This window comes from Pseudoalteromonas sp. S1727, from assembly GCF_005886375.1.
In the GTDB taxonomy this organism is placed as follows: Bacteria; Pseudomonadota; Gammaproteobacteria; order Enterobacterales; family Alteromonadaceae; genus Pseudoalteromonas; species Pseudoalteromonas haloplanktis.
Map to the genome: position 1 here is coordinate 1 of NZ_PNDT01000038.1, position 57,671 is coordinate 57,671.

46 protein-coding genes and 1 other RNA gene (1 of these 47 running past the window's edge) are annotated in these 57,671 nt (G+C 38.9%); 10 read left to right on the forward strand and 37 right to left on the reverse strand.

The genetic code is table 11. The features are described from left to right. The 8 genes from CWB85_RS10615 to CWB85_RS10650 form a co-directional block, all read right to left on the reverse strand. Window positions 1-2,938, reverse strand: a 2,938-nt coding sequence (locus tag CWB85_RS10615) for a beta strand repeat-containing protein (protein ID WP_138554858.1), incomplete at its 3' end; no start/stop codon positions are given. Next, entirely contained in the window at window positions 2,935-4,104 is a 1,170-nt protein-coding gene (locus CWB85_RS10620; RefSeq protein WP_138554859.1) for a TIGR03032 family protein, read from the reverse strand. The genes CWB85_RS10620 and CWB85_RS10615, both read right to left, overlap by 4 nt. A gap of 55 nt (window positions 4,105-4,159) precedes the next feature. Next, window positions 4,160-5,332, reverse strand: a complete 1,173-nt coding sequence (locus CWB85_RS10625; RefSeq protein WP_138554860.1) for a S8 family peptidase — start codon at window positions 5,330-5,332, stop codon at window positions 4,160-4,162. 129 nt (window positions 5,333-5,461) lie between these two features. Continuing rightward, window positions 5,462-6,001, reverse strand: coding sequence for a phage tail protein (locus tag CWB85_RS10630; RefSeq protein WP_138554861.1), 540 nt, complete (start codon window positions 5,999-6,001; stop codon window positions 5,462-5,464). Window positions 6,002-6,012: 11 nt separating this feature from the next. Then, window positions 6,013-6,543: a phage tail protein gene (locus CWB85_RS10635; protein ID WP_138554862.1), complete on the reverse strand. Its 531-nt coding sequence runs from the start codon at window positions 6,541-6,543 to the stop codon at window positions 6,013-6,015. 12 nt (window positions 6,544-6,555) lie between these two features. Continuing rightward, a complete protein-coding gene (locus CWB85_RS10640) occupies window positions 6,556-7,080 on the reverse strand; it encodes a phage tail protein (RefSeq protein WP_016708958.1) in 525 nt (174 codons plus the stop codon). 9 nt (window positions 7,081-7,089) lie between these two features. Further along, window positions 7,090-7,377 carry a DUF6916 family protein gene (locus CWB85_RS10645; protein WP_138554863.1) on the reverse strand — a complete coding sequence of 96 codons (288 nt, stop codon included), beginning with the start codon at window positions 7,375-7,377 and terminating at the stop codon, window positions 7,090-7,092. Between the two features lie 73 nt (window positions 7,378-7,450). Next, window positions 7,451-7,966: a GNAT family N-acetyltransferase gene (locus CWB85_RS10650; protein ID WP_138554864.1), complete on the reverse strand. Its 516-nt coding sequence runs from the start codon at window positions 7,964-7,966 to the stop codon at window positions 7,451-7,453. A 392-nt stretch (window positions 7,967-8,358) separates the two neighbouring features. Between CWB85_RS10650 and CWB85_RS10655 the strand changes: the two genes are divergently transcribed. After that, on the forward strand, window positions 8,359-8,703 hold the full coding sequence (locus CWB85_RS10655) for a mannan-binding lectin (protein WP_016708955.1): 345 nt from the start codon (window positions 8,359-8,361) through the stop codon (window positions 8,701-8,703). A 61-nt stretch (window positions 8,704-8,764) separates the two neighbouring features. Here CWB85_RS10655 and CWB85_RS10660 read toward each other — a convergent pair whose 3' ends face one another. Beyond that, entirely contained in the window at window positions 8,765-9,517 is a 753-nt protein-coding gene (locus tag CWB85_RS10660) for a sulfite exporter TauE/SafE family protein (RefSeq protein ID WP_138554865.1), read from the reverse strand. A 496-nt stretch (window positions 9,518-10,013) separates the two neighbouring features. Here CWB85_RS10660 and CWB85_RS10665 point away from each other — a divergent pair, with 496 nt between their 5' ends. Then, window positions 10,014-10,838 (forward strand): hypothetical protein, encoded by an 825-nt coding sequence (locus CWB85_RS10665; protein WP_138554866.1) that lies wholly within the window; start codon window positions 10,014-10,016, stop codon window positions 10,836-10,838. On the opposite strand, the gene CWB85_RS22635 is transcribed toward CWB85_RS10665, so the two are convergent. The 5 genes from CWB85_RS22635 to CWB85_RS10695 form a co-directional block, all read right to left on the reverse strand. Then, complete coding sequence (locus CWB85_RS22635; RefSeq protein ID WP_212748235.1) at window positions 10,831-11,097, reverse strand: hypothetical protein; 267 nt, start codon at window positions 11,095-11,097, stop codon at window positions 10,831-10,833. The genes CWB85_RS10665 and CWB85_RS22635 overlap by 8 nt on opposite strands. A gap of 970 nt (window positions 11,098-12,067) precedes the next feature. Then, complete coding sequence (locus CWB85_RS10680; protein ID WP_138554868.1) at window positions 12,068-12,277, reverse strand: hypothetical protein; 210 nt, start codon at window positions 12,275-12,277, stop codon at window positions 12,068-12,070. Window positions 12,278-12,505: 228 nt separating this feature from the next. Further along, window positions 12,506-14,395, reverse strand: coding sequence for a putative bifunctional diguanylate cyclase/phosphodiesterase (locus CWB85_RS10685; protein WP_138554869.1), 1,890 nt, complete (start codon window positions 14,393-14,395; stop codon window positions 12,506-12,508). Window positions 14,396-14,599: 204 nt separating this feature from the next. Continuing rightward, window positions 14,600-17,125 carry a putative bifunctional diguanylate cyclase/phosphodiesterase gene (locus CWB85_RS10690; protein ID WP_138554870.1) on the reverse strand — a complete coding sequence of 842 codons (2,526 nt, stop codon included), beginning with the start codon at window positions 17,123-17,125 and terminating at the stop codon, window positions 14,600-14,602. Window positions 17,126-17,844: 719 nt separating this feature from the next. Further along, window positions 17,845-19,467, reverse strand: coding sequence for a methyl-accepting chemotaxis protein (locus CWB85_RS10695; RefSeq protein WP_138554871.1), 1,623 nt, complete (start codon window positions 19,465-19,467; stop codon window positions 17,845-17,847). Window positions 19,468-20,279: 812 nt separating this feature from the next. Between CWB85_RS10695 and CWB85_RS10700 the strand changes: the two genes are divergently transcribed. Beyond that, the gene (locus CWB85_RS10700) at window positions 20,280-20,726 is read left to right on the forward strand and encodes a hypothetical protein (protein ID WP_171039004.1); all 447 of its coding nucleotides are present in this window, start codon (window positions 20,280-20,282) and stop codon (window positions 20,724-20,726) included. 51 nt (window positions 20,727-20,777) lie between these two features. Beyond that, on the forward strand, window positions 20,778-21,848 hold the full coding sequence (locus CWB85_RS10705) for an HNH endonuclease signature motif containing protein (protein ID WP_138554873.1): 1,071 nt from the start codon (window positions 20,778-20,780) through the stop codon (window positions 21,846-21,848). On the opposite strand, the gene CWB85_RS10710 is transcribed toward CWB85_RS10705, so the two are convergent. The 13 genes from CWB85_RS10710 to rnt all read right to left on the reverse strand — a co-directional run bounded on the left by CWB85_RS10710 (window position 21,845) and on the right by rnt (window position 39,746). Further along, on the reverse strand, window positions 21,845-22,219 hold the full coding sequence (locus CWB85_RS10710) for a hypothetical protein (protein WP_138554874.1): 375 nt from the start codon (window positions 22,217-22,219) through the stop codon (window positions 21,845-21,847). The genes CWB85_RS10705 and CWB85_RS10710 overlap by 4 nt on opposite strands. Window positions 22,220-22,558: 339 nt before the next feature. Further along, the gene (locus CWB85_RS10715; protein ID WP_138554875.1) at window positions 22,559-23,506 is read right to left on the reverse strand and encodes a hypothetical protein; all 948 of its coding nucleotides are present in this window, start codon (window positions 23,504-23,506) and stop codon (window positions 22,559-22,561) included. 197 nt (window positions 23,507-23,703) lie between these two features. Continuing rightward, window positions 23,704-26,589: a type I restriction endonuclease subunit R gene (locus tag CWB85_RS10720; protein ID WP_138554876.1), complete on the reverse strand. Its 2,886-nt coding sequence runs from the start codon at window positions 26,587-26,589 to the stop codon at window positions 23,704-23,706. Between the two features lie 55 nt (window positions 26,590-26,644). Beyond that, entirely contained in the window at window positions 26,645-28,660 is a 2,016-nt protein-coding gene (locus CWB85_RS10725; protein ID WP_138554877.1) for an RNA/DNA-binding domain-containing protein, read from the reverse strand. Window positions 28,661-28,666: 6 nt separating this feature from the next. Beyond that, window positions 28,667-29,947 carry a restriction endonuclease subunit S gene (locus CWB85_RS10730; RefSeq protein ID WP_138554878.1) on the reverse strand — a complete coding sequence of 427 codons (1,281 nt, stop codon included), beginning with the start codon at window positions 29,945-29,947 and terminating at the stop codon, window positions 28,667-28,669. Then, window positions 29,934-31,505, reverse strand: a complete 1,572-nt coding sequence (locus tag CWB85_RS10735) for a type I restriction-modification system subunit M (protein ID WP_138554879.1) — start codon at window positions 31,503-31,505, stop codon at window positions 29,934-29,936. Before CWB85_RS10735 ends, CWB85_RS10730 begins: the two co-directional genes overlap by 14 nt. 48 nt (window positions 31,506-31,553) lie before the next feature. Beyond that, window positions 31,554-33,908 (reverse strand): N-6 DNA methylase, encoded by a 2,355-nt coding sequence (locus tag CWB85_RS10740; protein WP_138554880.1) that lies wholly within the window; start codon window positions 33,906-33,908, stop codon window positions 31,554-31,556. Further along, on the reverse strand, window positions 33,909-34,838 hold the full coding sequence (locus CWB85_RS10745) for a restriction endonuclease (protein ID WP_138554881.1): 930 nt from the start codon (window positions 34,836-34,838) through the stop codon (window positions 33,909-33,911). It abuts the gene before it with no gap. 531 nt (window positions 34,839-35,369) lie between these two features. Continuing rightward, the gene (locus CWB85_RS10750; RefSeq protein WP_138554882.1) at window positions 35,370-36,416 is read right to left on the reverse strand and encodes a replication initiation factor domain-containing protein; all 1,047 of its coding nucleotides are present in this window, start codon (window positions 36,414-36,416) and stop codon (window positions 35,370-35,372) included. Continuing rightward, window positions 36,409-36,621: a helix-turn-helix transcriptional regulator gene (locus tag CWB85_RS10755; RefSeq protein WP_138554883.1), complete on the reverse strand. Its 213-nt coding sequence runs from the start codon at window positions 36,619-36,621 to the stop codon at window positions 36,409-36,411. Before CWB85_RS10755 ends, CWB85_RS10750 begins: the two co-directional genes overlap by 8 nt. Before the next feature lie 393 nt (window positions 36,622-37,014). Beyond that, the gene (locus tag CWB85_RS10760) at window positions 37,015-38,208 is read right to left on the reverse strand and encodes an integrase domain-containing protein (protein WP_138554884.1); all 1,194 of its coding nucleotides are present in this window, start codon (window positions 38,206-38,208) and stop codon (window positions 37,015-37,017) included. A gap of 219 nt (window positions 38,209-38,427) precedes the next feature. Further along, window positions 38,428-38,784: a transfer-messenger RNA gene (gene ssrA, locus CWB85_RS10765) on the reverse strand. 269 nt (window positions 38,785-39,053) lie between these two features. Then, on the reverse strand, window positions 39,054-39,746 hold the full coding sequence (rnt, locus tag CWB85_RS10770; RefSeq protein ID WP_138554885.1) for a ribonuclease T: 693 nt from the start codon (window positions 39,744-39,746) through the stop codon (window positions 39,054-39,056). 223 nt (window positions 39,747-39,969) lie between these two features. Here rnt and CWB85_RS10775 point away from each other — a divergent pair, with 223 nt between their 5' ends. After that, complete coding sequence (locus CWB85_RS10775) at window positions 39,970-40,845, forward strand: flagellar protein MotY (RefSeq protein WP_138554892.1); 876 nt, start codon at window positions 39,970-39,972, stop codon at window positions 40,843-40,845. Between the two features lie 30 nt (window positions 40,846-40,875). On the opposite strand, the gene CWB85_RS10780 is transcribed toward CWB85_RS10775, so the two are convergent. Then, entirely contained in the window at window positions 40,876-41,778 is a 903-nt protein-coding gene (locus CWB85_RS10780) for a DMT family transporter (RefSeq protein WP_016708934.1), read from the reverse strand. 386 nt (window positions 41,779-42,164) lie between these two features. On the opposite strand from CWB85_RS10780, the gene tyrP reads away from it, so the two are divergent. Beyond that, window positions 42,165-43,367: a tyrosine transporter TyrP gene (gene tyrP / locus CWB85_RS10785; RefSeq protein WP_138554886.1), complete on the forward strand. Its 1,203-nt coding sequence runs from the start codon at window positions 42,165-42,167 to the stop codon at window positions 43,365-43,367. Window positions 43,368-43,437: 70 nt separating this feature from the next. Here the strand turns inward: tyrP and CWB85_RS10790 are convergent, their stop codons facing one another. Next, the gene (locus CWB85_RS10790; RefSeq protein WP_171039005.1) at window positions 43,438-46,440 is read right to left on the reverse strand and encodes a bifunctional diguanylate cyclase/phosphodiesterase; all 3,003 of its coding nucleotides are present in this window, start codon (window positions 46,438-46,440) and stop codon (window positions 43,438-43,440) included. A 361-nt stretch (window positions 46,441-46,801) separates the two neighbouring features. Here CWB85_RS10790 and CWB85_RS10795 point away from each other — a divergent pair, with 361 nt between their 5' ends. After that, window positions 46,802-47,959, forward strand: coding sequence for a chorismate mutase (locus CWB85_RS10795; protein WP_138554888.1), 1,158 nt, complete (start codon window positions 46,802-46,804; stop codon window positions 47,957-47,959). 64 nt (window positions 47,960-48,023) lie between these two features. On the opposite strand, the gene tyrA is transcribed toward CWB85_RS10795, so the two are convergent. The 6 genes from tyrA to ffh all read right to left on the reverse strand — a co-directional run bounded on the left by tyrA (window position 48,024) and on the right by ffh (window position 53,231). Beyond that, window positions 48,024-49,157 (reverse strand): bifunctional chorismate mutase/prephenate dehydrogenase, encoded by a 1,134-nt coding sequence (gene tyrA / locus CWB85_RS10800; protein WP_016708930.1) that lies wholly within the window; start codon window positions 49,155-49,157, stop codon window positions 48,024-48,026. Window positions 49,158-49,629: 472 nt separating this feature from the next. Continuing rightward, window positions 49,630-49,989, reverse strand: coding sequence for a 50S ribosomal protein L19 (gene rplS / locus CWB85_RS10805; protein WP_002962189.1), 360 nt, complete (start codon window positions 49,987-49,989; stop codon window positions 49,630-49,632). 33 nt (window positions 49,990-50,022) lie between these two features. Next, complete coding sequence (gene trmD, locus CWB85_RS10810) at window positions 50,023-50,790, reverse strand: tRNA (guanosine(37)-N1)-methyltransferase TrmD (protein ID WP_016708929.1); 768 nt, start codon at window positions 50,788-50,790, stop codon at window positions 50,023-50,025. Then, on the reverse strand, window positions 50,790-51,326 hold the full coding sequence (rimM, locus tag CWB85_RS10815) for a ribosome maturation factor RimM (protein WP_016708928.1): 537 nt from the start codon (window positions 51,324-51,326) through the stop codon (window positions 50,790-50,792). Before rimM ends, trmD begins: the two co-directional genes overlap by 1 nt. 17 nt (window positions 51,327-51,343) lie before the next feature. After that, window positions 51,344-51,592, reverse strand: coding sequence for a 30S ribosomal protein S16 (rpsP, locus tag CWB85_RS10820; protein WP_016708927.1), 249 nt, complete (start codon window positions 51,590-51,592; stop codon window positions 51,344-51,346). 259 nt (window positions 51,593-51,851) lie between these two features. Next, window positions 51,852-53,231, reverse strand: coding sequence for a signal recognition particle protein (gene ffh / locus CWB85_RS10825; RefSeq protein WP_016708926.1), 1,380 nt, complete (start codon window positions 53,229-53,231; stop codon window positions 51,852-51,854). Between the two features lie 274 nt (window positions 53,232-53,505). Between ffh and CWB85_RS10830 the strand changes: the two genes are divergently transcribed. The 3 genes from CWB85_RS10830 (at window position 53,506) to CWB85_RS10840 (ending at window position 56,620) form a co-directional block, all read left to right on the forward strand. Continuing rightward, window positions 53,506-54,312, forward strand: coding sequence for a cytochrome C assembly family protein (locus CWB85_RS10830; protein WP_016708925.1), 807 nt, complete (start codon window positions 53,506-53,508; stop codon window positions 54,310-54,312). Between the two features lie 61 nt (window positions 54,313-54,373). Beyond that, window positions 54,374-55,642, forward strand: a complete 1,269-nt coding sequence (locus CWB85_RS10835; RefSeq protein WP_029216153.1) for an HlyC/CorC family transporter — start codon at window positions 54,374-54,376, stop codon at window positions 55,640-55,642. Between the two features lie 141 nt (window positions 55,643-55,783). Next, complete coding sequence (locus CWB85_RS10840; RefSeq protein WP_016708923.1) at window positions 55,784-56,620, forward strand: mechanosensitive ion channel family protein; 837 nt, start codon at window positions 55,784-55,786, stop codon at window positions 56,618-56,620. Window positions 56,621-56,678: 58 nt separating this feature from the next. On the opposite strand, the gene CWB85_RS10845 is transcribed toward CWB85_RS10840, so the two are convergent. Together CWB85_RS10845 and gshA are read right to left on the reverse strand one after the other, a co-directional pair. Next, complete coding sequence (locus CWB85_RS10845) at window positions 56,679-57,287, reverse strand: transglycosylase SLT domain-containing protein (RefSeq protein WP_016708922.1); 609 nt, start codon at window positions 57,285-57,287, stop codon at window positions 56,679-56,681. Window positions 57,288-57,414: 127 nt separating this feature from the next. Next, window positions 57,415-57,671: the end of a glutamate--cysteine ligase gene (gene gshA / locus CWB85_RS10850; RefSeq protein WP_138554889.1), read on the reverse strand. 1,321 nt of this gene lie beyond the right edge of the window; only the last 257 of its 1,578 coding nucleotides appear in the window; its start codon lies off the right edge, out of view — the gene reads right to left on this strand; it ends in the stop codon at window positions 57,415-57,417.

The window sequence follows — 57,671 nt, forward strand, 5'->3', positions numbered from 1 at the left end:
TCCAGTTACCACTACCATCAGCTGTGACCGAGGTATTCACGCCGCCAATATTAACATTAACCGTAGCACCCGCTTCGGCGCCTGCACCGTTGATCACCACAGCATTGTCTTCTGCTGCGTTTACCACGTCATCGCCGGCAACCGGGGTACTAATTGTCACAGCTGTTGGCGAAGTGTTGTCTAAGGTGATCGTGGTAGTAGCGGCGACAGAGGTATTGCCTGCGCTATCAGTTTGCGTTGCCGATACCGTTAATGTGCCATTATTTAATGCACTGATATCTAATTCATTCCCACTGAGTGTCCAGTTGCCACTGCCATCTGCGGTCGTTGCGGCATTCACTCCGTCAATACTTATATTAACCGCGGCATTCGCTTCAGCCCCGGCCCCCGTAATCAGTACAGTGTCGTCTTCACTCGCATTAACAATATCGTCGCCTTCAATGGGGGTATTAATTGTTAAACTAACTGGGGCACTTTTATCTAATAACAAAGTCAGGCTACTGTTGTTCAAGCTATTGTTTGCTGGATCTGTAGCGATAAAAGTAACTGCTATTGCGCTACCTTCTTGCATATTACCATTACTATTAAGTGCTGCGGTGGTAATGCTATAAGTACCATCACTATTATCGGTTAATGATGAAGAACTACTAAAGTCGCTATCTAGCACAGTTAGATCTGCAGTGACAATTAACCCCGCCTCCCCTAAATTTAAATTAAAGGTAATGGTCTCACCCGCTTTATAAGTGCCATCGCCAGTTTGTACCACTGATGTATATACGGGAGCTGTGGTATCAATCGTAAATGCTGGGATACTTAATACACTACTGGTATTATTCGCCGCATCAGTAACCGTCACGCTACAGTTATTGTAAGTGCCATCGACAAGTGCACTGTTATTGTCTGTTTGAGTTAACGTAACCGTATTATTTCCTAGCGACGCGGTTGTTGAGCTAGATAAACCACAATTTCCTGCAACACTAATTGTGCCAGCTTCATTACTAGAAAATATAAAGTTCGGAGTGCTATCGTTAGTTGGTGTAGTCACTGCAGTGACTAAGGCGAGTACAGGAGCGGTATTATCATCGTCATCTAAAATAGTCAGTGTTTGTTGCTGTATACCACTTTCGCTCGCGCTGCCGCCTGAAACGGAGCTCAGATCAATGACAATCGTTTCTGTTCCTTCCTCGATAGCATCATCAATACTTGTTATAGCTGTAGTTGTATTTATATCTCCTGCCAATATAGTCATACTACTAACAGGTGTATTATAGTCACTTCCTGAAGTTGCTGTTCCTGAATACCCCAAATTAACGGTTACATTTTCATATGTCGGCACACTCAATGTTGCCGAAAGCGTACTAGAACCGCTATTTTCAGTAAGGTTAGTATCACTCAAGCCAAGAGACACCACAGGGGCTGACTCCGCATCAATGATTGTCACTGTCGCCGCAGAGCCCGTTATAGTACCAGTGCTCGCAGAGCTAAGAGTCACCGCAAAGCTTTCGTTTATAGCTGCATCATAAAATGTGTCAGGCTTACCTGTAGCAGTCACACTACCACTTGTGCTTCCGGCATTTATCGTTACTGACGCACTATCAACTGTATAATCCAGATCGCTACCACTATTATTAGTGTCGTTAAATGCAAGCGCCGCAGTAATCGCAACAGGCCATTGATTATTCAAACTATTACTAAGTGATACCGAAATTACCTCAGTATCACCGTCTTCTCCTAGGTTACCATCTGCTGTCGATACACTCACATTGGGTAAGTTAGCGTAAATAGCATCATTTGCCTGTACAATTGCATTGTTATAGATACTACTGGTATTACCCGAAGAATCACTCAAAGTAATCCTAACAGGCACGTTTGAGCCGGCAGCAATATCTTGTCCACCATCTGTAATAGTGAACTGGGCGGTATAGGTCGAGTTATTCGTTTTACTTAAATTGGTTACCGGATACCCGGCAATAGTGCCTGAAATTCCACCACTGCCTGTTGTATAATTGTCGCTATCATTACTGACAGAAATTGTTGCAGTAACTGTATCACCTACTTTAGCGCTACTATTTGCAATACTTACATTACTTATGGCTGGGGCAGTTGTATCAACACCGGTTCCTTGTAAAGCGATGTTATACGTTGATTCATCGCTATCATTACTAGTAATACGTAAATTACCGCTCACTGAGGCAAGCGACGTAGTTGCAAAAGCAACCACTACATTGCAAGAGGCACCGGCAACTAAGGTTACAGGAAAAGGACCACAACCATCATTTTGAACAGAAAAATGACTCGCTCCAGCTGTTATGGCTATATTAGAGATAGTTAGGTTGGCATTACCGGTATTTTTAACTAAAAACGTTTTTGTTATAGCAGAGCTACCATTAGCCTCAACATTACCAAAATTCTCACTGAGTGTAGTACTGCCATTTTCAAGTACATCAATTTCAGGCGCAGTTGCTGGGGTACCACAAAACCCGTAAGTGCCACCTTGTATATTACAGCTAAAGGTTCCGGTTACGTATGTAAGGCAATAGCCGTTTGGTAATTCGCAATAATCATCAACTGCAAATACTTTTCTTACCATTGTATCGCTGGCACTAATGTCACTATCACCTGACACTATGCTTGTTTCTGTAACCGAGGTATTTAATAAACCTTGCTCGCGCAAAAACGCCATAGTTTGTTGAACATCGTTATTATCTGCAGTACTCGCTGGAGCATTTTGTGTTGTTGTTTTATTGCTAGTGGCAAATGCATTAAATGGATTAACCTTATTACTTTGCTGTTTTATTTCATAAGGTTGAAATTTACTTTCCATATTATTAATACGTACACTACGGCGCGATGAAGCCACAGAAGCAAATGCACCACCGCTTAATAACACCGGCAATACGGCACTTAATATGGTTCTTTTTACTGGCACAACATTCATGTCATTGACTCCTGATAAAACTCAAACAAGTGGCTTGCTAGGCTATCTGAGCTTTGAATAATTTCTGGTACTAGGGTATTTGGCAGTACAGCAATATCGTAAAGCTGCTGCACATCGCCGTTAAATTCAATACTGGCGATGATTTCGCCATTTTTCACATCAATTAACCATACGCCACAACGACTATTTTCAGCCCCTAACTGCTCATCAAGTGGTATTTTATTGCGATGTTTACTCGCACGAATTCTACTTGTCGCAACAATTAATAAATCACCAAAAAAAATCATTCCACGGGTAAAACCGGGTAAAACACACAGCACTTTTGTTTCACCGTTACTCGGGTTGTATGATTGCACTTCGCCTCGTCCTGATTCACAGTAGTAAACCAAGCCTTGATAACACCTTGGCGAGTGCGGCATGATCAGCCCTGCTTTTAATATCTTATTCGTTTTTATATCAATCAAAGTGCCATCTAATTGATTGAATGTTCGCCAAGCATCTTTTTGATTAGCTTGGTTAAACGTTGTGACATAACGCGGCTCGCCCGCCAATAGAGCCATACCATTAAGATGACACCGATCTTCTGCCACCAGCTCTGATATAAACGGTGGTTGCCAGCAAGCAACAAAACTATAGTCTGAGTTCAATTTAGAGATACATGAAAAGGCCGAATTCACCACCCATAGCCCCTCATTTCCCCATGCAATATCATGGATATTAATCATTCCAGTAGTTAAAGCGGCACGTTGTGTAAATAGCGAATCAGCTTGTTTAATCGCATTGAGTTGTGCAGTCCGTTGCTGCAATTGCTCGATCATTTCTGGATTTTGCAGCTTCGCAGGCAATGTTTCTAAGCTATCTAAATAGCCCGATTTCACACTTTTTAGTGAAATGTCACTACGTTGAAAATTAATAACCTGATTTAATGTACCTATCGTTATACGGTTTTTATCAGCATAAATTCCCATCGGCCTAGGAAATGCGATTAAATTGGTATCTAATTTACCTTTAACTGTACGCAACAAAATAAGCCGCTGTGCTTGGTAACTCGTCACTGCTAGGGTGATCCCTAAAAGAGATAAAATAGAGGGCAAGTTACTTGTATAGTGACTTTTAAAATCAAATGATTGCTGGCTGCCGATCGATTCCCTATCATGTGTTTCCATGTTATACCTATAGATAAATACCAAACCACCAACAACCAACTCAAATTAAGTTTTGCTAACTGGCTGTTACAAAAGGATTATTCCAATACATATTAAGCTGCTGTAATGTCGGCTGCACATCACACGATAAAGCCTGTGCAAGCGATGCCGACACTAACGCTGCAGCTGAGGACGTACCACCAAATAAACGATAGCCATCACGGTCTGTAGTGACTACGCCAAACGGAGCGAATACATCAACGCACGGACCAAAGTTTGAAAAATTTGCCACCTTGCCCTGTGCCGTTTTGGCTCCTACAACAATCACCGAATCTAATTGTGTAAGGTGATTAGCTTCACATGCTGGTCGCGCTTCATTTCCTGCTGCAACAACAATGTAAGGTCGGTGCTGCATAGCAGCTAATTCATCAATCACAGTCACTGCCAAGTCCGACATAAATGGCATAACCCAACTACAGTTAATCACCTGCGCTTTCATAAGTTTGGCCACATTAAACGCAATGATCAGCGACGAGGTCCACGTAGTAACCTGACGAATAGCAATCAATTCACTATCAGGTGCCCCGCCTTCAACTGCGCTACCATCTTGTTTCGCCACAATAAGCCCCGCCACTAAATTGCCATGGTAGTCACGGCTACTGTGCGGTGTTGCTGCTAAAACTCTTGTTTCTACGTCGTAGGAAAATAAAACATTAAGATCACTAAACTCATGATGTGAAAAATCAAAACCATCATCAATAATCGCCACTCGCACTGCTTTAGGAGTCTTACATTGTCTAGCTATAGCTACCGGTGCTAACCGTTGAGGTATCGTTTGATTAAATGGATGACTGGCAGCGCTTTTTCCTTGTGGTGCAACATCTGGCTGTACTGCAATAATCTCAGTAATTGCTTGCAAGGTCGTTAATACTGCGGGCAGGGTATTAGGCTTTAAGGTTAACCAATAAATGTTGGCCTCGCGCAGCTGAGTCAATATTTGCAAGTTTAGAATATCTTTATGTAAACTTTTTATTTGCTCAGCTGACAATTTACTCTTAACAATTAGCCGTTGATTTAGAGAAAATAATTGCCCGTGTATATCACTCAATACTGTGTCTTTTAATTGCCCATACAACGCCACTCGCTCACCATTATTGGCAAACGTTAAAACGGCCTGGGGCTGCTGGCTCAATACTTTGTTATGCAAAAAAAGCACAGTAAGCAGCAAAAACACCTTCGCAATTATCACAGTATCCTCCGAGTAAAAGACGGCTCCTTTTCACTATAGGCTAATATAGGAATAAGCCATGTTTAATTTCTATTCAAATCACGCATAACAGTTTTCACTCATATCCACTTGTAAGTACTGCTGTAACAATTACCCACGCGAGGGATAAAGACCTGTTAGTGCAATACAAAAACGCATTGCTAGTAATGGCTGTCTATTTTCGTGGCCTTGGCTACCTCCTGTATTACCAAGACTATTACTGGCCATCGTAGTGGTGGTAGCTTGATTTTGTTCAGCGGTATAACGTATTACCCCTGTGCCTGCGCCTACATCAACGGCTAAATGATTATTAGCCGGACTACTACTATTACCCACCTCGGAATAGCCAAATAATGAATGTCTATGCTGAGGTAACTCAGTTTGATTTAGCGTTATCTGCTGTTCACCAGCTGATTCACCCACCATTCTCGTTGATAGACCAGGTCCATGACCAAAGTGCATAGGAGATCTACCTTGCAGATCAGGTAAATTAAACGAAGAGATACCATCGCCCCCATAAAGAGTGCCGATCAATGAAAATAGCGCTGTATTTTGATTAATAGCAATTGTTTGGCCGTCACAACCTGCCCAACCGCGAGGGTTAAAAGTACTCCCCCAGATACGAATTTCTGCAATAAATGGTTCTGCCATGTGCTCAACTCCTAACTTCTTGACGGGTAAATACCAGCAAGGCTGATAATAAAATTAATGCAGGTATAGGGCATCATGTTGGAGTGTGCTGCACTATGCCCTGAAACTTGAACCGTCTGTTCTGCGAGCATCTGAGGCGGCTGAGTAGGGTTACCAGAGTAATATATATTTTCGTTGCTCGGACTGGGAGCAAACACATTATTTTCTGGGCTTTGTGTTGTTCCAGGCTCTGTACTTGATAGCAACTGATGACTATGACTTGGTACATTCATCAACGTTAAAGTGACATTTTCTGTGCCATTTTTTTGCCCTAGTCGATAACGTGACAAACCATTTCCTTGGCCATATTTAACCGGTAATCGACCTCGCAGATCAGGGTATGCGAAGCTAGTACGACCATCGCCCCCATAAGTCGTACCCAGTAAAGAAAATAGCGCATCTTGTTGCGCAATAGCCACTAACTGCCCATTACAAAAAGCCCAGTTACGAGGAGCAAAACTTGCTCCGAACATTTTTACTTCACCAAGAAAAGGCTCTGCCATAATCAACCTCCATTAATTTCGACTAGGAAACACGCCAACCAATGCAATACAAAAGTTAATTGCTGCTGTTGGTTGAACATTCGTATGAGGCAGATTACCTCCGGTATTTAACACCATATTTTCAGCAAATGCGGTTAGATTTGTTGCTGCACCATAAATGTTAGGATCCCCTTTACCTGGTGCATCAACAGCTCTAGAAAATACTCTGTTAGTGAAAATTGGTGGATTAACGCCATCATCCGTAGTGGCTGTTAATAAATGACTGTGAGCGGGTATTTCTGCCGTTGTAAGCGTTACTTGTTCCACTCCCGCCGTCATGCCAGCATCATAGCCATTACCTATGCCAACAGGCACTCGGCTACGTAAATCTGGCAATTTAAAATTAGTTCGCCCATCACCGCCATACTGAGTATCAAGTAATGAAAACAAAGCTTGGTTTTGACTGATTGCTAACAATTGCCCATCACACCAAGCCCACCCTTTAGGTGCAAAATCAAAAGCGAAAGGCCTTATTTCAGACATAAATGGATCCGCCATTACATTCTCCTAATTTGCTATTTTTCTCGATACATGAATTTCATATTCGGTTGAACTATTGGGTGAAATCAACAACTCAACACTATCAAATGCGTCATGCTTAAGCGTGTAAGTACCTTGCATCAACGGACAGTCCTCAGAGCCTTTCATAACGACACAAAAAGCATCCCACTGATTACCATGCAAACTCGTGCGCTCAACAGCATCAATGGTCAGTTCCGTTCCCCCCTGTTCAGCACTGACTTTCGCCTTAGAACCAACGATGCCAAGCAAATTGTCGTAATTAAACTTTTCCATTACCTTTCCTTTTTACTACTTGCAATTGCATTACGGGTTTAAACTTTTTCATTTGCAAAACAGCGAAACTAAATTAGTAATTAACCACTAATTTCTTCATCACTGCGGGATACCAAATCATAAATTCGTAAGGTGCTGAAACCGACTCACTTACAAAACCAAGGCGTAAATAAAGCGCTTTAGCAACAACGTTACTTTGCTCAACAGTCAGTGTTAATGGAGTGCATGAATCAGCGGCTGCATGCTGAAATGACTGAATAATTGCCGCACCAAAACCATGTCCTCGCGCTTGGCTAATAAAACCAATATCAATAATACGCACTTCATTAACACCAAAATCTATGGTTACTTTGCCAATTGGGTGATGGTGTTTTTCAATAATGAAGTACATTGCATTAGGAAACTTTTCGCCATATCCCTCGGTTTGTGCTTTAAATTGCATATCAACAATCGATTCGATAAAGTCTTGATCCGCATTGATCTGCTGTAAATCCTGACGCACCTCAGAATGTAAACGCCGAATAAATGCAGCATCGCTAGGCTTGGATGGGCGAATATTTAATCCATCAGGAATAGAAAAATGACTCATCACTATGTCCTTTCTAAATTTCTAACAAAGAGACTGTAAACAACGAAGTAGCAAATAAAGTTATAAAAACGTTGAGTAACAAACTGAACTTAAGCTTTACACGCATTTAACAAAAAAAACATTACACAGCATTACACCACTGCGAGTTATGTTGCGATCCAACCAAAGCAGAGAAGCACCGTTGTTATTCACACAGTAACAACAGTGCTTTAAGGTACGCCATCGCGGACATATAAAACCTTACTGCTATTGCCAATGCCTCGTATCGCTCCCCCAACCGCCTGTAATGATGTGTAATAGAAAAGCCTGTCACTTCCCATATACTCCTTGACGAGTAAAGCATTTAGCTGCAACTCACAATCTATTCAAATAAACAATTTAAGGAGAAATTTATGGCTACATTTAAAGTGAATATCCCAGCAGGTCCTATTTGGGATCAAAAAGATGCTGAAGAAAAAGCCCCAGCCGTTGCCGCAGCACATCAAGGTAAATGGACAGGCCAATGGAATACAGTAGTAGAGAGTCAAATGAGCGTTGTTGAAGTTGAGCTTGAAGTGACAAACACTGGCAGTAACTCATTCAAAACCACAGTATTAGCTGGCCCACTTTGGAGCAATGATGAAGCTCAAAAAATAGGTAAAACAATCGCCGCTTCTTATGGTGCAGAATTTACCGGCGAGTGGAAAACCATCGTAAACGGCGTGATGAGCGTGATTGAAATAGAATATAAATTTTAATTAGTTAGAATTTATAAAGCGCTATGAAACCTAGGCTTATAGCGCTTTAACTGCCCTCAGATTAGAAGGCCTGCAACCCCTGCCATGCCAGTTGCAGCGCAAGTAAGGTTAAGACCGCACGGAAAATAGCTTTAAACTTAGCCACAGAAATCCGCTGTAATAACTGTAAACCAAGCCAAGTGCCAAGCGCGCCGCTGATGATCATTGAGGTAACTAAAGGCAACCACTGCCAAAACGAAAAGCCCACAAAGCCATACAAAATGGCTTTAAAAGTATGCTGTACACTCATACAAGCAGAAAAAGTAGCGGTATATTTTAACTTCTCGTAATTATTAACGTACAAACAGCTGCCTACCAACGGGCCACTGGCACCTACAAACATCGATAAAAATGTAGTGACAGCTCCCGCCATGTAACGCCATAATTTTGAGGTTTCACGTAGCTTTGGCGTCACGCCCCACAATAAATAAAGTACAAACCCCGCCACTACAATTTTCATCAATTCAAGTGGGATATGCGCCACAATCGACGACGCCGCAAGCACACCAATAATCCCACCGAGCGAAAAATACACAAACATACTTTTATCAAGGTGCTTAAAAGTCAACATAAAGCGATTAGCATTTGAACCCAGCTGCACTAACCCATGCACCGGAATTACAATATTCATAGGTAATAGCGACGCCATCACCACCAACAACATCAAGCCGCCACCAGCACCAAAAGCCGCCGAAACCATCGACGTAATGGCCGATAAAACAATAAGCCCAACCGCACTGAGCGGCGTTAATAGATCACCAGCTAAAAATTCCATGTAGCACAACTTTGCAATACAACAACATGCTAGCAAAGTTACCATGAGACAAAACAAGTTACGAGTACCTAAAGAGCTAACAGCTATCTCCATTTGAATACATAACCGCTTTAAAACAGACATAAAAAAACCCGCAAACTTGATTACTCAAATTTGCGGGTTTTTTAGGGTTTTTAAATCAACGAATTTAAAAACCGATATTGGTGGAGCTGGGGGAAGCCCAACCAACCAAATAACCCTATGTTATTAAAGAGATAACGATATTTTAAATTTCATACTATGGTACTGGCTGTGGTACTACCAATTCGCTGTCGGAAAGGGATATGAACCGCCGTCTGAAGCCCTTTAACCAAATGAAAAATAACAAATAATACTTTCAGCAGTTGTATATTATCGTGTATGTTCGAAGATTATAGATGCTGTTCCTATTCAAAGCAATATTTATGCTTTTTACAGCGATTTTAAACCGTGTATTTTTTCATAATGAGGTGTTTTTATGACAAGTGATCAACCAACTGCAAATGAAATTGAAAGTATTTATATTGATGGTCAACTCGTTCACCCTTTAGATATAGAAAATCCTGATGCCTTTTTTACAAATTTAGTGCGGGATGAACTTGAAAACTATTTAGTAAAGGAAATACAACAACTCGATAATTTAACAGCAGCAACAAACGTCTTTAATAAAATGGTTGATGAATTCATTAATTACGCTGTAACAACTTATCTTGGGCACGTAGAAACTGATTCAATAGTCGTTGTAAAAGAAGAAAGTACGATACTACAAGTTATTGAAGAGTATCGTGAAGCTGACGCAAAGCTAGGTGCAAATGAACTTAATCATAATAACTTAGACATTTTTGATTATGCGGGTGATTTACTTAGAGGGCTGGGAATTCCAAACTTGGGGTTGGCTATAAAAGCAAAGCGAATTGAAATTATGATTCGCGAGCAAACACAAATTCAACTTGAAAAAATAGGCGGGCTTAAACATTTAAATGATGAAGCTATTAAACGCGGCAGGCAAGGTGGTCAAAACAAAGCCCATAAACAAAAAGAGCTTGTATTTTTTGTTTTAAGGGAATACGAAAATAACTATATGAATTCAAAGCATAGCCAAGCGCGTGCTGCAAAAATGATAAAAGATAAATTAAACGAGCACATACAAAACACATCAACACTAAGGGCACAAAACCAGCCATTTAGCGAAACCTCTGAAGCCGTTTTAAAATGGATTTCTAACTTCAATAGTTACATGAAAAACCAAGTATGGCCGCCAAAAACCTCATCTGCGGTTAAAGAGTATTATGAGTCTAGGTAATAGGCCTTTGTATGGTTTTGGTATTAATGCCGCCTCCCTTTACTAAATTGCCAGTAATACGAAAGTTGCTCTGGATGAAAAAGGTACGGCTATAAAGCCGTACCCAATGTACCTCCGTTATTTTTTTGCCTTGGTAATTAGGATTATTCGGGTTTAACTGATTACCACGATTATCCTGCGCTTTTTGATACGCAGGGTTATTACCTGAAGTACCTTTATTACCGTTATTTTGATTAGCTTTGTGATTGTTGTTAGACATAAGAGTCTCCTTTGAAGGTTAAAAAAGTAAATTCGATTTTAGGAACTTCAGCGATTGCTAAAGCTCCTTCAATCGTCGAATATCCATTTTGAAACTTTTAAACGCTCTACAATCACTAGGGGTGCTTGGCACTGTTATTTTTATACCTGAAGGTGTGATTAGTCTTGGGTGCCTACCTTGTTTGATAGACCACCCTTTCTTCTTCAACAAGATACGCACCAGCATATTTATATCTTTGTTACTGCTATATTTTTTCATTAACAAAGTCCTAAAAAGCAACTTTGTTTATAGACGTATAATACTGCTTGCTAGCGCCAAAACGAAAATTACAGCCTTCAGTCATGTAACAGCTAATAGTTAGATCTTTAATGTTTTTCATGTGAACCTCCATTTATTGCTGACAAACACAGATTCACCTAGTGCAATGCACTAAAAAGCTTTATTTTAAAAATAATTACATTTTTTGAAAATAATCTAACAAATCATCAAATTCCTCAGCCTCTTTGTGCTGGATATGGACATGTTCAATAAGTTGTTTAACACCACTATTACTAGTCTTTAATTGGTTTGATAACGCCAAGGCACTGTTAATATAATTATTCAAATAAGCTCAAAATAAGTTATCAGTAGAGTTAGAGTAAGGAGTGCATGAAGCAAAATCAGGTTTTTACCTAACGCAAGCTGTGAAAGTATAGCAAAGGAGTTGAGAAGCCTGACATTGTAAAGATCCATCTCACTTGCCAAGTCATCAATAAATTGAACTGCGTTTTGATTACTAAGAGCAACTCCCATTAAAGAATTATTTCACCAAACTGCCCTTCAGCTAAATATTCTTTGAATAACTTTCTCAGTATTAACTTTGACAAGCTTATAAAGTACTAAAGAATTAGCTTTGTCTTTTAAGTATGGACTTTCTTTGGCAACATCAATTCCAAATAAGTAACGTATTGCATCGAGGATAGTTAAACCACTAGGCATTGCATGATGCTTCTTCAATTAACTCATTGAACATTATTTCTTTGAGGGTTTTTCTTGTAATCGATAATTTAGCTTCTGCTTTAGCTAATCCTAGCCACTTTCGAGTTCCACCTTGTTGTCTATTCGACTGATAGAAGTTAGGACAATTATGCTGTTGCTTTATATATTGTTTAAGAACGCCAATACAATAACCTGCTCTCATAGCTTCAGCCATTGATATATGAAATCAAAGTTTGCTCCCTTTGACCGAGTTTCAACAACATAGTGCAGAAGATAAAGACATCAGGACTGACATTTATTTCACAAGGCACGGTGAACAGGCTGTAGGCAACATGGAGGCAGAACTTACAGCCCTCCTCCATGAAAAGCTTTACTAATTCATCGTGTATAACAAATGAAGCATTATTGTGTAATAAGTGTTGATAGCCACTCAAGTTTTTAATACATTAAGTAATTCATCCCATTTAAGTGGGCGCGATAAATAGTAACCTTGTGCCCAATCACAGCCGTGTTCTCTTAAATATGTTAACTGAGCTTCTGTTTCAACACCCTCGGCAATTACACGAAGATCGTAGAGTTTGGCCAAGCTTTGAATTATCATCACCATTTTATTACGCGCCTCACGTTCTGAAAAGAGATCATTCACAAATGACCTATCGATTTTCAAGCAATCAGCTGGGTAGTGTATTAATTGGTTAAATGCTGTATAGCCAGTTCCGAAGTCATCTAATGCTATGGACACTCCAAGTTTATCTAAAGCCTTTAGGATCCTTAGGCAGGTAATGTCACCTGCAACGAATGCTGTTTCAGTTACTTCAAGCTCAACACTTTCAGGTTTAATTTTATGATAATCCAATAAATTTTTTACTTGTAAAGGAAAGGCTTCGTTATGCAGTTCTACACCTGAAATATTGATGCAGATCTTTCCTTTAAAATTGTGCTGATTTTGTAAAATACCTTGCGCTTGTAAGGCATTGTCGATGACCCATAAATCGATATCTTTGATCAAACCGGTTGCTTCTGCCACGGGAATAAATTGATCAGGCCCAACCCCTTTTAGTTCAGGACTTTGACACCTAAGCAGCACTTCAACAGCAACAATGCTGTTATCTTTGCAGTCAAATATTGGCATATACACTAAAGATAAATGCTTTTCATTCAGAGCTAGCCTTAGGCCCTTCTCAATCAACTGACGTTGTTGCAGCTTGTCAGCAATTTCTTGTGTAAAAAACCTAAAGCAATTACGACCGTTATTTTTAGCGTCATACATTGCAGCATCAGCGTGATGGAGTAAATCAAAGGGCTCAGTGGTAATATCTGGATACACAGCTATACCTATACTGGCATAGACCATGTGATCAAAATCATCAACTTTAAACCCCCCTTCAAAAATATTCAAGATACGTGTTGCAACGGTGCTAGCATCAAGCGGATCTTTGATGTTTGGCAATAGCACAACGAACTCATCGCCAGCTAATCTTGCTAGTATTTCTGCCTGTGGTTTGAGCAACTCATCAGAAGGGCGAATAGTTTCCCTAAGCTGCTCGCTGAATTTAAGTAATAGTCGGTCACCCGCTTCATGACCATACTGATCATTAACCTGCTTAAAATTATCTAGGTCGATATACAACAAACCTAAGCGTTGTTTATCTTTCTTTGCTCGGGTTAGCATACGCTCTAGGTTAAATTTAAAGCTCCAACGATTGGGGAGACCTGTGAGCATGTCGTAATAAGCCATCTGACGGATATCATCAGCATGCAGTTGCATAATCGTTTGGTATGCCTGCTCCTCTGAACGCAAGGCTGCGAGACAGATAGCATTCAGTGCCAACATTGTGAGCATAAAACGAATTGCTTCAGTGAGTGAGTAGCTAGTCATTAACAAGCTGGTCAGTGGTGTAAATAATAACAACATACTGGCAGCACTGAAAATACCAAACACACATACAGCAGGCCAAAAGCGGTTAATAAAGAGGTTGATGGCAACAATAGGGTAAATCCATAACATTCCAGTATTACTCTCACCGCCTGTGATTAATAAACACATTGATAAAACAAGCAGAATACCGCTCAGAACCCTCGCGGCTCGTTCGACATTGCCGCTTAGCTTTAATAGATAAAGGTTTACTACGCCCAGAATGGCATTGATTATTAATGTGGAACCTAAAAAGTAGGCACCGTTGATTAGGCTCAAACTCCCAAATGTAGTAAGAAAAATAACGCCCAATAATGTTAAAACCTGACAAAGCGTGTAGCGTCGACGGTGTCTTACTGCCAGCATTTCTTGCTGACCAACTTTCATTTCTCGTGCGTAAGTCATACTAAATATAATTCCTAAAAGCATATATCAAGCTAAAGTTATTCAGCTATTAGTTACTATCCCTATTTAAAAGTTGCCAGACTCAATATAAATAGAATAAAAGACATATCACATCTGTCAAATAAGCTCTCGTATTGACATGCAGCTTCTACAATAATGTAAGCCTACTTGACGGTAGTCGCTTGCTAAAATTGATGATTAACTTCAAATACTTTTAATATAATCAATTAGTTGCTCTATAGGTAAAGGCTTAGAGAAAAAATACCCTTGAATTCGAATACCTTCATGCTTCGCTAAGTAGTTGATTAATTTTTCATCTTCAACCCCCTCCACAACAACTATTTTACCCAAATCAAAACAAGCAGTTATTATAGTGTCTAATAACCGTCTTTCCTTTGAATCTACCTCAGCTCCTAAAGTAAATTCACGGTCAATCTTAATAATATTCGCTGGTTGATTAGCGAGCGAAGACAAACTTGAATACCCTGTGCCAAAGTCATCAATAGCAACGTTTACTCCTAATTCAATCAGGTCATGCAGAGTGTTTTCTATTATCGCTTTTTCCTGAAAAGAGGACTCAGTAACTTCGACTGTAAAGTTGTTGAATGAAATATTTTCTTGTGAAAGCAGTGAAATTAAGCTACTAGAAAAATCTTTCTTCACAATGTGTTTTGTTGAAAAATTAACAGCAACAATAATATTTTGTAACTGTGGATACTTTTTTATATCACTAATCACTTTGCTTAAGACTAGCTCACCAACTCGAACGACTTGCTCTGTCGTTTCTGCTACAGGAATAAACTTAGCAGGAGAAATCCATCCTCCTTTTTGTGGCCACCTTACTAGCGCTTCGACCCCAGTAATAGTTTGGTTATTCAAGCAATGGATGGGTTGGTAAAAGACCTCTAATTCATTATTTTGGATAGCTTTGTATAAATTATTTCTTATTTCAATAGTTTCTTTATATATATTCTCCATAGATTGCTGATAGAGCTCAACTTGATTACCGCCATGCTCTCTTGCTTTTTCTAAAGCTATATTTGCTTGCTGCAAATTATAATTAACGTCAAATGAGTCTGGTTTCTCGTAATATACTGCTCCACAACTAGCAGTTAAATTCAATTCAATATTTCCGAAATAATATGTTCTGGAAATCTCTCGTAAGATGTTGTTTAATTTCTCTTCTAATTCAGAAAGGTGTGTATTAGTAAAATACAAAATAAAACTATCTCCAGTCCCTTTAGCAACAATAATTGGATTGTCATCGCGTTTAGCTTGACTAGATATTCTCAGAGCAACGTCCTTTAAAAGCTTATCACTAGTTATGTGGCCGAGCGTATTGTAAGTGGCTTCAAAAAAATCTAATTTTAGAACAGCAGTTGAAAAACTATTGATAACTTTCATTGATTGTACGTTTGTGAATACTTGATATAAGGCCTCTAGCCGTAAAAGACCTGTAACCTCGTCATATTTAGCCCTAAGCTCTGCAAGCCTAGATGAATCAGCGATTAAAACGACGACAAAGACAAAAGCAAAAGTAAGCCAGAGAATAAGTTGATTTATAACTGTACTTCGATGGATGGTTTCATAATTGTTTATAAAACTAAATGTATTATGCTCAACTAGGTCCATTACAGACATTTTGGTAGTAATAAAATTATTATAGCCTGATTTAAGCTCTTCAAGACTCGTTCTTTTTTTATCTTTAAAATCAACAGAGAAATATATTTGAGGAGCAAGTTCAATGTAGGTGTCATACTTACTAAAATGCTTTAAGTAATCCTTTTCCAACAATAAGTTCATATCTAATAACGTTAACAAATAAAACTGACTGTTGTCGCTAAATTTGATAGGCGCTAAAAACATGAGAATGGGTACTTTTGAGTTCAAGGTTAATGAGTTCGCTGCAAACTGAATATCTCTTGAGCTCTGACTCATCCATGCTTTTATTGTCGGTTTTTCTAGCATCCCATTAGCGTGAAACGTTTTTGCAAAGTTGTTACCTGAAAAGAAATCAAACTCTTTGTTAACAACTAATACTCCCTTGATGACTTCATAGTCTTTTGTGTAACTTTTTGCGTCAATATTTACTAGTGTTTCGAAATTATCAAAGCTGAGGCCTTCAACCCTTTCTTTGATTCTAGCGATTGCCTTTTTTTGCGAGTTAAGGCTTTTATTTAACATAGATTCAATTAAGTAGACTCTTTCTCTTGCGTTAGTTTCCTCATTTTTAACTATATTTAGAGAGCCTTGATGCCAAATTGTTGTTCCAAAGAAAACAATAATAAACGCTATAAGTTTGATATTTTTGATGTCAACTAACTGTACATTTTTATAAAATATCTTAACTAGAAATGCTGAAAATATGATAAACAAGAAAATAGGTGCTAACGATAGAGTAAATGGGTTTCGCTCAACCCAGCCTAGATTCACATTCACATCCATATGGAACAAAAATGAAAATTGAATAAACAAAAAAAACACAAAACATAATAAAATTAGCGGGATACAAAACTTTTTTGATTTTATAGAGGAATCAACATTTTTCAAAAGAAGTAGGGCTAGAAAAACTAGAGCTGAAATGATTGCTGTCGTAGGAGTTATTACACTCATAAGTTCATATTTATAAAGCATGAACTCACTAAGGCCTAAAATGGAAATAACAAGACAAAAATAGGTTATTATACTATAGAGTACACTCGCTGCATTTCGTGTGACGTTGAATTGCATATAGTACCTTTAACATTTTTCTGATTTTTCATCATTCTAAAAGCATTAGATTATTTATGCAACATACGATTAATTTATTACCATATAGCAGCAGGAATATTCATCGTTTTAGGTTTGCCCGGTCTTATTTTGGATAAACCATAATTTATACATGAAATGTTTCCAACATAAGCTAAAGGATAATGTCGATTTTTGATCTTCACATTAAGAGTATGCTAGAGATGTGTCAGCTTGAAAGGAGTTAGTTTCAAACAACCTCCTCAACTTGTGCGTATTAAAAGCTAACACTGCACATGTCTGCGAACAGAAAGTCTACGTAAGAAGCTTATTCTCATTACAATATGGGAGATGAAAATATCCAAATATATGCTGAAAGAAGACCTTAAAAAGCAACTAGACACCTACAAGGTAAAAGTCGTCAATTGTGCTATTGAATGTTAATGTAAGTATTTACAACGATACCACTGACATCATCGGGGAATATTCCAAAGCACTACGCGTTATTAATAGAGCAGTTAGGTTACTTTAAATTACCAAGGCGGCGCGAAGGTAGGTGCTATGAACGGTGGGTAAAACCCAAGCCATCCAAATACCCACCTAACAAGAAAAAATACCAATCAGCTTAACTGACTGGCATTACTAATTTCACAGCAATTATATTAAATAAAAGTTCAATATAATTAAGAAAAAGTCATATATAAGCTTTTATAAAGCTTATATTAAAATTTAAACTTAAGTACTAACTCATTTAAATGCTCTGCAAGTCTTGCAAGTTCAGCACTTGAAGCTGTTGTTTGATCTGTTCCCACCGACGTTTGCAATGATAGATCTCGAATTTGAAGTAAGTTATTGTCTACTTCTTTGGCTACTGTTGCCTGCTCCTCTGCTGCGCTTGCTATTGTTGCACTTTGGCTATTAATTTCGATAACTAACATCAAAATTTCTTCGAATGCCTTACCAGTATCATTCGCAACCGCTAACGTAGATGTTGCGAGTTGATTACTCTTACTCATGCTATCAACTGTTTTTTGAGTTTCAATACTAACAGATGAAATCATAGACTCTATATCTTTGGTCGATTCTTGTGTTCTATGGGCTAGGGCTCTTACTTCATCTGCTACAACAGCAAAGCCTCGTCCATTTTCGCCAGCTCGTGCAGCTTCAATTGCAGCATTAAGAGCAAGCAAGTTTGTTTGATCTGCGATTGCCCTAATAACATCTAAAACACTGGTTATATTTTTAATTTTTTCTGATAGTTCGATAACACTTGTTTCTGAACTTTGGATATCAGATTTTAGCAATTCGATGATCTGTATTGTTTCCGTTACTCTTATCTTACCTTCTTGCGTTTTATCACTAACAATACTTGAACTGCTACTGGTTGCAGACGCCGTTTTAGCAACCTCTTCAATTGCAGCTGTCAATTGACTCACAGCGGTTGCTGCTAAACCAATCTGATCATTTTGTTGAACCACCACTTGTGATGACTGATTAGTTACGGCACTGAGCTCTTCTGAAGTTGATGCTAACTGGTGAGATGAATCTGCAATTCGAGATAGCGCATCCCGCAATTGATTCTGCATAAGAGATAATGCACTTAACATCTCTGCAGCTTCGTCTTTATGATTATCAGAAAAATCTTGACTTAAGTCTCCGTTTGCAATTTTTTTTGCTATATCAACAGACCTTCTTAGAGGCACAATCAAGCTTTTACTGTATAAAGATGCTAAAAAGATTGCAACTATCAATCCAGTAATAGTAGACGTTACAACAAGCTGATTAGACAGCTCATAAGTTTTAGTTGCATCATCATTATTTTGTGATGCCCTCATGCTTTGAAAGTCAGAAAAATCATTTAATGCTCTTCTTAACTCCCTTGCAATTGGCACCACAGCTTGCTCTCTATAAGAAATAAAACGATCCATTTCACCAATTTTCAGATGTGAATAAAGAATTGGTAATGTATGTATTAAGTCATCATGCAGCCTTTTGACTTCATTATAGATTCTTATTGACTCTTTGCTCTTGGATAACATAGACATTCTTTTTTCTGATTCATCATAAGATGTTATTAGATCAGTGATCATCTTTTTAAGTCTTTCGAGCTGTTCAACTGATTTAGCATCAGATAACTCATTAATTACAACCTGTGTTAATAAAACATCACGCCGTAAGTCAGCCACAGTAAGAATTGCAGGTATGCGATGAAGTGTTAATACATCTGTCGTAGTATTTAAATTTGATAACTGTATTATAGAGAATACCCCTATCGCTAAAGTTATAAACGCTGATATACCAAAAGCAAGTAGCGTCCTAAATCCAATACGGATATTCCTAATCATTATTTATATGCCTTACATGAAAAATTACTTTACTAATATAGAGTATCTATGTTAGGCATCTTGACACCTAACGAAAAATAATATAAATACATTTTCTCCTGTTACCAGCACAAAGTAAAACAATTGTTGTAATAAACCAAATAAAGCTAATGATAAAAGACTATTACGATATTGAATATCACGAATAATTAGAAAATTTAATTACACATCTTTATGCGCTATTTTTAAACAACAGATTAACGAAGTACAAAAAAATAATTGAAGAACTCATGGCAACAAAGAAATGACAATGACATAAAAAATCATATGATTGAATTTTGAAATAGAGCTATGGATTTCCCATGGTTTGCTTGTCACCAAATAAGTTATATTATAATTTCTAAATAAGAATAATTTTATGAGCAAGAAGCACTTGTTAAATTAGAATTATGAAAAATAGGCTAAAGTAATCTACAGCTGCTTTTGGCACAGAGTGTGTAAAAACTAATTTGGAGTAAATGAATGGACGAAAGTAGCATATGTGCAACTAGTGGCTTAAATTATATTTAGTAAGCACTTTATGGATTGAGGCATGCAATAGTTCAAAATGATGCTCGCGAAGCAGCTCGTTTTTAATTCTTTTCGCACCTAGCTTTCTTTCGTTTCTCAGGCTGAGAATCCACTCCTCTATTTGGTCATTAATTTTAGTATTTGGGGAGCTGTGAGGACGCACAGAAACTTCCTGTAGGCCCTCTAAACTTTGTTCTTTATATCAAATTAACCATAAACCAAGAAATTTTTGACTTGGCAGGTACTTTCTAAGGGCCATGGGCTTGGAAAATCTAGGCTTATCGACATCTACACAGAAAATGAAAGTACTCATCCGCGAGCAAACACAAATTCAACTTGAAAAAATAGGCGGGCTAAAATATTTAAATGCCCAAGCTATTGAACGCGGCAGACAAGGTGGTCAAAACAAAGCTCTTAAACAAAAAGAGGTTGTGTTTTTTGTTTTAAGAGAATACGAAAATAACTATATGAATTCAAAGCATAGCCAAGCCCGTGCTGCAAAAATGATAAAAGATAAAACCAATGAGCACATCCAAAACACACCAGAACTAAGGGCACAACTCCAGCCGTTTAGCGAAACCTCTGAAGCCGTTTTGAAATGGATATCTAACTTCAGTAGCTACATGACAAACCAAGCTTGGCCACCAAAAACCTCATCTGCGGTTAAAGAGTATTATGAAAATAAGCAAATTAAATTGCCTAAACTATAATCAATTTAAGACAAATCCCTTGAATGATAAAACGTTTTAAGAGGCATAATAATGGAAGAAAAAGTTGATTATGAGTTCGTTGAGCACAATTGGAAAAAATATCCTATTCAAGCTCTGGCATACAAATTTGAGCTAAGCCCGTTTAAGTTTATGCAGTTAATTCGTAAGAAAGGGATTTGTAAAGAAGTGCAACCTTTTGAAATTAAATATATAAATGAAATGATAAATAAAGTCCCATTATCTGAACTAAGACAGCAACTTGGAGTAACGAAAACACAACTAGACCAGCTAATTAGAGGGAAACTATCTAGTAAAAGCACTAGTACATCTCAACTATCTCTAGACGATGTTATTTCTAAAACCAAGTGGCTAATAGAAGATAAATTAAAATTGAATTTAGATGACTTTTTACCTAGGTCTATAACAAGTAAACAATTTTATGAAGCAGATCTTTATCATTGCATTAAATTTGCTACAGCCCTGAAAGCAAAAGACAGCTATTATAAATCTTTTTCAGCTATCGCATTTCTTGTATGCGAAGCCTACCCTTCTTTATATAAACCTTTCCAATTTAGGCATTCGAAAACTAATGACTATTTCAAAGGGAAAACAGGCAGAAAGAATTTAATTAATGCTGCTATTTGGGTAATTGAAGATAAAATGCATCTATCACCAGAGAGTCTAAAAGCCATATCTAATAGTAGATATTTCCTAAGATCTAGAGATTTAGCATTTTATGGTATCAGTAGCCATTGGTTCAGAATGCATTTTGACTCACATGATGAATTCATAAATTCAATTTTAAGTAATTTTGAAATTACTAAACACACAAACATAACAACGAAACAGCTCAGAGAAATACTATTAGAAAGTGGCAGAAATATCGACAAATGCGAACTAAAATCTTGTCCATTAAAATGCGAAACACCTGAAATTCATCATATAATTCCTAGGTCAATTCGAACAATTAAGCCAGAAAAGCTTCATGCCCCTGACAATTTACTCGTACTTTGTTCAAAGCATCATACCCAAGCACATCAATTTGATTGGCAAAAGTATAGTTTTGAGGGAGCTAATTTAAGAGATGAATTAATACTATTCTTAGAAAGTAGTATTAACTAGGTAGATTGTAAATAATCATTCTTTCCATTTGCAAACATCTCTCTGATGCCGCTTATAGCTTGCTTACCTATATCCTTTTTACTCTCCGAGATGGGTTTAATTGTTTCAGGCTTATAAAAACTTGCTTCATGGCGTTTTTTAGCCTTCGCAGCTCTTAAAATAAAAAATTCATTGGGAATAGCAATATCAATTAATATTTTTAATTCATAGGCGCTTACTTTATGTTTTCTTGAAACATTTGTTATAACTGCCTTCTTCTCACCATACTTCCCAACAATACAATAAACAGCATTATAAGCTGCGCGCCCAAGCACAAAATCATCCGTATAAGGAATATTAGCTTGATATTCTTTTACAAGTTCTTGATTCATTAACATCTCTATTTTAAGTGAAGATCAACGATTAATGCTTCTGCCAATATTACATGAGAATATCAAAGTGCTGAAAGTCGAAAAGCTAAAATTATGCAATTTAAGTTATGATCATTTCACTAGCAGAGGTTTTATCGCTACATCTGCACCTAAAATAGCTGATGTTAAAATAACGCCCCATTGCGCGATAGGGTGCTTTATCTCCATTAAATCAAGCACATTAACCCAATAAACTGGTCAGCGTATTGCTTATGAACAACAGCCCAAACAAACACACAAATACTACATAGTTTATTTCTGGGATTTAAAGTATTTGATAAAACCGCAGTTATACTTAGTTTAGCTACCAAGCTCAGTTAGTTTTTTTTCAAAATGCTGCACCGTTTGCTGGTGGCTCGAACTAGTAGTAAAACAATTCATGTAGTGCTCAAGCTCCAGCCATTGCTGTAAAGCAGACTTCAACCCAAATTGATTATGCTCTGGAGCTACATTTTCTAAATAACTATCAGGTTTTTCAATCATCTCATCAACATACCAAGTGCCTCCTATTGGTAAATCAACATCACCTGCAAAATCATCAAAGTCATACTTGAGAAGCGTACTGCCCTCAATCATTGAATTCATCCACTTAGTCTCTGCTGTTTTACCTATTGGGCTACATTCATATTTAAATAATAAAGCACATTGCACAGTGAAATAAGCTTTTGATTTCCAATAGTCAACAGCACGAGTGCCAGATAAGTGATAACGGTACACAGGTCTGTCATTCAACCGCCCTATTACTTCAGTAATGATTACTAATGCATCATATGTATCCATACCAAATTTTTTGTTGGTTTTTGGTGTAATTACATAGGTAAATAATTCATTCTCAAGACTTAACCGTTTTAACGACTCTAAATATTCAACACACTCTGAGGGAGACTTATAAAAATTAGGTACTTCATAAATGGTTTTAGTCGCACCTTGTAGCCAATCTAAATTAACAGCAAAGAGATCTGCAGCTGCTTTCAGTATTTCGGGGGTTAATATCTTTAAAAGCTCTTCATCATCAGAACACTGATATAAAGTTAAACCGTGACCAAAAAACGGAGGGATTTGTGTTCTTTTAACACCATGGGATTCAAACAAAGCGATAAAACGAGTAACGACTGAATCAGGGATTGTTACTGTTAAAACAGTTGGTGACTCTTTTTCTGAGGGGGATTTTTTAAAAAATTTATAAATAGTTAAACCTGCAACAATAATTGCACACACTAAACTGATTGGTTTTAAATATTCTTCCACGCTTAAATCCTTTTACCTTACGTTCAATTAAGTAATGGTGCTTTTATTCTGATACGCTGCGTCTATATAATGTCACTGAATCACCATCTTGTAGATAAACAAACTCTACCCCATTTCCTGAGTACAACGCCAAAATAAACACGAATTATCATGCCCTAGTAAAGGTTTTTAAATTTTGCAGACACCGTCTGCAAAATTTAAAAACCTGTCATAAACGTATCTACAAAGCGTTTAAATTTATCAGTAATAATGGGCAGTACTTTTTTGCGTTGTAATAAGCTGGGTTTGGTTTCAAGCACGTCAGCAAAGTCATCCCTTAGTGGCATTTCGTCACTTAGCTCATAACGGGTTACTAGCTTTTCTAGGCGTGCTTGGTTTAGCTTTTGTTCTTGGGCAAACTTCTCAAGCTCTAGGCGTTTTTCTTTTTCCCAATAAAGCTCAAACTCTTCATCAACGTCAGCGTTGGCGGGTATGCCTTGTAAGTGCTCGTCCATAAACTTATCTATGAGTGCTTTTTTACTTAACAGGGTTGGGTCTGTGGCTATCAGGTTTGCTATTACTTGGCGTTTACGGGCTTTTTCGTCGGTGCTTTCTTCACCGTGTAACTCGCGTAATAACTGCAAAATATAGGTTACGTTTACTATATCGCTGTGTAGTAGCTCTAGTTCAAAATCAACGTCATCTAAAACCGATACCTTTTCTTTACTTGAATTCTCACGCAACTGCCTGCCAAGATCGGCATACTTACTCGTATAATCCTGAAACTCTTGCTCGCCCATCGCGGTAGAGTCCATATCAAAGTCAGCAAAGTTGCTTAACATGTTCTTTAAGCGCATAAGCTCGCGAAACTGCCTCACAAATAACGCCTGAGCCTCTTCGTCAGGTAAAGCATCAACTGAGTCAACGGTAGGCGTAATTGCCATTAGCGCTTCATAGGCGCTGTTAAAATCAGTAAGCAGTTCATTATACGAAGGGGTTTCTATAAACTCTTTAGGCTGCTTGTTCGAAAACAGCGTAAAAGCAGTGTCAGCAGCTTTTTTAAGGTTTCTGAAGCACACTACATTACCGTGCGATTTAGTCTCGCACAATAGACGATTAGTGCGCGAAAACGCTTGTACCAAACCATGATATTTAAGATTTTTATCAACGTATAAGGTATTGAGTTTAGGAGCGTCAAAGCCTGTTAAAAACATATTCACCACCAGCAATATATCAATCTCTTTGGCTTTAACGCGCTTAGATATATTTTTATAGTAGTCTTCAAATAACTTACTGTCTTTGGTGGAGTAGCTTGTACCAAACATTGCGTTGTAGTCGTTAATAAATGAGTCTAACTTATCGCGGCTATGTAGTTTAACGACTTGCCCTTCGTTTAAGTACTTGGCTGATATTTCTTTAATTTGCGCATCATCACTACCTAATTCGTACTCTTCCTCTTCATTGGCCTCGTAGCTAAATATGGTGGCAATTTTAAGGTTGTGTTTACCTTGTGCTTTTTTGCTCGCAAACAACTCATAGTACTGAATAAGCTCAGCAACGCCTGATACACAAAATATGGCGTTATATTCGCGGCTATGCGTTTTACGGTTATGTTGGGCAATAATGTAATCTGTTATTTTATCTAAGCGCGCAGGTGAGCTTAAAAGCTCTTTTGTGTCGATGTCTTCAACTTCAATATCTAGGTTGTTATTAGAGTCACCTTTGTATTGATAACGCCCAACATACTCAATAGCAAACTTAAGCACGTTAGCGTCGCGTATCGCATCCACAATTACATACGGGTGTAAGCATTCACCAAACAAATCTTTAGTAGTGCGCTTAACTGAATTTTTAGCAACGGCGTTCTCGGCAAATATAGGCGTGCCCGTAAAACCAAATAACTGAGCATTGTTAAAAAACTCGGTAATGTTTTTATGCGTATCGCCAAATTGGCTGCGGTGGCACTCGTCAAATATAAATACAATGCGCTTATCTTGCAGGCTTTGCATTTCTTTCAAATAGCGCTGTTTAGTCACCACATTATTAAGCTTTTGTAGTGTCGTAACTACCAGCTTAGTATTACGGCTGTGGTTGACCTTTTTGCCTTTCATTGGCTTATCTAATAGCTGGTGGAACAACATACTGGTGTTGTCGGTACTGTCTACTGAACCTTTTACAAACGCATTAAACTCAAGCGCGGTTTGGTAGTCTAGGTCTTTACGGTCTACCACAAATACTACTTTATCAACCTCACTCAGCGAGGTCATAATTTGCGCGGCTTTAAACGAGGTTAATGTTTTACCCGATCCCGTTGTATGCCAAATATAGCCATTATCGGTTGTGGTTTTAACTTGCGCCACAATCGCCTCCACCGCATAAAACTGATAAGGCCTAAGCACCATTAAGTACTTACCTGTTTCATTAAGTACAATATACTTAGTAAGCATATGCGTTAAGTGCGAAGGCGTTAAAAACGCTTCGGCAAAGTCATGCAACTGGCTTATTTTATTATTTTCGCTATCAGTCCAGTCAAAGGTTTGCTTAGCCGACATGTCACTGTTGTTAGAAAAGTACTGGCTATTAACCCCATTCGACATTACAAACAACTGCACGTAGTTAAACAAGCCATGGTTGGCATGAAACGAATGCTTTTGATAACGCTTAATCTGGTTAAACGCTTCTTTTAGTTCAATACCACGGCGCTTTAGCTCTATTTGTACCAGCGGCAAGCCATTAACCAATAGCGTTACATCGTATCGGTTAGTGTATGTGCCCTTTACTGTAATTTGTTGCGCTACTTGAAAGCTGTTTAACTGCGGCTCATCAAACAACAACGTTAAGTGTCTACTGTCGCCGTTATCAAGTGTTACATCAAGCTGGTCACGCAGTATTTTGGCTTTTGCAAATATATTACCTTTACCAAGCTTACCCAATATTTGCGTAAACTCAGTATCGCTTAACGTGCAGCTATTCACTTTTTCAAGCTGCTGCTTAAGATTCGCCTCAAGTGCAGCGTTGTCTTTTAAAATAACGCGCGTAAAGCCTTGCTCGCTAAGCTGTGCAATTAAGTTATCTTCTAATTGTTGTTCACTTTGATAATTCATTTATACCTACAATTCCTTGGTGCTCGCCTTGTGTAATACATTCACAGCTTTATTGCTAATCTTTATGTAACTTATAACCCTGTTCTGGGTGATTCGGTATTGTTGGATATGCCAAAAACAATACTTGCTCTTTAACCATTTTACTTAAGTAATTACGTCTTAGCGTGTCGGGCTTCATTCCTAGCAACTGCGCTATATCCCCCAGCCTTAAACAGTGCGGCTGTGCTTCTTTACATAGGGCTATTATTGCTTGTTCTACCTCAGACTTCTGCTTTCTACTTGAGGCAGCTCGTACTTGCTCACCTATAACCCATAGTGAACCCCATAACTCATTAGCTGCAACCGTATCTACTTCTGTATTGTCTTGGTCCGGAGTATTTAGAGCTAGGTCCGGACCTTCGCTATCTAACTCCGGACCTTCGCTATCTAACTCCGGACCTTCACTATCTAGGTCCGGACCTTCGCTATTTAACTCCGGACCTTCAAACAGTGAAAGCTGATCTAACTTGGGAGAGGCTACAAACGTAATACTCTTACCTGCATCATTATCAGGCGTAGGGATTTCTATCCCTTTTAAGTGATATATCTTGCCTCTGTGCTGGCCTGCCGATTCTAAGTACCCTGCATTAACTAACTGACTTAACGCAAGTGTCACTTCTCTTGTATGTTCTGAGGTCAACGAACAAATACGCTCGTGGCTAAACCATGACTCGGTAATAGCGGTAATCAAAATAGTTCGCTTAAGTTCGCTCAGCTTCTTATAGCCACTACCAAAGGTATCTGTAAGGCGTTTATCTAACTCAGGCGATACAATATTAACCATGCGCAACTCTAAAAAAGTTTGATTCAGCTCATCCTTTTCATACATATGCGGTGGCTGCCAGTTTTGCGCTTTACAGTTACTATATATTTTAGGAATACCCGACCCTGCTTTTTCGCTTAAGCCAATATTTAAAAACATTTGATGAATAGCAGGGTTTCGGCACTGGCTATTACCACCCGCCTTAGCTTCATGCACAGGTATACGCATTAAGCCTGCATTTCTAAAGCCGATAAAGTCAGGGTGTTTTTCAATTAAAATATTACTTTCGGTATTAAACTCTGCATGTGCGAGTGTATTAACAAGTGCTTCACGAATGGCCTCATGCGCAGGAGTGGTATCTTGTCGTTGGCCATCATCGGTTAAGCTAAACCCTACTTTTAAATCAGCCGTGAGCTTACGATAAACCTTACGATAAAAATCAAATGCATTTCCCGACCAAGAGCCATCAGTATAAATACGATCTATCCAGCGGTGTGTACTGTCGTCTTTTTCTTGATAATCAAGTGCAAAACTCGGCAACGCATCTTGAATCGCATCCCATTTACCAAACATCACTAAGCCAGCAAGGGTTAAACCCGCTTTACCTGTTGCGCGGTCTTTTTGCCAGCCACGTATTGAGCGCAAAAACTCTTGGTCGCTCAATTCTAAAAAAGGATGTTGTGGCTTGGCATCAACAAACATTTGTCTATAAATACGTAGGCTTTCGGGGTCTATGTCATCAAGAGTAAAATGCTCTAAAATTCGGTTGTCGCGTACTTCCTCTTGCTCTGCCAGCATTTTATTTACTGCCGGTGGCAAACATTTTTGATCGGCCTCGTAACGACGCTGATAGGTCCCATTAAGTGGGTTCGCATTTATAAATACAGGGCGGCTTTCGCGCGGGGCGCGTGGAACAGTAATCGCAATAACCAACTTGCCTTCAAGTGTTTCAATGCGCACATCGCTTTCGCTGAGCAAATTGGTACTAACTTTATTGGGGTTGTTAACCGTATCCCAAATGTTCTTAATTAGCGGCGCTGGATTTGTTATGCCCTCAACTGTAAACGTGCCTTTTTTCTCTTTAATGCCCAATAAAATTAAGCCACCACGAGTATTGGCAAACGCGCTATAGGTTTCCCACATATCATTAGGCACTGCCCCATGGCCGTCACGGCCACCAGCAAGCTTACACTCAACCTCTACGCTTTCTTGCAAAGTTTGAATATCAATAATGTTCGCAATTGGGTTGTCATTAATTTTATTAGTCATTATTTCTCACACAAACATTTGCTGTAGTAAGCCTTTTTTAAATAGCTTAGTTTGTTCTATTTGATCGTTAACAGCGTCTATTTTTTTATCGAGTGATTGTAAGAATTCTGCTATTTTTTGTTGTTCGTCAATGTGTGGCACTGATAACTTTATAGTTTCGATGTTCCCTTTAGATATTCCTAAAACTGAAACGCCTTGTGCTAATTTTTGTACCTGCCTTCTCGTACCGTTAAATTGGAATAAATAGCCAAGAAAACCCGAAGCAAATTTATTTTTAGGCCGAGCTATATAAGTATGTAAACCAGCTACTAATGTGCCTTCTTTAACATTTATTATTTCAATTGCCTTTCCTATATCAGCATAATCCTCAGAGGCATCCGCAATCACAATATCACCGTTCTTACAAAAATCAGCCTGGCTTACCAACTTATCTATTTCGGCATCAACAACATACGGAATATTCTCTCTTGTTTGAACAAATTGAGAATGGTATTTCGTATGTATATCCCCATAATGAATATTTTGTAGTGCTGTTACATTATCCGATAATTTTTCACGAGAAAGGTTATTAGTTCTTATCCAATCAAATAAGCTTCTAAGCGTTTTTTCTTCCCACTCAGGAAAAGCACTTCCATCATCGTCTTTAAAGCGGATTTGTTGGCTAAAAATTTGTTGCATTACGCCTTTTTTATAGTCTTTTAATAAAAAATGCTTTTCAGTTAGCAAACTAATTTTTTTATCAACTGAAGTTAAGAATTCAGCAATTTTTTGCTGTTCTTTCAATGAAGGCAGAGTAATTGGAGTCGCTTTCGCTTGCTCAATTGTGTAGTGAGAAATGGTCCCTGTATGGTTTGTCTTTGCTAAATAACGTCTAAATATTGGGGCTAAAAAGAACTGATATAAATAAGGCCCATACAACATATCATTGCAACTTAGCCACAACAAATCTGCATCTTTAAAATATAGTGGTTCATTATTGTTAATTAGATATGGAACTCCAATAGAACCTCCACCAGTTACTAATAAATCGTCTTTCTTTACCTTCCCTGATTTATTTGACAGTTTTTCAAATAACTCTTTAGAAATAAATATTTTATTGTTTTGTTTACCTTTATGTATAGCAATAACATCACTAGTCCTAAAAAAAGGAACGCCATATTCAGTCCATTGTTCTTTATGAACCCTTGAGGCTGATCTAATTTCTGCTAGCGCTCCTAGTTTGTATTTAGCCCACTTGTCACTAGACCGAGGTAGCTTTAGCTCAGTAATATTTTTAGCACTGTTCATTAAAAGGAGCCTTTATACCTAGTTCTTTACAAAATAGAGCTATATCAGCGTCTGCTGAACGTATTCTTTCTTTAATATCAGCTAAACTCAACGCCACACTTTCGAGGCTAATTATTTCGTCTTCCTCAAACGTATCTACATAACGTGGAATATTAAGGTTGTAGTCGTTCTCTGCTAAATCCGCATGTGTAGCTGCGAATGCATATTTATCAATAAAATCGCGTTTGCTTACGGCATTTAAAATGCGCTGTAAATCTTCCTCACGCATTACGTTGTTGTTAGTGCCTTTTTCAAAGTGATTGCTGGCATCTATAAACAATACGTCATCGTCGGCTTTACGGTGTTTATTTAACACCAACACACAGGTAGGAATAGACGTGCCAAAAAATATGTTAGCAGGTAAGCCTATTACCATATCAAGGTAGTTTTTTTCTTTAATAAGGTGTTTACGTATATGCCCTTCGGCCGCACCACGAAACAACACGCCATGGGGTAGCACCACCGCCATTGTGCCGTTGTCGTCAAGCTGGTGGATCATGTGTTGGACAAAAGCAAAGTCGGCCTTGCCTTTTGGTGCCAGTTTACCGTAGTCGGCAAAGCGTTCGTTATTCATGTGTAGCGGGTTGGCAGACCAGTCAGCCGAAAATGGTGGGTTAGCTACTACGGCGCTAAAGCGTTGCTCAAGGTGTGCGGGAACTTCTAACGTATCGTCGTTTTGAATGTCGAATTTGGTGTAATGCACGTCGTGCATAATCATGTTCATACGGGCTAGATTGTAGGTGCTTGGGTTTTGTTCTTGGCCGTAAAATTTTAAATCTGGGTTATTAGCTTCTTTTGCAACACGTAACAATAATGAGCCCGAGCCACAGGTCGGGTCGTAAACCGATTTTATATGCGGGTTATTTAAGGTGACTAATTTTGCCAGTAACTTTGACACCATTTGCGGCGTATAAAATTCGCCTGCTTTTTTACCCGCGCCACTGGCAAACATGCCAATAAGGTATTCGTAAGCGTCGCCGAGTATGTCTATTTCGCTACTTTCTAGGTGAAAGTCGATGTTATCAAGGTGCTCTAATACTTTGGCTATTAACTTATTACGCGCATCGGGTGTTTTACCTAACTTGTTAGAGGTTAGGTCTAGCTCGTCAAACAAGCCGTTAAAGTCATCAGCACTGTCTGCGCCCATGGTGCTTTGTTCAATGTGGTTAAGCACGTTGGTTACATCGTCTAAAATAAACTTATCGTTAGCACCACGCTCAGCAAGTACATGAAACAGCTCTGCTGGCTTAAAAAAGTAGCCTAACTTATCAAGCGCCTCTTCTTTTACTGCTTCTAGGTACTCTTGACCCTCTGCTGTTGTTTCGTCAATTTTAGCAAATACAATACCGTCTTCACTTAGTAGCTGATCGGCATAGGTATTGAGCTTATCAGACAGGTATTTATAAAAAATAAGCCCAAGTATGTAATCACGAAAGTCGTCAGCCGACATGTTGCCACGTAAGCTATTAGCAATGTTCCAAAGCTGCTTTTTTAATTCTTGTTGGTGTTGTTGAACCATTAATTACTACTCTTTATTTTAATAAAAGGCTTATATAAGCCGATTTAATTACTTATTTTTAAAATGCATTTCTATATATTTTAGTAGCTCGTAACCATATAAAGCTTCTGATTCTGATGAGCGTCTTATATAAAAATCCTGATACTTATTATTATCGCCTTTCATGAAAACAGGCTCAGGAGAAGCAATACAATCTACGATAACAATATTTTTATCATCTATGATAACTGAAGATAGGCGAACCAATTTGCTAATTGAATCACCGAGCAAATTTGTCACTTTATTTTCTAAATCTTTTAGATATTTTTCAATTTTCTGCAAATTTAAAGCTGACATTTCTCTATCTAATCCAACCAACTTGCCACTGTCACTCACACCTAACAATAATGTGCCACCATCAGTATTAAGAAATGAAGCTATATTTTTAATTACTTTAGTCTGCTCTTCTTCGCTACGAACAACTTTTCCAGAAGGGTTATAAACATCTTGCTCTTTGAGAAAGAAAAACTGTTTAAACTCAATTTCTTTAGTTTCATTAATCTCTACTAGAATTTTAACACGCTCAATATCGCTAATTTCAGATAAATCAAAAATAATTCTATTTGTTTGATTTGCTATTTCAGGAGCTGAGGATGGGTTAGTGATTAGATCACTCTTGTAACGAGTTAGAGTAGATTCTGCTGCTTCTAATTTATTTGCTAATTCAAGTACTTTTAGTTGCTCTGATTTCTCCGGCACATAAATATCTAGTTTATGTAAATCTTTAATAGACAATCTAGCAAAAGCACCTGAAGAAAGGTGATCCAGTGATAATCGGCCTAATTCTGAATCTAAATACAACTTCGCATAGCGACAAAGAATAATATTCTCATTAAATTGAACTTCAATATAATGCTTTTGCTGCTGGGGTGTTAGCTCGTCTAAGCTTGTTAGAACACGGTTACGACTTTGTACTGTAGAAATAAATACAGAATTAGCTTTTGCTTCAGATCCAGCTTTCACCCTCCGCATAGACAGAACGGCTCGTTTATCTAACTCTAAAGAGCTATTAAATGAATATTCTTTAAACGTTTTATGATTATGCTTTAATCTTTCAATTATTTTTTTATTCGGTGAGTTATCAATATACTCCTTAACAGCCAAAGAGTAATTTTTAGCTTTTATATCATCTAAACTAACTACCTTAGAATAAGTCCCTATATCTTGAAATTCATTGTAAGTTTTAATGATATTGTTGATGTGTTCACGTGTTAACTCATTAGCCCTTCTCGACTGAAGATAGTCGTACTTAGCATCAATAAATAACGTTTTTAGCTTCTCACTTTTATTTTTGTTGATTATTAAAATACAAAGGTCAACTGAACTTGATTGCAATATTTTTGATGGTAAGGAAATGACCGACTCGATTAAGTCTTCTGAAATAAGAGCGCTTCTTATATATAATTCTGCCCGTTCAGTCACCAGCATCTGTGATGAAACAAGCGTAACTAATTTTCCTTCAGGGGCCAGTGCAGCCAATTGATGTAACAACCAAGCATAGTTAGCATTACTTTTAGGGGGCATTCCAAAAGCAGTTCTTTTCCCTTCTAAGTAACTCCACTCTTCATGATTGAAAAACTTCTGATTAATTGGAGGAAATGAAACTATCTTATTAAACGTTTTAAGATCGTCGTATGAGTTTGATTCTTTAAACTGAGGATTTAGTAATGCGTCACCTAGCCTTACATCAATATTAAAGTTATTACTCAAAATCATGAGGACTCTAGCAAACCAAAACTCATCTAGCTGCTTTGTCTCGCCGTAAATAAAACCTTGATACTCACCCAAAGTACCATCGAAGCTTTTTGGAATAATTAACATCCGGCCAACACTAAATGAGGGATCATATATATCCTCATTTTTCGTTAAGCCTAAGAGCAACAGCATTAATTCGGCAACTTGTATAGGCAAATCAGAACCAAAGTTACCTACTCTAGGACTGAGCCATTCTTGTAAAAAGGCACCTATTTGTGTATCACAATCACTTGTTAGTCTGTCATATGAATAATGAATAGACATTACTAACTCAACTAGGTAATAGCTATCTAAATGCTGAAATAAAGAGATAGGGAATATACCGTTTAAAAAATCATTCTCAGCCTCAATTTCTACGAGATTACTGATTAGCTGCTCTTTTAAGCTGTGTCTATCTGAGTTTACTAAGTTGTTAAAGTGGCAGTGTTCAGGTAAAAAGTAAGGGACACTAGAGTCATCGATTCCATTTTCAATACAGTATTGATGATAGGAAATATGATGGTAGGTGATTAATGAAATAAGTAATTTGTATCGTTCGAGCCTTGAGAGCGGAGATTCTCTTAATAGATCATTAGCTTTATTGAGCACTTTCATTGCTTCAGTTTTCATTTAATCTTCCATAAAATAATCGCTATCGAGCGCTTTTACTTCAAATACGTGTTTGGTGCTTACGCCTAAGTTATGGGTAAGCATGAGTTCGGTTAGTTGTGCGCCATCCACCAGCACTATGCGCTTTTCTATCATGCCTACGTATTCGAGGGCATCTTTACTAAAGCCGCTGGTGGTAATGAATACACCCTTTTTAGCGCGGTGCATATCAAGCGCACCCGCAAAGGCTTGTATGTCTGGTCTCCCCACTGTTTTATTGGTATAGCGCTTAGCCTGTAAATATATCATTTCAAGGCCGAGTTTATCTTCTTTTATTACGCCATCAATGCCACCATCTTGTGTATACTGCGTAGCTTGCCCTGCATCTTTACGCGAACCGCCATAACCCATGGCAAGCATTAAATCGACTACTAGGTTTTCAAAAAATACGGGGGATGCTGCTAATATTGCTTTTAGTATTTCGTCACTTAAATTGGTATTGAGAGTATCAACTGAAGCTTCTATAAGTTCTTCAGGGGTTTTATCTGAGTCGTTGCTTACTATGCTGGTGGCATTTGCTTGTGCAGGTTCACTTTCGTCTTTAGAACGTGTTTTAAAATCAATAAAAGCTGCAAACTTGCTTAAGTATTGATTATTGATTGGCTCGCCAGATTCGATTGCAACTAAGCCTTTTGGGGTGATTTTACAAAAAGCCCTTTTAGGTTGCTCAATTAAACCCGCTTGCACCAAATAAGTTTTAGCCCAGCCTAAACGGTGATAAGCATAGGTTTGTTTACCACTGGGTATGCGTTGTTTTAACTCTTGAGGTGTTAAAGCTAATAATAAATAAACTTGACTATCAACTTCACTAAGTTTCAACGATTGTGGGTAATGCTGTTTAAGCACCTGTAACAAAGGCTGCATAAACGCTTGATAGTTAGGTACTGTCATATTTCCTTTTGCCAGCAATGCTGGACCCCTAAAAAACTAAACACCAGCATGTTATGTAATTTACTTATGTAGGGCAATTGTTTGCGGTAAATGAGTCAACTTCCTCCCCTCTTTTAGTCTCATCTTTGCGTGCCAGCGACTATTTCGATGATTTAACCACATTTGTCGTTATGACAAACTTTGCCAAATGACAAACATTTTGTCATTTTAATTAGCTAATTATTCACTCTATGAATAATTTAAAATAATAGTATTCAAATAGTTAAACCTACAGAGTGAATAAACACGCCAAACGGATTCATTTTAAACGCGCAGTGGAATTACTAGTTTTAGCGTACCAAACCCTATTAATAATGGTCTTATACGTGCTGAAATTTGCCTCTTAAAACACCTTAAATATACAAAAATGGCAAACTCTATCTATAAGATTGTCATAAATCACCTCTGAGCCCTTTATGCACAAGGGCTCTAACAGGCATGAACAAAACGCCAATCTAACGAGGATCTAACATTTATCAGCAGAAAAAATGGCTAAAAAACAGTCTTTGATTCTTGAAGTAGTGCAATTGGTAACGATGGTTGATTACTTTTACTACATCGAGCAACGGAGCTTATAATTTCCGTCTCTGTCATTGTTTGCTTTGCAAACATAACTGTCGGCCCATACTGGTTACGTAAGTGTAAAAGCCGCTTATCAAGCGTAACTTTACAACGTGTTTTGACTTCTCGAACAATCGCTCTTGGCTCAACACTCTTGAGCATACGACTATATGCCTTGGGGTATGCTGCAACAAAATAGCTGTCTGGTGCTGTAAATATATCAAGCGGTATCGGTTGAGCCCGCTTACCTTGTAAACGTAATTCGTGACGCGTCCAATTTTTATAAAAAGGTTCATCTGCAGGTAGCTTGAGTTGCTTACCCTTTTCATAAATTACCATCTTTTTATGAGAGCTATTGGCACCTATGTAAATTGTTCTTCCTTCGTTTGATTTAAGATCCCTTCGAGTCGGCACAGTACCGGACTTAGGCGAGTAGTCACCTTTACTAAACGACTTTTGAACATGACGTATGTTGTATTTACCGCTTAAATCATCGAGCGCTAAATCAATTCGCCTAATATCCAACTTAGCAAACTTATCGAGTTGTAATAGCGGGAAAAAATAGCGGTCGTCTAAATTGATTAACTCACATGCAAAACCTGTTAGCTCCAATCGAATACTTGTTTTATTGTTAGACCATTTAATTGCACCGCAATTTTGTTTAACCACATCATAACTGTTGAGTAATTGTCCATCATCAAAGTGTTTTAGCTTAGGCTTAAACTGACTGACTTTAATCAATAATGACTTTAGCCAGTCTTTGAGCTTTTGCATAACCTCATCAAATTGGTACTTACAAACAAGTACTAAATTAATAGTTACATAATCAATTCGTGTTTTAATATTATTGTTTACTAAAAAAAGACCATCTGTCTTTGTTAATGACTCTTTATATGACCCTGTAAGTACATTGTTTTTATTTACTTTATTAATATTCTCTGTCGATGTTAATGCCCCTTTTATGATCTTATTATCCATTAATGCACGCCTCCATCCATTTTAAGAGGTCGGATAATCGCCATGCTGTCGTTCTTTTATTTAATTGAATTCGCTTTGGAAACGTACCCGCCTGTTCCATCTCATAACGTGATGTACGTGATAGCCCTGTAATATGCTGGCATTCTTTTTCTCTAACAAAACGGTCAATACTAGGTGTTTGCTGTTCACAGTGATCTTTATTCATGTCAATTTCTCTATTTTTTATTTCGATTCGATCGAGTGTGATCGCATCAGTTCGAGAGCTATTAAATAGAAAAATTAAAAGTCTGAGAATCGAGCCTAGCTGCTAGGCTCAGACTTTTTTTTAATTGAACAAATCGAAAAGTAATCTCTGCCATATAAAACAAGAACCGCAAGCAATTTATTTTAAATAACTAATAATAAGAAATGGAGTAACTAATACAAACCGTGGATTTACATGGAGGTTTATTTAAACGTAGGCTAAACAATTACTATTGATAATAATGAGGTATAAGTAGGATGTTCAAGGCCTCTTTTTTGTCAAAAGATAGCCTTGATAATATGACATGATTTAAGGGGTTTTACTCGTTCAGATTTGTTCCATCTGAGCTAATTATTAACTCGCTTTTGCTATGTGTTCGCTCCACCATTCCATCATTTCTCGTCTGCGGTCGATATACTGTGCACGGTTATAAGCGCGTCTGACTTCGTTTTTTTCTATGTGTGCTAAAGCAGTTTCTATTAAGTCTGGATCAAACCCTTGCTCATTTAAAATGGTGCTAGCAAGCGCACGCATACCATGGGCCACCAGCGCACCTTCAAGCCCCATCCTTTTTATTGCCGCATTAGCTGTTTGCGCATTTGTATGACTTCGTGGGTTTCTATCAGCAGGAAAAATATATTCTCTGTGGCCGCTAACTGGTTTCATTAATTCTAGTAAATGAAGCATTTGTTTAGTCAAAGGTACTTTGTGCTCTTTTCGCATTTTCATCCGCTCGGCAGGGATTATCCATAACCCGTCATCAAAATTGATTTCAGACCACTTAGCAGCTGCGGCTTCCATTGGTCGGCACATTGTGTGTAACTGCCATTCAATCAAACAGCGTGTTGTGTATTTTATACTTGCACGATTTAGCATTGCCATTAATTCTGGCAATCTTTCTGGCTCAATCGTACTCATGTGAGTTCGCTTTGGTGATTGAAATGCACTGCGAATACCTGCCAACGGGTTTGATTGGATCAAGCCCACGTTAACAGCATAAGTCATGACTTCATTTACTCGTTGGCTTAATCGTCTAATTTGTTCAAGCACACCTTTTGATGCTAGTGGCTTCATAACAGCAATGACCATGGGCGCTGTTAATGTATTAATAGGTCTGTTTGCTAATTGCGGAAATAAGTGATTTTCAAACGAACGCCAAATATCTTCAGCATAGCCTTCACTGACTGATGCACGCTTTACATCGAACCATTGCTCAGAAACATATTTAAATGTATTTTGAGTTTCGTTAAGTATATCGGTTTTCTCTTGCTCGGCTTGTTCTTTCGGATCAATGCTTTTTGCAAGAAGCGCACGTGCTTGCTCTCTTAATACTCTGGCTTCTTGAAGTGTAATTGTAGGATATGCGCCCAGTACCATATTATTACGCTTTTTAGTGTAAGGACGATAGTAACGGAATATCCAAGATTTATTACCTGAGACGCGTATTCTTAAATAAAGACCATTGCCATCTGCAAGTTCATAATCCTTATCTTTTGCCTTTGCGCGCTTTAATTGGGTGTCGCTGAGAGGTTTGATCAATTTTGCCATTAGTTACCTTCTTAAACTTAGCTACAATCAACTGAAATTTATAGTAAAAATGCTTTTTGGTACCACAAGTTTATTCTCAGCGGTTTATGGTACTTGCAATGGTACTTAGTGTTCCGAATAGTACCATACATCTTCGAACCATTTAGAAACAAAAAAGCCCTTAACTCATTAAAAGTTAAGGGCTTTTTGAACGTATTCGGCACTTGCCGAACACTATATTGGTGGAGCTGGGGGGATTTGAACCCCCGTCCGAAAAGCCTCGACCGTCGGTACTACATGTTTAGTATCGTCATTTAATTAACCTTTAAATCTCGGACGAACACGATAGATAAAGGCGAGGCTGCTTAGTTTTAACGCTTCAACCCCAGCCAGGGTTTCCGTCGCGATCAGGTGTTAGGGTGACACTCCAAAATCCAGTCCACAAGAATACTTGGAAGGAGCGCTAGCCAGCCTAAGCTGCTAGAGAGTAGTTATCGTCGTTTGCGATTACTTTAAATTGCGGCTTTTTTACGAGGCAAACCGCACCTCGACATGCACCTTGGGCTTCATGAATTCCGTCGAATCCTAATCAGCCCCTGAATTAGTTAAACTCATTCAGAGCGTGCAGGCAGTATAACCGAGTAACGTGCTGATACTCAAGGCTGATCTATGCTTTATTTTTATCTTAACAATCGTTTGCAGATTTAATACACAACTGAATGTTCATTTCACCAAGTACCACGTATGATTTATAAACAATTACTTGGGTGGATGCCAAACGGAGTATGCAAATAACTACAAGCATTATAGTGTGAGCTCAGAGCTGATCAGCTAACCCATACCGATAAAGCTCCCTTGCGTTAAAATTACTCAGTGGTGTTAGCGGCAAAGCTTTCAGTTTCGGCATTTTGCTCATCTTCTGGCACTTCATCGGCTAACGGCCAGCCTCCCAATTGCTGCCAACGATTTACGATTAAACAATATAGCTCTGCTGTACGTTCTGTATCATATAGTGCTGAATGGGCTTGCTTGTTGTCAAATTCAATACCTGCAGCACGGCATGCCTTTGCCAGTACTGTTTGGCCAAGTGCTAGCCCCGCTAAAGAAGTGGTATCAAAGCTCACAAAAGGATGAAATGGTGTGCGCTTGATATTATTACGCTCAATGGCTGCATTTAAAAAGCCATGATCAAATGCTGCATTATGCGCAACAACCACTGAGCGCTGACAACCTGCTGCTTTTTGTGCTTTGCGGACTACTTTGCATATTTCTTTGATCGCTTCCTCTTCAGAAACTGCGCCACGCAGTGGTGAAAAAGGATCTATACCATTAAAATCAATGGCTGCTTGCTCAATGTTTGCCCCCTCAAAAGGCTCAACATGAAAGTGTACGGTATGATCGATACTGAGTAAGCCATCCTCGTCCATTTTTAATACTGACACCGCAATTTCTAACAGCGCATCGGTTGCTTTATTAAAGCCCGCTGTTTCAACATCAATAACCACCGGAAAAAAGCCACGAAAGCGTTTTGCGAAAAGAGTTTGTTCAGTATTTGCCATAGTATTCTAGGTTTGCAAGTATTAGCTGGTTATTATGACAAAGTTGATGCCCTTTAGGCTAGGCCATTTCAGGATTAATTATTTTATAAATTGTAGGCATATAAATTGCTTTCATTTAAATTAGCGTCACAATTGCAGTTACTAAATATTTTTAGTGCTTAGCTCGTCAATTAATTGGCTATGCTTCGTTTGATTAGAGTAAACCCTGTTGGAGAATTTCGTGGTGAAGTTATCATTGTTATCTATAAGCCTCACTGTAATTGGTCTATTACCTTATAGCGCCAATGGTGCTATGCGCCAATACACGGCCACAGCAGACAACTCCCAATGGCAAGTGGTAACAACAACTCGTTTACAATGTCAGTTAAATCATGAAGTTCCCTATTACGGTGAAGCTATTTTTAGTGCCACTGCCAGTAAAAACAAAGACGTATTATTTAACTTAGATATGGTTGTACGCCCTGATAATTATAGTATTGCTGGTTTAAAAGCGGTGCCACCACCTTGGCGAGCGGGCTTACCTGCCCGCGATCTTGCTAATATGAAATTACTTCGCAAGTTTGACGGTGAACTTGGTAATCATACCGCATGGGAAATGTTGACTGAGCTGGAAAAAGGCTATCAACCAACATTTTATTACCAAGACTGGCAAAATAGTGCCGATAAAATTGCCGTAGGCTTATCGAGTATTAACTTTAAACAAGCCTACTGGGCATTTCTACAATGCCGTGATGCCCTGTTGCCATACAGTTTTGAAGATATTTCATTCACAGTAATGAATTATCAACCTAATACTAGTAAGTTAACTAAATCATCGCAGCAACGCTTAGATAAAATAGCCGAATACTTAAAATACGACACCAGTATTGCCGCGATTTCAATCGCGTCATACACCGATAGCTACGGCGGACGCTGGAATAACTTAGAGCTTTCTAAAAAACGAGCTCTAGCAATTAAAGAATACATGGTGAGCCTAGGTATTGATGAAAGTAAAGTTGAAACCGAAGGTTTTGGTGAAAAACGCCATGTAGCAACTAATGACAATATATTAGGGCGCAATAAAAACCGTCGCTTAGTGATCCAAATAGAAAAAATGTAGCTAACACTTCAGGCTACATTTTTAATAAGATCAATGGGTAAGTTTGCTACACTTCGCCCTTTTCATTATCCAACCATCACCAAACTGAAATACAGCTAAACTCAATAAAATAATACTCGCGCCGACTAACAACTGCCGATCAATCGCTTCATTATTCAGCCAGGCACCTAAGCCTATTGCAAAGCTGGGGGTGATCAAGGTCGTTAAAGCAACGGTACTTGCCGGTAATTTTTGTAACACATGAAAATAAGCCAATGCCCCAATAAGTGAACCAAATACGCCTAAATAGCCAATTGACCATAACGATTTGGCACTCCACGCATTGCTGTTAAGCTCGCCATCGACCAGCCACCAAGTAATAAAAAATAGCGGAGTGACAAATACTAATGCGCCAAATGTAGTTGCCATTGGGTGAATTGCAATTTTTACTCGTTTGATCATTACGCCGCTCAAACTAAAAAAACACACAGCCATGAATACGTAGAGCAAACCATGCAATTGCATTAATGAGCCTTGCATGTGTTTTTCACTGACCAAAAATAGCCCCAACAATGCAAACGCCAAGGCAATTAGCTTCAATGCACTAAATTTAGGCTCATTCAGCAGTCGCTGTGCTAATAGCCCCGATAGAATAGGCGCCAAACCAAACATTAAAGAGATAAGCCCTGAAGGAACCGTTTTAGCAGCCATGTAACTCAATAGCATGCCGCCATAAATACCTATACTCGAATAGCCATACAAAAAACACGCGCGACGATGCCAAGGAATACGAATATTCGCTATTGCGACAACCAATGCCGCTAATACTAAACCTATCGACATACGCAATAACACGGCAAGTGTAGGCGAGACCGACTCACTGCTCCAAACAATGCCCAGCGGGGTTGTTGACCAAATTAACACCATTAAAAAATACGATACTTTGACGCTCACACGCTTATTCCTTTAGCAAGGCGGCAATAACAAAGAGGAAGGAATACAACACTAACCGCTTTGAAATCGCGGTTAGTAAAAAACAACTTAACCGCAGCGCAGCAATGGACGCACAACTGATAGATTCAGCCATGGGCGCATTGTTAGGGCTCGGTTCATATGTTGCATATAAATAGAATTCTTAATAATAAAATGAATCTATAGAAATAGCAGAACTGCACAATAAGTCAACACATCCAATGGCTTTTTTGCTAAATACTGCTTTGATAAGGTTCGCTTGTAAATCATAAGTTACATTTAATTTCTTTGATTTATAACAAAAGTATTTAAGTTTGTGCCAACTAGTTATATCTTGCCTGCCTCTCACGAAGTTTTAGGGGCAAAAAGTGCTTAAAAATAAAACAATAGGCAGCATGTTAATTGTTGCAGGTACAACTATCGGCGCAGGTATGTTGGCATTACCCATTGCCTCTGCAGGGCTTGGTTTTACCACTGCATTAGCGTTAATTATTTCAACTTGGGCGTTAATGACTTATACCGCATTATTAATGCTTGAGCTTCATCAACATGCTGATCGCGATGCCACGCTCAATACATTAGCAAAATCATGGCTTGGTAAGCGCGGTCAATACGTCGCTAATTTTTCAGTGATGTTTTTGTTCTATGCACTGTGTGCAGCTTACATTGCCGGCGGCGGCGCACAACTACAAGAAAAAATAAACAACGGTTTTAATCTCAATATTGCACCGCAAATGGGTTCGATTATTTTAGCGATTGTAATAGGTACCGTTGTTACTTTGGGCACCAGCAAAGTCGATAAATTAAACCGCGTGCTGTTTAGTATTAAAATCTTGGTATTGGCGAGTTTATTTTATATGTTAACTCCCTATGTTCATGGCCAACACTTATTAGAAATGCCTATTGAACAAGGGCTTATTTTATCAGCCATTCCAGTGGTATTTACCTCGTTTGGTTTTCATGGTTCTATTCCATCCATCGTTAAATACGTAGGCCTTGATATAAAAACGCTGCGTCGGGTGATGATCACCGGTGCAGCCCTGCCCTTAGTTATTTATATTTTTTGGCAATTAATTAGCCAAGGGATGATGAGCCAAGCTGAGTTACTAAAAAGTTCTGGCTTGCCAGGCTTTGTCGCAAGCATTGCCAATATTGCAAACAACTCAGCGGTCGCCACTGCGGTTAATCTATTTGCAGACTTAGCGCTAGCAACCTCATTTTTGGGTGTAAGCTTAGGGTTATTTGATTTTTTTGCTGACGCGTTTAAAAAAGGCGATGGTAATAAAGATCGTATCAAAACGGCGCTAATCACTTTTATCCCACCGTTAGGGTTTGCACTGTTTTATCCACAAGGCTTTATTATGGCCCTTGGCTATGCAGCTATCGCTTTGGTTGTCTTGGCTGTATTTTTACCCGTTGCAATGGTTTACAAGCAACGCACCAGTCGTGATAAAAGCGGCTATGCGGTGCGTGGTGGCAATCTTGGCTTAGCCATTGCGGCTTTATGTGGCGTGCTTATAATCAGTGCTCAGGGTCTGCAAATGGCCGGTGTGATCCCAGCGATTGGTTGAGTTTAATTAGCACCACGCAAAAGGCACCTAAGGGTGCCTTTCTATAATTCCAACTAAAGCGAAATAATAACTAAGATCCAGCCCGTTCATTAAGTTTTTCAAACAAGTTTGATAACTCACTCTCGGGGATCGGCGCGCTGTAATAATAACCTTGTACAATAAAACAGTTATTGTTTTGTAAAAACTCCACTTGCTCTATGGTTTCTACCCCTTCTGCTACCACATTCAATTTTAATTTTTGCGCCATCGCTATAATTGCTGCGGTGATCTCCATATCATTTGGATCATCGGGTATATCTTTAACAAACGAGCGGTCTACTTTTAAAATATCCACAGGAAAACGCTTTAAGTAACTTAGTGACGAATAACCTGTGCCAAAGTCATCAATAGAAATAGATACGCCAAGCGTTTTGAGTTGATGTAACTGCGAAATAGCGGCTTCTACATTACCCATTAACATGCTCTCAGTTAGCTCTAAATGTAAGCATTTAGCTGGCACTTTGGTTTTCTTGATAATCGATGCCAATAGCGGCACTAACTTGGCGTCTTTGAACTGTCGAGCGGATAGATTAATAGAAATATTATTCTCACGCCCTTGCATCGCCAACCGAGCCGCAAACTCACACGCTTCTTGTAATACCCACGCCCCTAGTTCAACAATCAAACCAGTTGCTTCAGCGATAGGAATAAATTTAGTTGGTGGGATCATTCCTTCCGTTGGGTGGAACCAACGGATCAAGGCTTCGTAGCCCACAACCTGCTGAGTACGACTATCAACTTGTGGTTGGTAGTAAATAATAAACTGCTTCGCTTTGATGGCGACACGAAGTTCATTTTCAATAAACAGGCGCTCATTTGCAGCGGCATTAAGCTCTTGGCTGTAAAAGTGATAGGTATTGCGTCCTTTTGCTTTTGCCTCATACATTGCCAAATCAGCATGTTTTAACAGCTGATCTTCTTCTTTGCTATCGTAAGGAGCCATTGTGATGCCAATACTGGCACTAATAATTACTTCGTTATTACCAAGCATTATTGGCACATTTAAGGTTTGCTGAATAGTATTAGCCACTTCCATCGCATGCTCTTGGCGTTCGATCCCGCTCAGTAGCACAGCAAATTCATCGCCACCTAACCTAGCAATGGTATCTTCAGCACGGAGGCGTTTTTTCAATCGATTTGCCACTTCAATCAATAACTGATCACCAGCATCATGTCCAAGCGTATCATTTATCCGCTTAAACTCATCTAAGTCAAAGTAGAATAAAGCAAACGCATAATGACCACGTTCGGCAAGCGCCATTGATTTACGTAATTGCATTCTAAAAAAGGTACGATTAGCAAGCCCAGTTAAAGTATCAAAGTAAGCCAATTGTTCCATTTTCCGCTGGCTTTCTTTAACAAACGAAATATCTTGTGCAGATGCAACGTAGCTACTGATATTTCCACCGTCTTCACGGATCGGCGAAATGCTCAACGAGACCCAAATAGGTTTTTTATCTAAGCCTTGGATCAAAGTATCACCACGCCAGTAATTTCGACTACGCAGATCTATATCGATATCATCGACTAAAATAGCCATTTCTGTGGCAATAATGCTTAGTAATGGCGACTCCATAAAGTGGCTTTCATCAAACCCTGTCATCTCTAACATTTTTGGATTAACATATTCAATGACAAAGTTTTGATCTGTGATCACTACCCCGGTTCCTGAGAAAGCGACCGCTTTTGATAATCGGTTAGCTGCTTTTTCGGCAATTTCTTTTTCAGTAATACGCTGATTTAACCCATCGATCAGCTTACGGATTTCAATCGCCATATCTCGAAAAGAGCCATTTAGAGTACCTATTTCATCTTTATTCTCTTTTGGAAACTCTATCTGCAAATGCCCTTTACCGAAATTAGTTACGGCATGTACCAGTGAATGGATCCTGCGTAACACCAATTGATACAAGGCTTGGTGTAATAACAGCGCGACCAAAATAGCGTACAGAATAAACAACCCAAAAAACTTCACTTTGAGTTCTTCAAGCGCTGAAAGTGCCGAGGAGCGTTTTTTGTAAATGCCGATATACCAGTCTAAATGTTCAACTTTACGAATATTAATAATATGGGTTTCCCCTTCTTGCACAAAGGAGTCCGCGTATTCTGGTAAATGCATTTTTATGGTTTGATTAATGAGTTCTTGCAAATCACTATTTAGAAAATCAGCCGTACGCAATGGTTTACCTGCTTGCCCATAGGTTTCGTAAAGATTTTTATTTAAGTTTGGATGAGCGAGTAATTGCCCTTGACTATCAAAAACAAATAAGTGCTGCTCATTATCGCCAATTGGCAATTGGGAAATAAGCGTATCGAGTGCTAGATCACTGCCCGTCACCCCTAAAAATTTATTTTCAAGGTAAATTGGCACAAGTACACTCACCACCCACTTATGCCAAATTTTATCGTAATACACTTTAGACCACACCGCTGCACGAGTTGGGTTCAATGCTTCTTTTGCGTAATTAAAACTTTGGCTATCAATAAATTGATGAGAACCTGCTACATTCAATGCCCAATTAGGTGGGGCGATACGAATAAAATTATCTTTCGTGATTAGGTAAAAGTTAAAGAAATCTTGGATCAACGTAGGTGCAACAATTTTCCACAGTGACTCTGAGTCATTAATCAGTTTTTTATAAAAAGGTGAGTATTTATCTTGCGGCATAAACGCTGCAGATAACCCATCTTCCGAGGCACTACGAATACTGCCATCAGAGTCAAAAGTCAGCTGTGCGCTCTGATTGCTTATCAATTGCGATGAGTTATAAAGCAACTGGCTAGAGACAACATTATTCGCTTGCTCGGCAATATTAATTTTAGTTTTCACTAAATTATTAAATTGACGGATCAATCGCTCACTAGAGTGTTTGAGCATTTCATGCTCTTCAAATATCAGCTGTTTTTCTTCTGATTTGAGCATCAACACTGCAGCACAAATCCCAGCAATTAAACAAATAGCTGAAATTAATAACGAGAGCTTCATACTCAACGAGTTTACACCAAAACGTGATGGTGGGCGTCTATACACCACAAGGCAACCTTCTTTTTTAATAATTATTCTTATTTAAATCCACCTACCGAAATATACCAGATACCAATTTAGATTTATAAATTTTTCGTTAATATCACAGAAAAAAACCAATATCTAAAATAAACCACACTTTGGTGGTGATAAAACCCGCTGGAGTGTTGACTTTATAGCCCACTCTTCATACATTAAGACCATGAATACAAAATTTTCGCAATTACACTTTTCGTTTTTTAGCTTCTTTAGATAGAAGAGGCTTACCTGTTTGCGAGATTAAATCTACCGAATAGCAAAGCCTCCCAACTGGGAGGCTTTTTTGTTTTTATTACCCAAAAGGTAATTTTTTGGAATGAGGAACCCAAAAATGACAAACGATGTACTAAATTCACTCAGACACGATATAAATGAAATCGACTCTGACTTGTTGGTTTTATTGGCAAAACGCCGCAGAATTAGCCATGGTGTCGTAGAGTATAAAATTGCTAATAACAAACCTATACGCGATGAAGCCCGTGAGCTGGCGTTACTTGAGAAACTAATTGGTTACGGCAAATCACTTGGCTTAGACGCCTATTATGTGAATAATGTCTTTCAAACAATCTTAGAAGATTCAGTACTTAATCAGCAGGCCATGCTGCAAAAGAACTTAAATCCTGATATCATGAGTGAAACGCATCGCGTGGCATACTTAGGTGGCCAAGGTTCATATAGTCAACTTGCTTGCCATAAATACTTTAGCCGTCGCCCAGGTAAACTTGTTGAGATGGGCTGCTCTAGCTTTGAGCAGATCACCGGCAAGGTTGAAAATGGCCAAGCTGACTTTGGGTTATTACCGATTGAAAACACCAGCTCAGGTAGTATTAACGAAGTGTTTGATTTACTACAACACGCACAAGTCTCAATCGTTGGTGAAGTAACTCACAGCGTTGAGCACTGTTTACTTGCGACCCCAGATACTGAGCTTAGCCAAATTAGTAAAATTTTTGCTCACCCACAGCCATTCGCACAATGCAGCCGCTTTTTACAAGGCTTAGGTGATATTCAACATGAAACCTGCGACTCAACCTCAAGCGCCCTACAATCAGCCCTAGATACCCCTAACAGCGCGGCAATTGGCTCTGCACAAGCGGGGAAAAATGTCGGGCTAGAAGTGATAAAATCTGGCTTGGCTAATCAACGTGAAAACCACAGCCGCTTTATTATCGTTGCCCGTAAACCGTTACATGTCTCAAAACAAATTCCAACCAAAACCAGTTTAATTATGGCCACTAAACAACAAGCGGGTTCGCTTGCTGATGCACTGATGATTTTTAAACACCATAATATTAACTTAGTTAAATTAGAGTCACGCCCTGTACCTGGTAATCCATGGGAAGAAGTGTTTTATGTTGATTTAGAAGCGAACCTTGTCGATAGTCACGTTAAACACGCGTTAGAAGAGCTAAAAGAGCATACTCAGTATGTACGCGTATTGGGTTGTTATCAAAGCGAATCACTGCAAGCCGTCAGTGTAGAAAGTTAAACGCTAACTAAAGCAAAAGGGCCATTATGGCCCTTTTTGTTATCTATTGAATGTTAGTGCTTTATTAATCAAGTACTTTAGCATCATTGGCTTTATTTAATAAACTACGGCTTTGCGTTAAGAAATGCGCGGTGGAATCTGAGAAGTATTCTTTCGCATCAGCAAAGGCATCAATTAAAGCCGCTTTATCGCCCGCTTTTAATTTTGTTAATGTACTAGCAAAGGTTTCTTGGTATTGCGCAAGCAAAGGTTCAACATTATCAAATTGCGCTAGCATAATGTCAGAATAAAGCTCTGGCGATTGTGCAAACAAGCGGCCCACCATCATCAGCTCTAACTGGTAGATAGGCGACGAACAACTACGTAACTCTTCAAGAGTGTGGCTTTGTTTAGCTAAAAATTGGCCATACACAAAGGTGGTTAAATGGCGCATCACTTGGATTATTTGCATTGCTTCGTCGTGCTTTTTAGCATCTAACTCAACTAACTGGCAGCCCCATACTTGTAATTGCGACAATAACCCTTGTGCAACTTCATGGTTACGCCCTTCACACACTACCACGGTCTGCTTTACCCAATGAGAGATATCAGGGCCAAACATCGGGTGTAAGCCAACCACAGGACCATTATGCACCGCTTTTAATACATTTAATGGTGCTTGCTTAACCGATGTGATATCAACCAACAAACAATCATCATCGAGTTTAGGTAAGGCAGTAACTACGGCTTCTAAGGCATTGATAGGCACACTGATCATCACCAGTTTTGCACCTGCTAAGATTGCTTGAGCGTTACTTTGCTGTTCTTTGTCGAGAATCCTAACTTCATACCCTGAGCGAATAAATTGCTGAGCAAACAACTGCCCCATTGCACCTTGGCCACCGACTATAACAATAGGTGACAATTGCGGTGCACTACAGGCAAGTTTAGCTTGTTGATTTTGGTATGCTTCGCGCATCATCCGGCGCAGAATATCTTCGACTAGTTCAGGGTTAACCCCTTGATTTAATGCTTCTTGGCGACGGGCTGCTAATAAACTCGCTTCACGGTCAGGCGCATGCAGCGGCGCACCGGTTTGTTGTTTGATTGCGCCAATTTGTTCAGTAATATTATTACGCCTAGCTAGTAATGCAACCAACTGGGCATCGCATTCATCAATGCCTTCTCTTAACTTATCTAACTCTTTTATATCCGCCACGCGACTACCACCTTAGAACTGCAATTTCGTACACTAAAATTTACATAAAAGTAAACTTATTAATACGATAAATACTAACAGGATCAGTAGGCTGTTAAAAGGCTAAATAGGGAAAAGAATAAGTGTTTAAGCTTTAAGCGCTAAGCCTTAAGTTATAAGGTTTAAGTTATAAGCCGTAAGTTATAAGTTGGCGAGTGAATTTGATTTATGAGTAATACCAATCGACTTAAATATTTAACCATTCTAGCGGGCTAAATAAAGCGCTAACTGCGTTATAAATTTTTCATGTAGAACAACTACATGTCAAAATTTATGCCTTGTTATCACTTCATTTATCTGTCGCTATAAATGGTCAGTAACTTAACACGATTGGTATAATATTTTTTAGCGGGCTTATTTTGCTATAAAAACCAAAACGGGTTGCAACCCGAAGGCTGCAACCCGTTTTTTTTGCGTTGCTAAACAGCGCGTATTAGTTAAGTTTTTCTCTAATACGTGCAGATTTACCAGAACGCTCACGTAGATAGTAAAGTTTCGCACGGCGTACTGCACCGCGACGCTTAACTGCTACGCTATCGATAAGAGGGCTGTGCGTTTGGAATACACGCTCAACACCTTCACCGTTCGAGATTTTACGAACTGTGAATGCTGAGTGAAGACCACGATTACGCTTAGCGATTACAACACCTTCAAAGGCCTGTAGACGCTCTTTAGCACCTTCTTTTACTTTTACCTGTACAACCACTGTATCACCAGGGCCAAATGCAGGTACGTCTGTTTTAAGCTGCTCATCTTCAAGCGCTTTAATAATATTTTGGTTTACTTTTGCCATTATGTTTCTCACTTTCCTAGGTGTAACTGTCTTCTAGCCACAAGCTTTTTGGTACTCTTGCTGAAATTTCGCGAGTAATACCGCTTGCTCCTCAGTCAGAGCTAGGTTATGCAACAAGTCAGGACGCCTAAGCCAAGTTCTGCCTAATGACTGCATTTGCCGCCATTTAGCTATCTCTTGGTGGTTACCACTGAGTAATACAGCAGGAACCTGTTTGTCGTCCAATGTTTCTGGCCGAGTATAATGAGGACAATCTAGCAAGCCATCCGAAAATGAGTCTTGCTCCGCTGATTGGTTGTGTCCTAATACACCTGGCACTAATCGCGCTACTGCGTCAATTAATGTCATGGCAGGTAGTTCACCACCACTCAAAATAAAATCACCAATTGACCATTCTTCGTCAACATATGATTCTATTATTCTCTCGTCTATACCTTCATAGCGACCGGCAATTAAAATCAGTTTTTTAGAGTTTGCGAGTTCGCTCGCCCCTTGCTGATCTAATTTGCGCCCTTGCGGGGACATATAAATTACTTTTGCACCATCACCTGCCGCTGCTTTAGCGTCAAGAATGGCTTGCTTCAATGGTTCAACCATCATTAACATACCTGGACCGCCCCCGTAAGGACGATCATCCACTGTTCTATGCTTATCAGTCGCATAGTCCCGCGGGTTCCAGCAGTTAAAATCAATTAACCCATTTTTTACTGCGCGACCAGTTACACCTTGCTGTGTAATGGCATCAAACATGTCCGGGAAAAGGCTAATTACCCCTACCCACAACGAACTCGTTTGACTCATTAAAAGCCTGGATCCCAGTCTACGGTAATTTCTCTTGCATCATGTTTAACTTCTTTTATAACTGAATCAGTTAAAAATGGAATTAAACGTTCTGCTTGTCCAAATGCATCTTTATTATTTGCTTTCACAACTAATACGTCATTTGAACCTGTCTCCATCAGGTCATCAACTATGCCTAAGTTATAACCTTTATCAGTTACAACCGACATGCCAATGAGATCTCGCCAATAGAATTCACCTTGCGGTAATTCTGGTAGCTGCGCTGAATCTACAGATACTTCCACATTGGTATACGCCATTGCTTGGTCTCTGTCGTTTACTTGCGCAAACTTGGCGATAAAGCCTTTGTTGTGGCGACGCCAGTCGACCACTTCTAAAGCCTGCCATTTACCTTGTTGCCCTATCAACCACGGGCTGAAATCGAAGATCCCTTGGGGATCATCAGTAAATGAATGTACCTTAAGCCAGCCCTTTATACCATACGGGGCGCCGAGCTTTCCTACGACAATTATTGATGAGGTGTTCTCTTGACTCATGGTTACACTTACGCCTATTAAGCCGCTTTACGAGCGTCTTTTACTAACTTACTTACGCGATCTGAAAGAGATGCGCCCTGACCTACCCAGTGTTCTACACGAGATAAATCTAAACGTACTTTTTCTTCTTGACCACTAGCAATTGGGTTAAAAAAGCCTACTTTCTCGATGAAGCGACCGTCACGCGAGAAACGGCTATCCGCAACCACAATTTGATAGAAAGGGCGTTTTTTAGCGCCACCACGTTGCAAACGAATAGTTACCATACCGTCCTCTAAATAGATTGACTGTTTTCATTAATAAGATTTACTCCCCAGTATGGGGAGCTGGGGAATTGTACGAGTTTTTAGCAACAATGCAAGTAAGAAGTGACGTGAAATGAGTGTTAAGTTGATTAAACTATGATCTACGCGTTAAATCAGAGTATAAAGCCCTTTCAGTGCATAATTTATCTACAAAAAAAGAGGCTATTTGCCCCCTTTTTCATTAACTAAATGACGAATACATCAAACTTTAGCCAAAAGCTTAAAATTTAGGACCGCCACCGCCCATCATTCCCGGTGGTAACATGCCTTTCATTCCACGCATCATTTTCATCATGCCACCTTTACCTTTCATTTTTTTCATCATCTTTTGCATTTGGGTAAATTGTTTTAGCAATTTATTGATCTCTTGCACTTGTGTACCAGAGCCTGCTGCAATACGTTTTTTACGAGAACCTTTGATGATTTCAGGGCGAGCACGCTCTTGTTTAGTCATTGAGCTGATGATTGCTTCCATTTGAATAAATGTTTTATCACCCATTTGCCCTTTTACTGCATCTGGTAAGTTTTGCATACCCGGCAGCTTATCAAGCATCGACATCATGCCGCCCATGTTTTTCATTTGCTTTAATTGTTCAGCAAAATCATCAAGGGTAAAGCCATCACCTTTAAATACTTTTTCAGCTACTTTGGCCGCTTTTTCTTTATCTACTTTCATCTCGACTTCTTCGATCAATGAAAGTACATCACCCATACCTAAAATACGTGAAGCAATACGGTCAGGATGAAAAGGCTCAAGGGCATCAGTACGCTCCCCCACACCCATAAATTTAATTGGTTTACCCGTGATATGGCGAATAGATAATGCCGCACCACCGCGCGCATCACCATCGGTTTTAGTTAAAATAACACCCGTAAGCGGCAATGCTTCATCAAACGCTTTAGCTGTATTCGCCGCATCTTGACCTGTCATTGCATCAACTACAAATAAGGTTTCGATTGGCGTAATAGCACTGTGTAACGCTTTGATTTCATCCATCATATCGCTATCAACGTGCAAACGACCTGCGGTATCGACAAGTACCACATCGATAAATTTCTTTTTCGCATGAGAGATAGCCGCATTAGCAATATCAACCGGCTTTTGGGAAATATCACTTGGGAAAAAGTCTACACCAACTTCGTTAGCCAGCGTTTCTAACTGTTTTATTGCAGCGGGGCGATAAACATCGGCACTAACAACTAGTACTGACTTTTTCTTACGCTCTTTTAAGAATTTAGCTAACTTACCGACGCTGGTGGTTTTACCTGCACCTTGTAAGCCTGCCATCATAACAACTGCTGGCGGTTGTGCGTTTAGGTTTAGCTCTTCATTCGCTTCACCCATTGCTTTTTCAAGTTCTTCACGAACAATTTTTATGAACACTTGCCCTGGGCTTAAGCTTTTAGTGACTTCAACACCCACAGCACGTTCTTTAACTTGTTTCACAAACTCACGAACGACGGGTAGCGCAACGTCAGCCTCTAAAAAAGCCATACGTACTTCACGTAGCGTATCTTTGATATTATCTTCAGTAAGGCGCCCACGGCCGCTAATATTTTTTAAGGTTTTACCTAATCGTTCTTGGAGGTTCTCAAACATGTAAAGGTTCCGATCAAACGTGATATACCAATTTTCCAATCAAGGTTATCGTTATTAAGTTAATACTTACTAAAAAATAACGTTGATTTCATATAATCAGTATTATTAAAATTTTAATTAAAAGCAGTATACCGCAAATGGTGGCGCACAATACAGTGTTCAAGTGCGCTGTTTGAGTTTCTTTTTACAAACTCTATGCATTTGCCTTGCTATAAAATACAATGCCTTTACTCTAACAAGGAATATTTGACTCAAATTGAGTGGCCCAAGCACTATGCTGATTATTAGTTTAACTATTATTGCCAGTTTATTTTATATCTTAGCAACGTCTCACGTACTATCTCGGTTATTTCACCAGCAAGGGCCGAGCCAAAAGCTGACTATTATTCTCAGTACTGTGGCGATTCTAGCGCACATGCTATTACTGGTAAATTCAGTATTTCGCACCGACGGCCAAGATTTAAGTATTGTAAATGTGTCACTGTTGACCTGCTGGGTGATAGTAGTGTCAGTTACAACAGTATCACTTAAGTTCCCTGCAACCTTATTACTGCCTGTCGTTTATGGCTTTGCAGCTTTACTCACTATAGCCAGCTTATTTATCCCACATCATATTTTATTACAAAGTATTGATGTCGAAATCGGGTTAGTTACCCATATTTCACTTTCATTGCTCGCATACTGCGTATTGATAATTGCGACTTTGTATGGCGTACAATTTTACTTTATTGACAAGCGTTTAAAGCGCAAAGACTTAGCTATAGTGCGTAGTCATTTACCCCCATTGATGGTAGTTGAACGTCAACTCTATCATTTACTCACACTTGGTACACTCTTATTAACTTTGGCTTTATTATCTGGGTTTATTTTTCTTGATGGCATGTTTGCCAATGAATTTATACATAAAACAATTTTATCATTAATTGCTTGGGCTATGTTTGCAACAGTGACAATTGGTCATTTAAAACAGGGTTGGCGCGGAAAACCCGTGGTACTGGCTATTATGGCTGCCGCTTTTGTTTTAACGTTGGCTTATTTTGGTAGCCGGTTTGTACAAGAAGTGATCCTGAATAAGTTTTAACTTGACTCAAACTGCTCACTCACGCTTAATACACATTGGTTAAATAAAAAAGGATCCTTCTTTGGACGACATCTCTACAAGTGTTTTGTTTATAATACTTGGAATACTCATACTTTGTTCTGCATATTTTTCTGGTTCTGAAACAGGCATAATGTCAATTAACAGAATCCGCTTACGTCACCTTGCTAAAGAAAACCATCGCGCAGCGAAGCGTGTCAACAAATTGTTGAGCCGTCCTGACAGACTGATAGGTCTCATCCTAATCGGTAATAACTTAGTAAACATTGCCGCTGCACAGGTCGCAACTATTATAGGTATTCGCCTCTATGGTGATTTAGGTATTGCCATTGCAACAGGCGTATTAACCCTAGTGGTATTAATATTTGCAGAAGTTACACCCAAGACTTTAGCCGCTCTTTATCCTGAAAAAGTGGCCTTCCCAAGCTCTGTGATCCTCAAAGGGCTACTGAAAATAATGTTTCCGTTGGTGGTTATTGTTAACTGGATGACCAACGGTATATTACGGTTATTTGGTATTAGTGCCGCACAAATAGATGAGCACAGCATGAGTAAAGAAGAATTAAAAACCGTGCTGAATGAATCAGGCGCACTTATTCCTGCCCGTCACCAAAGTATGTTGACCTCTATATTAGATTTAGAGCAAGTTACCGTTGAAGATATTATGATCCCACGTAATGAAATCGTGGCAATTGATATTAACGACGACTGGAAGCTAATTAGTAAACAGCTTACCCACGCACAACATACTCGCGTGCTTTTATACCGCGACCAAATTGACGATGCTGTGGGCTTTATTCATTCGCGTGATGCGCTTCGCTTATTAACAAAAGAGCAATTTGATAAACCGTCATTACTACGTGCCGTACGTGAAATTTACTTTATTCCTGAAGGAACTTCACTAAATACACAACTGTTTAAGTTCCAACAATCTAAAGAGCGTATAGGCTTAGTGGTTGACGAATACGGTGACATACAAGGTCTGGTAACTTTAGAAGATATTCTTGAAGAAGTAGTCGGAGACTTTACCACGACACAAACACGGACGCCGAGCGAAGAAGTTATGCCTCAAGATGACGGCTCTTTCTTAGTCGATGGTGGTGCTAACGTACGTGATCTTAATAAAGAAATGGATTGGGAATTCCCTCTCGATGGCCCAAAAACATTAAGTGGTTTGATTGTTGAATACCTAGAAGATATTCCGGATACAAATTTGAGTTTACGTATCGCTGGCTACCCAATAGAAGTCGTCGAAGTAAAAGAAAACATGATCAAATTGGTTCGTATCCAAGCAAATAAACGCAAAGTGTAAGTCTTAAAGTAGAGTAGTACCTCACTACTCTACTCTCCCCATTTTCTAGTTTCTTAAATTTTCCTCAGCTATTACTCATTTACGCCATAACTATTAAACTATGGTATAACTGCTAATTTTTATTTCTAATGGGGAAACTTAATGGAAGATATTTCTATCGAAACCATTTACACCAAAGCTATTGAAATAGTGATGCTGTATGGTCCGAAATTTTTACTGGCAATTTTTGTGTTAATTGTTGGTTGGTGGTTCATTGGTCGTATTTCAAATATGGCCGAAAAATCAATGGCACGTGTGAAGTTTGAAGCGGGTTTAACGCATTTTTTAGTATCATTTATCTCTGTCATTTTAAAAGTTCTATTACTGATCTCTGTTGCCTCAATGATCGGTATCGAAACCACCTCATTTATTGCCATGCTCGGTGCTGCAGGTTTAGCGGTAGGTATGGCATTGCAAGGAAGCTTAGCTAACTTTGCAGGTGGCGTACTGATCTTGTTCTTCAAACCATTTAAAGTCGGTGATGTAATCGAAGCGCAAGGCTATATGGGCAAAGTCGTAGAAATTCAAATTTTTGTTACTGTATTACTGACTTATGATAATGAAAAAATCATCATACCAAATGGTGCTCTTTCAAATGGTTGTGTTAAAAACAAGTTCGCAGAGCCCACTCGCCGTGTTGATATTGAGTTTGGTATAAGCTACAGCGACGATGTAATTAAAGCGCGTGCAGTACTTATGAGTGTATTAAATGACTATGATTTAGTGCTCAAAGAAGAAAATAAACAGCCAGTTGTTCACGTGAGTCAACATGGCGATAGCCATATTGGCATGCTAGTTTGGGCATGGGTTGATTCTGAAAATTACTGGCCGGTGTATTTTGGTTTATACGAACGCGTTAAAATTGCCTTCGATAAAGAAAATATCACCATTCCATTCCCACAACGCGATGTACATATACATCAGTTTCCCGGAAAGTGAACCGACCATTAAAAAGCCCGCCATATGAGTGCGGGCTTTTTAAATATTGAGTAACAGGTTAACTAAATAACCTTTCCAGCCAACTTTTATCGAGATCTGCTTCACACTTTTTAAGTTGAGCACCATAGCGACTCGCGCGATTTTTAACCTTATTAGCTACATTCATAAGCCATTGTTTCTTTTTATAGGTGCCACGCTTATAGCCTCCCCAGCCTTCATGATAGTTGAGGTATTGTGCATAGGCATCCCATTTTGACACGCCATTTACTTTATTGGTTTTATATACAAACCATGCCATAAAGTCGATAGCATCATCAAAATCATCGCGATCTGCCCCGCTGTTACCGGTTTCACGGATATAGTCAGACCAGGTTGGCGTTTTTGCTTGCGAATATCCATACGCTGAACTGGCACGTCCTGTGGGGATAATCCATAAAAAATATTCCATCGGTGGTGCTGCATCATGACGAAACGAACTTTCTTGATACATCATGCTCATGAGGACATGCTTTGGCGATCCCCATTTATCTTGAGCGTCTCTTGCATCATAATACCAATCGTTTTTTTCTTCAAAAATCTTACATATATCATTAGGTTGCTTTGGAGGGGCTGTTGCGCAACCTGTTAACGCAGCTCCCAGCGATAAAATTATTAAACTTTTTTTCATTTTTTTTGATTCTCGCTGAACTTTTTATAAAAGCGTAAGTCCTACTTTATGAATGCGCAGTTTAGCATTGTTTATCCCTGAAGAATCTTTACGCAGCCAACTTGGGCTGCGTTTTTTTTTTGCCGCTTTATTTCGCTTTAAAATAGGCATCTAAAAAAGCATTAAATGTCACATTATCAGCGGCTTTCAAGGTTTGTTCAGCGACGATTGATTGCTCAGCTTGCTGGTTTAAGTAATTATCTGAATACACATGATACGGTGTTGTCTCATGACTTTGCTGATAATTTTTTGCCAGCGCTAATGCAAAATAACCATTATCAACACCTGACTCTTTCAGCTGCTTTACGTAACGACCCGAGTAAGTTAAGTCAGGATCAGCAACCC

What these genes read in the sequence shown, in the direction of transcription:
- CWB85_RS10620 (WP_138554859.1), bottom strand. Translation starts at nt 4,104, where the DNA reads ATGGAAACACATGATAGGGAATCGATCGGCAGCCAGCAATCATTTGAT.
- CWB85_RS10630 (WP_138554861.1), bottom strand. Translation starts at nt 6,001, where the DNA reads ATGGCAGAACCATTTATTGCAGAAATTCGTATCTGGGGGAGTACTTTT.
- CWB85_RS10635 (WP_138554862.1), bottom strand. Translation starts at nt 6,543, where the DNA reads ATGGCAGAGCCTTTTCTTGGTGAAGTAAAAATGTTCGGAGCAAGTTTT.
- CWB85_RS10640 (WP_016708958.1), bottom strand. Translation starts at nt 7,080, where the DNA reads ATGGCGGATCCATTTATGTCTGAAATAAGGCCTTTCGCTTTTGATTTT.
- CWB85_RS10645 (WP_138554863.1), bottom strand. Translation starts at nt 7,377, where the DNA reads ATGGAAAAGTTTAATTACGACAATTTGCTTGGCATCGTTGGTTCTAAG.
- CWB85_RS10650 (WP_138554864.1), bottom strand. Translation starts at nt 7,966, where the DNA reads ATGAGTCATTTTTCTATTCCTGATGGATTAAATATTCGCCCATCCAAG.
- CWB85_RS10655 (WP_016708955.1), top strand. Translation starts at nt 8,359, where the DNA reads ATGGCTACATTTAAAGTGAATATCCCAGCAGGTCCTATTTGGGATCAA.
- CWB85_RS10660 (WP_138554865.1), bottom strand. Translation starts at nt 9,517, where the DNA reads ATGGAATTTTTAGCTGGTGATCTATTAACGCCGCTCAGTGCGGTTGGG.
- CWB85_RS10665 (WP_138554866.1), top strand. Translation starts at nt 10,014, where the DNA reads ATGACAAGTGATCAACCAACTGCAAATGAAATTGAAAGTATTTATATT.
- CWB85_RS22635 (WP_212748235.1), bottom strand. Translation starts at nt 11,097, where the DNA reads ATGTCTAACAACAATCACAAAGCTAATCAAAATAACGGTAATAAAGGT.
- CWB85_RS10680 (WP_138554868.1), bottom strand. Translation starts at nt 12,277, where the DNA reads ATGAGAGCAGGTTATTGTATTGGCGTTCTTAAACAATATATAAAGCAA.
- CWB85_RS10685 (WP_138554869.1), bottom strand. Translation starts at nt 14,395, where the DNA reads ATGACTTACGCACGAGAAATGAAAGTTGGTCAGCAAGAAATGCTGGCA.
- CWB85_RS10690 (WP_138554870.1), bottom strand. Translation starts at nt 17,125, where the DNA reads ATGCAATTCAACGTCACACGAAATGCAGCGAGTGTACTCTATAGTATA.
- CWB85_RS10695 (WP_138554871.1), bottom strand. Translation starts at nt 19,467, where the DNA reads ATGATTAGGAATATCCGTATTGGATTTAGGACGCTACTTGCTTTTGGT.
- CWB85_RS10705 (WP_138554873.1), top strand. Translation starts at nt 20,778, where the DNA reads ATGGAAGAAAAAGTTGATTATGAGTTCGTTGAGCACAATTGGAAAAAA.
- CWB85_RS10710 (WP_138554874.1), bottom strand. Translation starts at nt 22,219, where the DNA reads ATGAATCAAGAACTTGTAAAAGAATATCAAGCTAATATTCCTTATACG.
- CWB85_RS10720 (WP_138554876.1), bottom strand. Translation starts at nt 26,589, where the DNA reads ATGAATTATCAAAGTGAACAACAATTAGAAGATAACTTAATTGCACAG.
- CWB85_RS10725 (WP_138554877.1), bottom strand. Translation starts at nt 28,660, where the DNA reads ATGACTAATAAAATTAATGACAACCCAATTGCGAACATTATTGATATT.
- CWB85_RS10730 (WP_138554878.1), bottom strand. Translation starts at nt 29,947, where the DNA reads ATGAACAGTGCTAAAAATATTACTGAGCTAAAGCTACCTCGGTCTAGT.
- CWB85_RS10735 (WP_138554879.1), bottom strand. Translation starts at nt 31,505, where the DNA reads ATGGTTCAACAACACCAACAAGAATTAAAAAAGCAGCTTTGGAACATT.
- CWB85_RS10740 (WP_138554880.1), bottom strand. Translation starts at nt 33,908, where the DNA reads ATGAAAACTGAAGCAATGAAAGTGCTCAATAAAGCTAATGATCTATTA.
- CWB85_RS10745 (WP_138554881.1), bottom strand. Translation starts at nt 34,838, where the DNA reads ATGACAGTACCTAACTATCAAGCGTTTATGCAGCCTTTGTTACAGGTG.
- CWB85_RS10750 (WP_138554882.1), bottom strand. Translation starts at nt 36,416, where the DNA reads ATGGATAATAAGATCATAAAAGGGGCATTAACATCGACAGAGAATATT.
- CWB85_RS10755 (WP_138554883.1), bottom strand. Translation starts at nt 36,621, where the DNA reads ATGAATAAAGATCACTGTGAACAGCAAACACCTAGTATTGACCGTTTT.
- CWB85_RS10760 (WP_138554884.1), bottom strand. Translation starts at nt 38,208, where the DNA reads ATGGCAAAATTGATCAAACCTCTCAGCGACACCCAATTAAAGCGCGCA.
- rnt (WP_138554885.1), bottom strand. Translation starts at nt 39,746, where the DNA reads ATGGCAAATACTGAACAAACTCTTTTCGCAAAACGCTTTCGTGGCTTT.
- CWB85_RS10795 (WP_138554888.1), top strand. Translation starts at nt 46,802, where the DNA reads ATGACAAACGATGTACTAAATTCACTCAGACACGATATAAATGAAATC.
- rplS (WP_002962189.1), bottom strand. Translation starts at nt 49,989, where the DNA reads ATGGCAAAAGTAAACCAAAATATTATTAAAGCGCTTGAAGATGAGCAG.
- trmD (WP_016708929.1), bottom strand. Translation starts at nt 50,790, where the DNA reads ATGAGTCAAACGAGTTCGTTGTGGGTAGGGGTAATTAGCCTTTTCCCG.
- rimM (WP_016708928.1), bottom strand. Translation starts at nt 51,326, where the DNA reads ATGAGTCAAGAGAACACCTCATCAATAATTGTCGTAGGAAAGCTCGGC.
- rpsP (WP_016708927.1), bottom strand. Translation starts at nt 51,592, where the DNA reads ATGGTAACTATTCGTTTGCAACGTGGTGGCGCTAAAAAACGCCCTTTC.
- ffh (WP_016708926.1), bottom strand. Translation starts at nt 53,231, where the DNA reads ATGTTTGAGAACCTCCAAGAACGATTAGGTAAAACCTTAAAAAATATT.
- CWB85_RS10830 (WP_016708925.1), top strand. Translation starts at nt 53,506, where the DNA reads ATGCTGATTATTAGTTTAACTATTATTGCCAGTTTATTTTATATCTTA.
- CWB85_RS10840 (WP_016708923.1), top strand. Translation starts at nt 55,784, where the DNA reads ATGGAAGATATTTCTATCGAAACCATTTACACCAAAGCTATTGAAATA.
- CWB85_RS10845 (WP_016708922.1), bottom strand. Translation starts at nt 57,287, where the DNA reads ATGAAAAAAAGTTTAATAATTTTATCGCTGGGAGCTGCGTTAACAGGT.